Origin of the sequence: Streptomyces sp. NPDC059255 (genome assembly GCF_042752355.1) — a bacterium.
Lineage (GTDB): Bacteria > Actinomycetota > Actinomycetes > Streptomycetales > Streptomycetaceae > Streptomyces.
In genome coordinates this window covers 115343-173013 of record NZ_JBHYZP010000012.1, presented here as the reverse complement: position 1 = coordinate 173013, position 57671 = coordinate 115343, and the positions used below count along the sequence as shown (strand labels likewise).

The following is a 57671-nucleotide window of genomic DNA, read 5'->3' as shown; positions in this document are numbered from 1 at the left end:
GGCCGTCAGGTTGAAGATCGTCCGGCCCTGCTGGACTGCGGTGACCCGGCGGGCGGTGAACGACCGCCCGTCCTTGATCCGCTCGACCTGGTAGACGATCGGGACACCGGGGCGCCCCGGCCGCAGGAAGTAGGCGTGCAGCGAGTTGACCGGCTGGTCGCCGTCGGTGGTGCGGCCGGCCGCGACCAGCGCCTGGCCCGCCACCTGCCCTCCGAAGACCCGCTGCAGGGACTCCTCGGGGCTGCGCCCGCGGAAGATGTCGACCTCGATCCGCTCCAGGTCGAGCAGGCCGACCAGCCGCTCGGCGGGGTTCGTCATGGTGCCGTGTGCTCCCGTTCTCGGTTCACGCTCGTTCTTCGGTGCTGTACCACGCCGTACAGCCATAGGTGCGTCGGACGCACGTCAGAGGTACGTCAGAGCTGGCCCACGGACGTGACGCGCACGACCGCGAGCCCCTCCTCGTCGGAGGCCGCGAGGTCGACCTCGGCGCCGATGCCCCAGTCGTGGTCGCCCTTCGGGTCGGCGAAGGTCTGCCGCACCCGCCACAGCCCGTGCTCCGGGTCCTCCTCGATGGCCAGCAGCTTGGGCCCGCGGGCGTCCGGCCCGGTGCCCAGGTCCTCGTACTCGTCCCAGTACGCGTCCATCGCCTCACCCCAGCGGTCCGCGTCCCAGCCCGACTCGCCGTCCAGCTCGCCCAGTTCGTACACCTTGTCCAGCGCGGCCAGTTCGACCCTGCGGAACATCGCGTTGCGTACGAGGACCCGGAAGGCGCGCGCGTTGGCCGTCACCGGCCTGACCTGGTCGGCCTTCTCCTGCGCCTGCTCGGCCGTCTCCACCTCGGGGTTGGCCAGCTGCTCCCACTCGTCCAGCAGACTGGAGTCGACCTGCCGGACCATCTCGCCCAGCCAGGCGGTCAGATCCTCCAGGTCCTCCGACTTGAGGTCGTCCGGGATGGTGTGCTCCAGCGCCTTGTACGCGCCCGCGAGATAGCGCAGCACGATGCCCTCGGTGCGTGCCAACTCGTAGTGGGACGTGAACTCCGTGAAGGACAGCGCCCGTTCGTACATGTCCCGGATCACGGACTTCGGCGAGACCGGATGGTCACCGACCCACGGATGGCTGGTGCGGTACGTGTTGTACGCGTGGACGAGCAGCTCCTCCAGCGGCTTGGGGTACGTGACCTCCTGCAGCCGCTCCATCCGCTCCTCGTACTCGACACCGTCCGCCTTCATCGCGCCGATCGCCTCGCCGCGCGCCTTGTTCTGCTGGGCCGCGAGGATCTGCCGCGGATCGTCCAGCGTCGACTCGACGACGGAGACCATGTCCAGTGCGTACGAAGGCGATTCGGGGTCCAGCAGTTCGAACGAGGCCAGCGCGAACGTCGACAGCGGCTGGTTGAGCGCGAAGTCCTGCTGGAGATCGACGGTCAGCCGGACGATCCGGCCCTCCGCGTCCGGGGTCTCCAGCCGCTCCACCACCCCGCCGTCCAGCAGCGAACGGTAGATCGCGATGGCCCGCCGGATGTGCCGGAGCTGCTGCCTGCGCGGCTCGTGGTTGTCCTCCAGCAGCCGGCGCATCGCCTCGAACGCGTTGCCCGGCCGGGCGATGACCGACAGCAGCATCGTATGGGTGACCCGGAACCGCGAGGTCAGCGGCTCGGGATCGGAACCGATCAGCTTGTCGAAGGTCGTCTCCGACCAGGCGACGAAGCCCTCCGGCGCCTTCTTGCGCACCACCTTGCGGCGCTTCTTGGGGTCGTCGCCCGCCTTGTTCAGCGCCTTCTCGTTCTCCACGACGTGCTCGGGCGCCTGCGCGACGACGAAGCCCGCCGTGTCGAACCCGGCCCGCCCCGCGCGCCCCGCGATCTGGTGGAACTCCCGGGCGCGCAGGGTGCGGACGCGCGTGCCGTCGTACTTGGTGAGCGCGGTGAACAGCACCGTACGGATGGGGACGTTGACGCCGACGCCCAGCGTGTCCGTACCGCAGATCACCTTGAGCAGCCCCGCCTGGGCCAGCTTCTCCACCAGACGGCGGTACTTGGGCAGCATGCCCGCGTGATGCACGCCGATGCCGTGCCGTACGTAACGGGAGAGGTTGCGGCCGAACTTGGTGGTGAAGCGGAAGTTGCCGATCAGCTCGGCGATCCTGTCCTTCTCCTCGCGCGTGCACATGTTGATGCTCATCAGCGACTGCGCCCGCTCGACGGCCGCCGCCTGCGTGAAGTGCACGATGTAGACCGGCGCCTGCCGGGTCTCCAGCAGCTCGGTCAGCGTCTCGGTGATCGGGGTGAGGCGGTACTCGTAACTGAGCGGCACCGGCCGGGTCGCGGACCGTACGACGGAGGTCGGCCGGCCCGTGCGCCGTGTCAGGTCCTCCTCGAAGCGCGAGACGTCCCCGAGCGTCGCGGACATCAGGACGAACTGGGCCTGCGGCAGCTCCAGGATGGGGATCTGCCAGGCCCAGCCGCGGTCCGGTTCGGCGTAGAAGTGGAACTCGTCCATCACGACCTGGCCGATGTCCGCGTACTTCCCGTCGCGCAGCGCGATCGACGCCAGCACCTCGGCCGTACAGCAGATCACCGGGGCGTCGGCGTTGACGGAGGCGTCGCCGGTCAGCATGCCGACGTTCTCCGTACCGAAGAGCTTGCACAGGTCGAAGAACTTCTCCGAGACCAGTGCCTTGATCGGCGCGGTGTAGAAGGTGACCTTGTCCTGCGCCAGCGCCGTGAAGTGCGCACCCGCCGCGACCAGGCTCTTTCCGGAGCCGGTGGGGGTGGAAAGGATCACGTTGGCGCCGGAGACCACCTCGATCAGGGCCTCCTCCTGAGCCGGATAGAGCGTGATGCCCTGGCCCTCGGCCCAGAAGGAGAAAGCCTCGAAGAGGGCATCGGGGTCGGCGTCCGGCGGCAGGCGATCGATAAGGGTCACGTCCCCATCTTGCCTTCCTTCCGGCCGGATGAGGGAACCGGACAGCGGGCAGAAGATCAAGAGCGATACGCTGCCGTGTCAACTGGGCATCAGGACAACTGGCTTCAGGCCCCGGCTCGAAGCCCCTGAGTCCCATGACACACGGCTCACGCGCAGGGCTTGACGCGCACGGTTCATGTGCACGGCTTGACGCGTACGGCTCACAGGCACGGCTTCACCGGACAGGGCTTCCGCACAGGGAGCTGGACGACAACTGAAATGGGACGGGTACGACCATGATGGGACCGGCACACTCGCTGTCAGGGGCGGCGGCCTGGCTGGGGGTGGGCGCCGCGGCGGCCGCCGCCGGCCATACGATGCCCTGGCCCGTCCTGGTCGTCGGGGCTCTGATCTGCGCGGGAGCCGCGCTCGCCCCGGACCTCGACCACAAGGCCGCGACGATATCCCGGGCGTTCGGCCCGGTCTCGAAGACGCTCTGCGAGATCGTCGACAAGCTGTCGTACGCGGTCTACAAGGCGACCAGGAAGCCCGGCGACCCCCGCCGGACCGGCGGCCACCGCACGCTCACCCACACCTGGCTCTGGGCGGTCCTGATCGGCGCGGGCGCCTCGGCCGTCGCGTACACGGGCGGCCAGTGGGGGGTCCTCGCCATCCTCTTCGTCCACCTCGTCCTCGCGGTGGAGGGCCTGCTCTGGCGGGCCGCCCGGGTCTCCAGCGACGTCCTGGTCTGGCTGCTCGGCGCGACCAGCGCCTGGATGCTGGCGGGGATCCTGGACCAGCCGGGCAACGGCGCGAACTGGCTGTTCACCGACCCGGGCCAGGAGTACCTCTGGCTGGGCCTGCCGATCGTCCTCGGCGCGCTGGTGCACGACATCGGCGACGCGCTGACCGTCTCCGGCTGCCCGATCCTCTGGCCCATACCGCTCGGCCGCAAGCGCTGGTACCCGCTCGGCCCGCCGAAGGCGATGCGCTTCCGGGCCGGCGCCTGGGTGGAGGTGAAGGTGCTGATGCCGGTCTTCATGCTGCTGGGCGGGGTCGGCGCCGTATTCGCCCTCAATCTGGTCTGAGCGCCCGGGGCCGGGCACGCTGCGTCGCGTGCCCGGCCCCGGGGTCCTTCGTTGCGCGAGGCCCCCTCGCGTGCCCGGCCCCGGAGCCCATCGTCACGAGAGGCTCCGGCGCCGTCAGCCGTGCCAGGAGCGCCACAGCGCGGCGTACGCGCCGTCCGCCGCCACCAGCTCGTCATGGCTGCCCTGCTCGCTGATCCGGCCCTCCTCGACCACCACGATCACATCCGCGTCGTGCGCGGTGTGCAGCCGGTGGGCGATCGCGATGACCGTACGGCCGTCCAGCACCCGGGCCAGCGAGCGCTCCAGATGACGGGCCGCGCGCGGGTCCAGCAGCGAGGTCGCCTCGTCCAGCACCAGCGTGTGCGGGTCCGCCAGCACCAGCCGGGCCAGCGCGATCTGCTGTGCCTGGGCGGGCGTCAGCGGCACCCCGCCCGAACCGACCTCGGTGTCGAGACCGCCGTCCAGCGCCCGCGCCCAGCCGTCCGCGTCGACCGCCCCGAGCGCCTCCCACAGCTCCGCGTCCGCCGCGCCCGTGCGGGCCAGCAGCAGATTGTCGCGCAGCGACCCCACGAAGACGTGGTGTTCCTGGTTGACCAGAGCCACCTGCTCGCGCACCCGCTCCGCCGGCATCCGGGAGAGCTCCGCGCCGCCCAGCGCGACCCGCCCCTGGCGCGGCCCGTAGATGCCCGCGAGCAGCCGCCCCAGCGTCGACTTCCCGGCGCCCGAGGGGCCGACCAGCGCCAGCCGGGTGCCGGGGCTGACGTCCAGCGTCACCCGGTGCAGCACGTCGACGCCCTCGCGGTAGCCGAAGTGCACCCGGTCGGCGGTGACATCGCGGCCCTCGGGCACGACCGACGCGTCTCCGGCGGCGGGCTCGATGTCCCGCACGCCGACCAGCCGCGCGATCGACACCTGGGCCACCTGGAGTTCGTCGTACCAGCGCAGGATGAGCCCGACCGGGTCCACCAGCATCTGGGCGAAGAGCGCGCCCGTCGTGAGCTGCCCGACGGTGAGCCAGCCCTGGAGGACGAAGGTCCCGCCGAGCACCAGCGAGGCCAGGAAAATCGTCACATGCGTGAGGTTGATGACGGGGAACAGCACCGTCCGCAGCGAGAGCGTGTACCTCTCCCACGCGGTCCACTGCCGGATCCGCTGCTCCGAGAGCGCCACGCGGCGCCCGCCGAGGCGGTGCGCCTCCACGGTCCGCCCCGCGTCGACGGTCTCGGCGAGCATCGCCGCGACGGCCGCGTACCCGGCGGCCTCCGAGCGGTACGCGGAAGGCGCCCGCCGGAAGTACCAGCGGCACCCGGCGACCAGCAGCGGCAGTGCCACCAGCACCGCGAGCGCCAGCGGCGGCGCGGTCGCCGTCAGGGCGCCGAGCAGCAGGATCACCCAGACGACGCCGATCGCGAGCTGCGGCACCGCCTCGCGCATCGCGTTCGCCAGCCGGTCGATGTCCGTGGTGATCCGGGAGAGCAGATCACCGGTCCCGGCCCGCTCCAGCACGCCGGGCGGCAGCCCGACGGACCGGACGAGGAAGTCCTCGCGCAGGTCGGCGAGCATCTCCTCGCCGAGCATCGCCCCGCGCAGCCGTACCAGCCGCACGAACACGGTCTGGATCACCAGCGCGACGACGAACACCGCGACGACCCACTCCAGCCGCAGTTCGCGCGCGCCGTTCGACAGGTCCTCGACGATGGTGCCGAGGAGGTACGGGCCGACCATCGAGGCGATCACCGAGACGGCGTTGACCGTGACGAGCACGACGAACGCCGTCCGGTGGCGCCGCAGCAGCTCGCTCACGTAGGTCCGTACGGTCGCCGGTGTCCCGACGGGCAGGGTGGTCGCCGACTCCGGGGCCGCCGGGTCGTACGCCGGGGGAGCCAAGCCGATCACGCCGATTCCTCCATCTCGCTCGATGCCCCTGCCGCCCGTGACGGGACGGGGGCCATGACATGTTCCGTTTCTTCGGCGCCCGCCGAAGCGTCGTCCGTACCGGAGCCGTCCGTACCGGCGTCGTCCGTCTCGCGGGTCACGACCGCCCGGTAGCCGGAGGCACCGGCCAGCAGCTCCCGGTGCGTACCCACCGCCACGGCCTCGCCCTCGTGGACGAAGACCACGCGGTCCGCGTGGTCCAGCAGCAGCGGCGAGGAGGCGAACACCACCGTCGTGCGCCCGGTGCGCAGCCCCTTCACACCGCCCGCGATCCGCGCCTCCGTGTGCGAGTCGACGGCGGACGTCGGCTCGTCGAGCACCAGCACCTCCGGATCCGTGACCAGCGAACGCGCCAGCGCCAGCCGCTGACGCTGCCCGCCGGAGAGCGAGCGCCCGCGCTCGGTGATCCGCGACCGCATCGGGTCCCCGCTGCCGTCCACCGACGCCTGGACGAGCGCGTCCAGGACATCGCCGCACTGCGCGGCGGTCAGCGCCGCCGACGGGGTGACCGCGCCGGAGGCCGGGATGTCCAGCAGCTCCGCCAGCGTCCCGGACAGCAGCACCGGGTCCTTGTCCTGTACGAGCACACTGGCCCGCGCCGAGTCCAGCGGGAGATCGTCCAGCGCCACCCCGCCGAGCAGCACGGACGGGTTCTTCTCGGTCTGGGCCGCGTGGCCGCCGAGCCGCTCGGCCAGCCGCCCGGCCGCGTCCGGGTCCCCGCACACCACGGCCGTCAGCAGGCCGGACGGCGCGAGCAGGCCGGTGGCGGGGTCGTACAGGTCGCCCGTGGGCCGGGCCTCGGCGAGCCCGCCGCGCTCGCCGTGCCTGTCTACGTATCCGATACGTTCCAGCGACAGCACCCGCGCCGCGCGTTTCGCGGAGGGCCGGGAGAAGGAGTACGCCATCGCGATCTCCTCGAAGTGCCGCAAGGGGAAGAGCATCAGCGTCACCGCGCTGTAGACGGTCACCAGCGCGCCGACCTCGATCCGTCCGTCCAGGGCGAGCCGGGCCCCGTACCAGACCACCGTGATCAGCAGAACGCCCGGCAACAGCACCTGGATCGCCGAGATCAGGGCCCACATACGGGCGCTGCGCACGGCGGCCTCGCGCACCTCCTGCGAGGCGGTGCGGTAGCGGCCGAGGAACAGCTCCTCGCCGCCGATGCCGCGCAGCACCCGCAGCCCGGCGACGGTGTCGGACGCCAGCTCGGTGGCCCGGCCGGCCTTCTCGCGCTGGATGTCGGCGCGCTGGGTGGCGCGGGGGAGGAGCGGCAGTACGGAGAGGGCGAGCACCGGCACGCCGACGGCGACGAGCAGGCCCAGCTCCGGCAGGTACAGGACCAGGCCGACGCAGATCAGGGCGATGGCGATGACGGCGGCCAGGAAGCGGGAGAGCGCCTCCACGAACCATCCGATCTTCTCGACGTCGCCGGTGGAGACCGCGACCACCTCACCGGCGGCGACCCGCCGGGTCAGCGCGGAGCCCAGCTCGGCGGTCTTGCGCGCCAGCAGTTGCTGGAGGCGCGCGGCGGCCGTGATCCAGTTGGTGATGGCGGTGCGGTGCAGCATCGTGTCGCCGACGGTGATGGCGAGGCCGAACAGGGCGATCAGACCGCCGGCGAGCGCGAGCCGGCTCCCGGAGCGGTCGATGACGGCCTGGACGGCGACCCCGGCGCCGATGGGCAGCCCGGCGATGCCCAATTGGTGCAGCAGGCCCCAGGAGAGCGATGTGAGCTGTCCGCCCAGTTGGTTGCGCCCGAGCCACAGCAGGAACCGAGGGCCTGACCGGACATCGGGAATCCCCGGATCGGGATACGGAAGGTCGCGAATCTGCATGATGTCCCATGACTCGTGGATGGCCCAAACCGTGCAAGGTTCGCTGTGTTCGAGGGCACGAGGCAAAGGGTTTTTCCGCGGAGGGGGTCGGTTCGAGCCAGCCGCACCACGCTCAGCAGGGACGTTCGGCGGTCCCGTCGACCAGTGTCGACAGCAGCCCGCCGAGCACCTCGCGCTGCTCGGCGGTGAGCGGCGCCAGGACGTCCTCGGCGGCGGACCGGCGCGCGCCGCGCAGGGCGCGCAGCGTCGCCCGGCCGGCGTCGGTCAGCTCGATACGGATCACCCGGCGGTTGGTCCGGTCGGGGGCGCGGCGCACCCAGCCGCTCGCCTCCAGGCTGTCGACCAGGGTGGTCACGGCGCGGGGCACCACTTCGAGGCGCGTGGCCAGATCGGTCATCCGGGGCGGCGTGTCGTACAGCGGGAGAGTGCGCAGCAGCCGCGCCTGGGCCGGGGTGATGCCGATCGGTTCGAGCTGCTGCTTCTGGATGCGGTGGAGCCGGCGGGTCAGCCGCAGAAGCTGCTCGGCCAGCATGCCGTCGACATCGGGGGTGCTCATACGCGGAATAATATCAGGACCAAGGTAATTGTGAGTATAGGTAACAGTGAGCTAGGGTCGATAAAGCCCACCGGTCCCGATCCCGATCCTGGTATCGATATACGTGCCTGTACGGGAATGACTGTGCGGGTGCCTCCATCGGTGCCCGTACCGATGCTCTTCATCGGCCCTGCGGTCGGCGCAGGGCACCCGAACCCTCATACGCCCCCCTCATACGTCACCTCTCATACGTCACTTCTCCCGCGTCACCCCTCATGCGTCATCGAAGGAGCCCATGAAACCCGAACCATCCACCTGGACACCCACGGCACCCCCGGCACTCCCGGCGTCCGCGGCATCCGTCGCGTCCCCGAAAGGCCGCGCCCCCGGCGGTCCCGACAGGACGGAGGCGCCGGAGCAGCCCGCCCAACTGCGGCGGATCTTCGGCCTCTTCCGGCCCTACCGCGGCCGGCTCGCGCTTGTCGGCCTCCTCGTGGCCGCGTCGTCGCTGGTCACGGTCGCCTCGCCGTTCATGCTGCGCGAGATCCTCGACACGGCGATCCCTCAGGGCCGTACCGGCCTGCTGAGCCTGCTGGCCCTCGGCATGATCCTGACGGCGGTCGTCAACAGCATCTTCGGCGTGCTCCAGACGCTGATCTCCACGACCGTGGGCCAGCGGGTCATGCACGACCTGCGGACCGGCGTCTACAGACGGCTCCAGAGCATGCCGCTCGCCTTCTTCACCAGGACCAGGACCGGAGAGGTCCAGTCGCGCATCGCCAACGACATCGGCGGCATGCAGGCGACGGTGACCTCCACCGCGACCTCCCTGGTCTCCAACCTCACCGCCGTGATCGCCTCGGTCGTCGCGATGCTCGCCCTGGACTGGCGGCTCACCGCCGTCTCGATGGTGCTGCTCCCCGTCTTCGTCTGGATCAGCCGGAAGGTCGGCCGCGAGCGCAAGAAGATCACCACGGAGCGCCAGCGGCAGATGGCCACCATGGCCGCGACGGTCACCGAATCGCTCTCCGTGAGCGGCATACTCCTCGGCCGTACGATGGGCCGGGCCGACTCGCTGACCCGCTCCTTCGCCGACGAGTCCGAGCGTCTGGTCGACCTGGAGGTCCGCTCCAACATGGCGGGCCGCTGGCGGATGTCGACCATCGGCATCGTCATGGCGGCCATGCCCGCCGTCATCTACTGGGCCGCCGGCATCGCGCTCGGCGCGGGCGGCACACCCGTCTCCATCGGGACGCTCGTCGCGTTCGTCTCGCTCCAGCAGGGGCTCTTCCGGCCCGCGGTGAGCCTGCTGTCCACCGGGGTCGACATGCAGACCTCCCTCGCCCTCTTCCAGCGCATCTTCGAGTACCTGGATCTCCCCGTCGACATCACCGAGCCCGAGCGGCCGGTCAGGCTGGAGCGGATCCGCGGCGAAGTCCGCTTCGACGGCGTCGACTTCAGCTACGACGACAAGGACCGGCGCACCCTCAGCGGCATCGACCTCACGGTTCCGTCCGGCGGCAGCCTCGCCGTCGTCGGCCCCACGGGCTCCGGCAAGTCGACCCTCAGCTATCTCGTGCCCCGGCTGTACGACGTGACGGGCGGCCGGGTCCTCCTCGACGGCGTCGACGTACGCGATCTGGACTTCGACACCCTCGCCCGGGCCGTCGGCGTCGTCTCCCAGGAGACCTACCTCTTCCACGCCTCGGTCGCCGACAACCTGCGCTTCGCCAAGCCGGACGCCACGGACGAGGAGATGGTGACGGCCGCGAAGGCCGCCCAGATCCACGACCACATCGCCTCGCTGCCCGACGGCTACGACACCCTGGTCGGTGAGCGCGGATACCGCTTCTCCGGTGGCGAGAAGCAGCGCCTCGCGATCGCCCGCACCATCCTGCGCGACCCGCCCGTACTGATCCTGGATGAGGCGACGAGCGCGCTGGACACCCGTACGGAACACGCCGTGCAACAGGCCATCGACGCCCTCTCCGAAGGACGTACGACCATCACCATCGCGCACCGGCTTTCCACGGTCAGGGACGCGGACCAGATCGTCGTCCTCCAGGCGGGCGTCATCGCCGAGCGCGGCACACACGAGGAGCTGCTCCGCCAGGACGGCCGCTACGCCGCCCTCGTCCGCAGGGACGAGCGCCCGGCGCACACGAACACCGATGCGACCGCGGCGGGCGCCGACCCGGCCGACCCCGAGCCGGTCGACGGCCTGGCGCCCGCCGCTCTGTGACCGGGGCGCCGCCGTTCCCCGGGACGGGAACGTCCGAACGCGTACCATCCGTGTCGTCGCGCCCGAGGTGCCGGGATCGGTGATCACTCCGGGTTACCGTGCCCGCATGACGAACGAGCCTCCGGTGGCACGACCCGGGCGTCGCACCCGGCTGACCCGCCGCGGCCGGCTGGTGCTGATCGCCGGTGCCGCCCTCGCGGTCACGGCCGCGGTGCTGGTGCCTCTGACCCTGCTGTCCGGCGGGGACGAGAGCGCCCGGCGGGCGACGACCCTGGTCGTTCCCGAGGGGCGGCGCGCGACCCAGGTGTACGCGTCGGTCGACCGGGCGCTGGACGTACCCGCGGGCACCACCCGGAAGGCGGCGGTGGACGCCCGGCTCGAACTGCCCGAGGCCGCCCGGTCCAACCCGGAGGGCTATCTCTTCCCGGCCACGTACCCCATCGATTCCACGACCTCCCCGGCCGGACTGCTCGGCTACATGGTCAGGACCGCCAACCAGCGGTTCGGGGGCGACCGGATCACCGCCGGCGCGCGGGCCCACGGGGTGTCGGCCTACCAGACGGTCACCATCGCCAGCATCGTGCAGGCGGAGGCCGACACGACGGCCGACATGGCCCGCGTCGCCCGGGTCGTGCACAACCGGCTCGCCCTGGGCATGCCGCTCCAGATGGACTCGACGCTCAACTACGCGCTGAACCGCGCCACGCTGGACACCAGCCACGCGGACACCCGGACGGACAGCCCCTACAACACCTACGAGCACAAGGGGCTGCCGCCCACCCCGATCGGGAACCCGGGGGAGGAGGCGATGCGCGCGGCGGTCGCCCCCGCGAGCGGCGACTGGCTGTACTTCGTCACCGTGCGGCCCGGGGACACCCGCTTCACCAACCGGTACGCCGAACACCGCAAGAACGTCGAGGAGTTCAACAAGCACCGCAGGGACGCCTAGGATTCTCAGGCACTCAGCGCCGCCGCCTTCTCCTCCCCGGCCGTCGTGCCCCCGCCCGTGTCACCGCCGTTCCGGTCGTCGGAGCCGCGTGCCAGCAGCCGCCGGATCTCCCGTACGGCCGCCCGGCCGGCCCGGTTGGCGCCGATGGTGGAGGCGGACGGCCCGTACCCGACCAGGTGGACCCGTTCGTCGCGTACGGCGCGCGTCCCCTCGATCCGGATCCCGCCGCCCGGCTCCCGCAGCCCGAGCGGGGCGAGCTGATCGATCGCGGGCCGGAACCCCGTCGCCCAGAGGATGACATCGGCCTCCACCGTCCGGCCGTCGTCCCAGACCGCACCGTCCGGCGTGATCCGGTCGAACATCGGCAGCCGGTCGAGCACCCCCTCCGCGCGCGCCCGCGCGACGGCCTCGTTCACCGGGAGCCCGGTGACCGACACCACGCTCTGCGGCGGCAGCCCCTGGCGCACCCGCTCGTCGACGAGTGCCACGGCCGCCCGGCCCCACTCCTCGGTGAACGGACCCTCGCGGAAGACCGGCGGACGGCGGGTCACCCAGGTCGTGTCCGCCGCCACCTGCGCGATCTCCATGAGGTGCTGGGTGCCGGAGGCCCCACCGCCGACCACGATCACCCGCAGCCCCGCGAACTCCTCGGGCCCCGGGTAGTTCGCGGTGTGCAACTGGCGCCCCCGGAAGCTCTCCTGGCCCCGGTAGCGCGGCCAGAACGGGCGGTCCCAGGTCCCGGTGGCGTTGATCAGCGCCCGGGCCGACCAGTTCCCCGCCGAGGACTCCACCAGCAGCCGCCCGTCCGTGCCCTCCCGTACGGCGCGGACATCGACGGGCCGGTGGACCCGCAGGCCGAAGCGCCGTTCGTACGCCGTGAAGTAGGCGCCGATCACCTCGGACGACGGCCGGGTGTCGTCGTCCGGGCCGGTGACCAGCTCCATGCCGGGCAGCGCGTGCATGCCGTGGACCTTGCCGTACGTCAGCGAGGGCCAGCGGAACTGCCAGGCGCCGCCCGGTCGGGCGGCATGGTCCAGGACGACGAAGTCGCGGTCCGGCGCCAGCCCCGAGCGGCGCAGATGGTAGGCGCCGGACAGGCCCGCCTGCCCGGCGCCGATGACCACCACATCGATGTCGCGTACCCCGAAGTCGTTCACGTTTCTACCAACAGCCGGGGCTCCGGCAATCTTCCCGGCCAGGACGGTACGGGAACGTCCCCGGCCCGAGGCGTAATCGAGCCTCCCCGGCCCGGCGCGTACGGGAATCCCCCCGGCCCGGGGCGGAATCGACGACGCCGCGGACTCAGCGGCCACCGGCCAACAGGAGCGGCGCGCCGCCCACGCCCGCGGGCTCGCCGCCGGTCCCCGCCAGCCCGAGCAGCGGGGACGCCGGGACCCGCGCGAGCAGCCCGCGCTCCGCCAGCACCGGCGTCACCCCCCTCCCCGAACCAGTACGCCTCCTCCAGATGCGGATAGCCAGAGAGCACGAAGTGCTCGATGCCCAGCTCGTGGTACTCCTCGATCCGGTCGGCCACCTCGGCGTGGCTGCCGACCAGCGCGGTGCCCGCCCCGCCCCGTACCAGACCCACACCCGCCCAGAGGTTGGGCGAGATCTCCAACTCGTCGCGGGAGCCGCCGTGCAGGGCGAGCACCCGCTGCTGGCCCACCGACTCGCTCCGGCCCAGCGCCCGCTGGGCCGCGGCCACCGTCTCGGGGTCGAGATCGTCCAGCAGCCGCCCGGCCGTGGCCCACGCGTCGCGCGCCGAGTCCCGCGAGATGGTGTGCATCCGGATGCCGAACCGGACCGTGCGCCGCTGCTCCGCGGCGTCGCCGCCGGTCACCACGTTGAGCAGCAGCCTGCCCCGGGTGATCCGCTGATACGTGGCCGCCATCTGCGCCGCCAGGACCGGTGAGATCAGCCCCGGCCGGAAGGCGACCAGGAGCTTCAGCCGCTCGGTCTGCTGCGCGAGGGCCATCGTCGTCAGCCAGGCGTCATCGCACCAGGTGCCGGTCGGTGTCAGCACCGCCTCGAAGCCGAGGTGCTCGGCGGCCTTGGCGATCTGTGCCAGGTACTCGATGTCGGGCGCCCGCACCCCGCTCACCGGGGTGATCCGCGACCGCTTCACACCGCCGTCGGTGTACGCGTGGCGGTCCACGAGTGTGCGGCCGTCGCCGCCGGTCGGCAGGAACCAGTGCAGATGGACACTCATCGGGAGGAAGCCTTTCCCTAGCTGCGCGCGGGTGAGGTCGACGGCGGCAGATCCTTGTTGACGCGGCCGTCCACGTAGTCGGCGAAGTCGAAGCGGCGGGGGATGAGCCCCAGCCCGGCGAAGGTGTCGGCGATCTTCTGCTCGGAGGCGATCGCGGCCCCGTCCAGCGCCCCCTTTCCGTCGGTGGCGCCGCCCGCCCCGCCGGAGTCGTCGGCGGACGAACTGCCGGAGCAGCCGACGAGCAGGAGAGCGAGGGGCAACAGGACAGCGGGCAGAAAGCGTTTCATGAGTGGTCTCTCAGGTGGGAGTGCGCTGGGCTACGCCGCGGCGCCGTCGGGGCCGGCAGGGTGCTCGTCGACCCCCAACTCGGCCAGCAGTCGCGCGCGGAGAGCGGCGAAGCCCGGATCGCCCACGGTGCGCGGCCGCTCCAGCGCGACCGGTGTCTCGTACGCGATCGCACCGTCCCGCATCACCAGCGCCCGGTCCGCGAGCAGCAGGGCCTCCTCGACGTCATGGGTGACGAGCAGGACCGCGCAGCCGCGCCGCTGCCACAACTCGGCGACCAGCCGCTGCGCCGTCAGCCGGGTCAGCGCGTCCAGCGTCCCGAACGGCTCGTCGAGCAGCAGCAGATCCGGTTCGCGTACCAGCGCCCTGGCGAGGGAGGCGCGCTGGGCCTCGCCGCCGGAGAGCGTCCTGGGCCAGGCGCCCGACCGGTGGGCGAGGCCGACCTCGGCCAACGCGCTCTCCGCCACGGCCCGTTTGGGCTTGCCGTCCAGCCCGAGCAGCACATTGCGCCAGACCCGTTTCCAGGGCATCAGCCGCGGTGCCTGGAAGGCGACGGCACGCCGCTTCGGTACGAGCACGGTGCCCTCGATCTCCCGGTCCAGGCCCGCGAGGACCCGGAGCAGGGTCGACTTGCCGCAGCCGCTGCGGCCCAGCAGCGCGGTGAACTCCCCGGGCCGCAGCGTCAGATCGAGCCCGTCGATCACCGGACGCCCGTCGAAGGACCGGATCAGTCCCTCGACCCGTACGGCCGCCGCACCGCCCCGGCCCGGCGCCGCGTTCACCGGCCCTCGAAGGTCGGTCGCCATTGCGGCAGCAGCCTTTCGAGAGTACGGACGACGGCGTCGGCGAACAGGCCGAGCAGGGCGTGGACGACCAGGTCCTCGCCGAGCCGGGAGAGCCCCGGCACCAGCGCGAGCGCGACGCCGACGACCCCGCCGAGCAGCGGGCTGACGGCACGGCGCAGCCGGCGGGGGACGGAGCGCTGTCGTGAACCCTGTGCGGCAACCGGGGTCACGGTCTCCGGAACAGGCGGTGGATGAGATGATTCAGTGGATATGTCCGGCGGTGCGTGATCGACGGTCATGGCGGCTCCACGGGCAGCGACAGAGCAGAGGGAGGGGAGCGAGGGTAGGGGGAGGCGTCAGGACCCCGCCCCGGCCGTTCGCGCACGTCGGTGCTACGGCACGGTCAGCCGGTGGACGATGGGGAAGGCGGGATGACGCGGGGGCTCGGGAAAGAAGGGCGCCGGAGCCGGGAAGGGGTCAGCGGCCGCGGCAACACGCGGCGGAGGCCACCCGCAGCAGGTCGATGTGACCGCGCGTGGTGAGCAGAGCTGATCGCGACATGGCGCAGAACGTAGCGAGAGATTCCGGATCCGGTCAATGGTGTCTCGGCACGCGGACGCGCGTTCCCGTCCGACAGTTGGCACGATGGGCGCATGTCTCACGCGTTCACGACCAGAGTCCTCAGTGTCACCACCGGCACCGAGGAGAGGGTGACCGATCTGACCCACGACTGCGCCGCATTCCTCCGGGAGACGGCTCAGGGCAGGGACGGCCTCCTGAACATCTTCGTTCCGCACGCCACCGCCGGGGTGGCGGTCATCGAAACGGGCGCGGGCAGCGACGACGACCTCCTCGCCGCCCTGCGCACCCTCCTCCCCGCCGACGACCGCTGGCACCACCGCCACGGCACCCCGGGCCACGGCAGGGACCACGTCCTCCCCGCCCTCGTACCACCCCACGCCACGTTGCCGGTGATCGAGGGGCGACTGGAGCTGGGCACCTGGCAGTCGGTCTGCCTGGTCGACACGAACACCAGCAATACCGACCGGAAAGTCCGGTTGAGCTTCTTCGGTTAGCAGTCGCGTCGGTGGCCCTGTGGACGGGAGGACGCAGCAGAGCTTCCTGTGGCCGCCGGTTGTGCCATAGCTGCTCCTTCAAGGCTCCAGGCCGCGGAGCACGCGATGCGGGTCAGCTCGTGCCAGCCCAGGTGGGTGTGGGCCGACCGCCCAGCTCTACGCGAGTGTGCGCCGGTGACCCGTCAGCGGCGGCCGGCGGACAGGATGACGAGGAACTGGCCGCCGCCCGCCTCGATGTCGGCGGTCACCGGCAGCCCCGGTACCAGTCGGGAGAACCGGTCCACCAGCCAATCCGCCGCCTCTTGGGCGTCCCGCCTGGTCGGACAACGGCCCACCATCTCGCGGCCCCCCTTGCGCTCCAGCCTGCCGGCAACGCTGATCAACGGCGCGGGTTCGACCACGTACAGGTGCTCCGGCCAGGCGATGACCACCTTGACCGCGCCCTTGCGGGTGTTGCATCCGCGGTGCGCGAGCCGCTCGGCGATCTTGGCCTTCCGGTCGGTGGTCCGGCTGTCGACGCTGGGCCCCCGCGGGTCGTTCACCGACTCGTCGGGGTCGACCGCTTCGTCACACACCCAGCACCGCCAGCCGTCGCGCGCGGCCACATCATCAAGGAGACTCATCCGAGCAAACTAGCCTGCCCGGCCGGTGTTGCCGCAGACGGGGCCCGACTCCTGGGAGCCGGGCCCTGACGTCCTTCCTGCCAGGAGGTCACAGGAGTCGCTTGCGGCCCCAGGTGATGATGAAGGTGACGAGGGCGGCGGTGATGGCGAGCATGATGCCCGCTCCGAGCCACTGCATCGTCTGCATCTGGTCGACCGGGAGGTAGTCGATGGACCAGCCGACGACGTGCTGGGACTCCAGACAGGCCGTGTGCGCCCGGTCGTTGTCGATCCGGTCGAGGCAGGTGGCCCAGTCCAGGCGGTCTCCGGAGCTGGTCAGGAAGTAGGTGCCCTGTCCTAGCTGCTCCGCCTGGTCGGGCAGCTCCGGCGGTACGTTGCCGGGTCCGACGCCCTTGTCGGTGCTGATCGACATGACGTGTCCCAGGTTCCGCCAGAGTTCGCTCCAGATGAACCCGATCGCCACGACGATGCCGAGCGTGACCACCATCGATACCAGCGTGCGGCGCAGGAGCAGGCCGGCCGCCACGCCCACGGTGAACGTCAGCAGGGCGTACGCCACCGGTACGACCCCCGTGACACTGAAGAAGGCGGTCCATATGAGGCCGCTGGACAGTCCCTTGACCGGGTTCCACCACCAGGTGAGGACGGCGGTGAGCACGCCGGTCGACAGGGTGAGCATCGTGGCGGGAACGGCGAGTTTCATGGTGAGCCACCGCAGTCGGCTGACGGACTGCGAGGTCACCAGTTTGGCGGTGCCGGACTCCAGATCGCCCGCGATGAGCGGAGCCCCGAGGAGGACGCCGGCCAGGACAGGGATGTAGCTGAGGTAGCTGCCGATGCTGAGCAGACGGTCGACGTACGTCTCGAACTCGGGAGGCAGGCCGCCGGACCTCCGAGCGGTCGGCGCCTGGGTGGCCAGGTGGTCCATCATCTGCCCGCGCAGGTGGAGCATGGCGAGCACGCCGAGGAGGGTGACGGCGATGAGCGTCCAGAACGCGGCCCGGTGCTGGCGCCAGACGAGCCAGACCGGACCGCCGAGCCGGGGGATCCAGCTGTCCCGTAGGGATCCGGCGGGCGTCGTACGGGCCGGGTCGCGGGTGAGCGTGGTCATGCCGTCACAGCCTTCGTACGGTCGCGGGTGATGATGTCGTGGATGTCGCCGACCCGGGCACCGGGGGTGATCAGCGGGGGCGCGTCGGGTGACCGCAGATAGGCGAGCAGAAGCTCCTCCAGGGTGGGCGGCTCGGCCTGCCCGCCGTACTGGATCGGGGCGCCGAGGCGCACGAGGACACCCGGCCGGCCCTCGCCGCGGCGGGACTCGATGACCTGGTGCGGGGTGACGGCGGGGGAGGTGCCGTCTCCCGGGGCGTCGATCAGGGCGTGTGCGGCGCGCAGTTCGCTCACCTCGCCCGCGAGCCGCAGCCCACCGTTGGCGATGACGAGGAGGTAGTCGCAGATGTGCTCCAGCTCGGCGAGCATGTGAGAGGAGACCAGCACCGTGGTGCCGTGTTCGGCGGCCTCCGCCGTCAGTGTGCTCATGAGCTCGCGGCGGACCAGCGGGTCCAGATCGGCCATCGGCTCGTCGAGGATGAGCAGATCAGGACGCTTCCCGAAGGCCAGGGCGAAGGCGACGCGGGTGCGCTGCCCGCCGGACAGTGTTCCGACCTTCGCCTCCAGCGGAACCTGGCCCGCGCGGACGATGCCCTCGGCGACCCCCTGGTCCCAGCGGGGGTTGAACTCGCGGCCCAGCCGCAGGGTCTCGGCCACGGTGAAGCGCCGGAACAGCGGCTTCTCCTGGGTGAGGAACGCGGTGCGCAGCACCGCCTCCGTCGACCCCGGTGCCGAGCCGAACACCCGCAGGGCACCGGTCGTCGGCCGGATCATGTTGTTGGCCAGGCCCATCAGGGTGCTCTTGCCGGCGCCGTTGGGGCCGACCAGGCCGCATACCCGCCCGGCGGGCAGCCGGAAGGAAACGTTTCGCAAGGCCCAGCCGCGCCGGTACTTCTTGCCGAGGCCCTGGGCCTCGATCGCGTTCCTGCCGGCGGGGTGCGCGAACTCCGTTCCGCTTCCGTGGTGCGACTCTGCGTGATTCAACTGTGGATCCTTTGCGTGGGGGAGGGGCGGGCCCTGTGCGTGGGGGGAGGGGCCGGCTGTGTGCGCGGTCGACCGCCGGGACGCGATATCGCCTACGCGGGCGGTGTGCGCGGCTCTGTCACCGAGGCGGACGCCGCCGACCGGGGGTTCCGCATCGAGGTGGGGTCGGCCGCGATCGTGACATCCTCCGTGGGTGATGAACGGCGAACGCCGCCCGGTGGAGATGATTCTTCGCCGCCGCGCCCCGCGGCGGATCGGGCGAAAGACAGATCATGGGCGGCCGGCTCCGACTTTCGGCCGGTCGGCGGAAGGACGGTGAGAGAGGTGCTGGGAACGGCCGACACAGCGGCGGCCACCACCGCGGCCACACGGGAGAACGGTCATCCGCAGGTGCTGCCCGTCACCGTCCGGCTGGTGTTGCTCGTGGCCCTGGTCGGCCTCGTCGTGCTGGACGGGGTGGGTGGCGGTTTCTACTCGATCCGGGACCACGGCCCCTCCGCGCTGGGCCCCGCCAAGCTGGGAGGCGCCCTGCTGGGCATCGCACTCGTCGTAGCCTCTCCACGGCTCGGCGGCCGGGCGCTGCCGGCAGCCGGCTGCACACTGGCGGTCGGGTCGCTGTGCCTCTCGGTGTTGCTGCACCTGGAGCTGTCGGCCGGCTCGCAGGCGCTGGGATTCGCCGAACCGGCGGCTCTGGCGTGGCTCCTGCTGGTCATCGCCCGACGCGGGGCGCCGTCGTGGGCGGCGGTGGCCGTCCCCGTCCTGTTCCTGGCGATCGTGCTGCGGCCGGTGTCGGTCTCGGCGCGGCAGTCCACCACCATCATGGCGCTGCTCCTCGCCCTGGGAGCGGTCACGGCGCTGGGCATCGGCCTCGGGATGCGTCTGCTGCTGGCGGACCGGCGGCGGCAGGCGGCGGCGCTCCGGCTGGAGCAGCGGACGGAGTTCGCCAGGTACCTGCACGACTTCGTCGCCCACCATGTGACCGGCATCGTCGTACAGGCACAGGGCGCCCAGGCGATCGCGGACCGACGGCCCGAACTGGTGCCGCCCGCGCTGCGGCGGATCGAACAGGCGGGTTCGGAGGCGCTGACCTCCATGCGGAGCATGGTGGGGATGCTGCGCGACGCCGACGGAGAAGTGGCGCTGACGCCGCTGGCGGGCATCGGTGAAGTGCGTTCGCTGGTCGAGGAGTTCTCGGCGGTCGGCGGCGCCCGGGCCCGGCTCGACCTGGAAGGGGGCTTCGACGACCTGCCGGTGGAGGTGACCACCACCGCGCACCGGGTGGTGATGGAAGCACTCACCAACGTACGCAAACACGCCCATGGGTGCACCGAGGTGCGGGTGCGTGTGGACCGCTCGGGAGACCGGCTCACCGTACGGGTCAGCGACGACGGACGGCCGCGCCACGTCTCGCACAGCGGCTTCGGGCTGAAGGGACTGGCCGAACGGGTGGGCCTGATCGGCGGAAGCGTCCAGGCGGGCCCGGTGACGGGCGGCGGCTGGGGCGTCGAGGCGACGCTCCCGGTGTCCACGGCCGGGGTGGCGGTCCCATGACGATCCGGGTACTGATAGCCGACGACCAGGCCATGGTCCGCGCCGGGTTCGCGATGATCCTGGGCGCGGAGGACGACATCGACGTCGTCGGGGAGGCCGCGGACGGGGTGCACGCCCTGGAACTCGCCGAGCGCCACCGGCCCGACGTGGTGCTGATGGATATCCGCATGCCCCGCATGGACGGGCTGGAGGCGCTGCGCGGGCTGACCCGCCCCGGCACCGTGAATCCACCGAAGGTCGTCGTGGTCACGACGTTCGACGACGACGAGTACGTCCAGCGCGCCCTGAGCGAAGGCGCCTCCGGCTTCCTGATCAAGGACTCCGGCCCTGCCCTGCTGGTCGAGGCCATCAGAGCGGCCGCCTCCGGCGAGGCACTGGTGAGCCCGGCCATCACCGTACGGCTGCTGCGGCGCCTCAACAGCGCCGTACCCGCGCCCCGGGAGCCGGACACCGCGCTCTCCGCACGGGAGAAGGATCTCGTACGTCTGGTGGCCAGAGGGCTGACCAACGCCGAGATCGCCACCGAGCTGACCATCTCGGTCGGCACGGTGAAGACCCATCTCGGCAACGTGCAGATGAAACTGCCCGCCCGCAACCGGGTGGAGATCGCCGCCTGGGCCTGGGAATCCGGCCTGGTCGACGGGCGAGGGTGAGAGGGCGCGGTCCTCCCGCTTCGGCACCCTCTTTGCTCTGCCGTACCGACCTGCGACTAGTTTGTATGCAGGACAGGTAGGCAAACCCGTGGTGACAGAGGTGCACGGGGGACGAGAGGTCAGGGAAGAGTGTCGCTGCGGGGAGGTGATCCAGCCGAGATCGGCGGTTATCCGCTTGAGGCGCGGCTCGGCTCGGGGGGCATGGGCACGGTCTTTCTGGCCCGTACGAGCTCGGGGCGGCCTGTCGCGATCAAACTGATCCACCAGCAGTTCGCGGGGGACGACGAGTTCCGCATCCGTTTCCGGCAGGAGGTGGCGGCGGCGAGGCGGGTGAGCGGAGCGTTCACCGCGGCCGTGGTCGACGCCGCCCCGGAGGCCGAGCAGCCGTGGATGGCGACGACCTATATCGAGGGGCCGACCCTCGCCCAGCACATCGCGGCGGACGGCCCGCTGAACGGAGCGGAGCTGAGGAGGCTGGCCATCGGGCTGGCGGAGGCGCTGCGCGACATCCACCGGGTGGGGGTCGTCCACCGTGACCTGAAACCCTCGAACGTCGTGCTCTCGCCCGAAGGGCCGCGCGTCATCGACTTCGGCATCTCGCGCGCCGTGGACCAGCAGACGCTGACGATGACAGGGCGGGTCATCGGTACGCCGCCCTTCATGTCGCCGGAGCAGTTGCAGGCGCCGCGTGGGGTGGGGCCGCGGTCCGACGTCTTCTCGCTGGGGACGCTGCTGGTGTACGCGGCCACGGGCCACGGGCCCTTCGACGCGGACAGCCCCTACCTGACGGCGTATCAGGTGGTGCACGAGGAGCCTTCGCTGGGTGCCGTGCCGGTGGCGTTGCGTACAGTCGTCGAGTCGTGCCTGGTCAAGGAGGTCGAGGGACGTCCCTCGGCGGACGAACTCCTCGTGCTGCTGCGGGACCTGCCGGCCGACCTCGGCGGGACCGACGCGAACGGGGCCGGCGCGGGCCGCACCCGCAACATGGACACCCAGCACCACTTCGCGGTGCCGGCCACCCCGGCGCCGACTGCCGCGACCACCGCCCCGGCCGGTCCCGATACACGGAGTACGGGCGCTCCCCTCGGCCGCCGTCTGCGTCGCCGATGGCGGCCCGTGCTCGCGACCTCGGTCGCGGTGGCCGCGATCGGCGCGGGCGTCGCGGTCCTGACGTCGGGCGGCTTCGGGGCGGACAGCGGCAGCCCCAAGGGCACCGGCGCCGCAGCGCCGAGCGCCGCACTGCAGGACGGCTTCGAGCCGTGGCACGAGACGGTGCCGGGCGGTCGTGCGGACATTCCCGACGAGCTGCGCTGCGTGGCGCGCGACGACGCGCTGTTCTGCGGGGGCGGCGGTGTTGTCGCGACCCGTGTCAAGGCCTCGGACGGCTCGCGGGTGTGGACGGCGAAGAGTCCGGGCGTCCCCGTCCAGGGAATGCACCTGGTGGGCGCCACCGGCGACACGGTGCTCGGTTACCGCGTGGCCGCCGAGGACGCCCCGCAGGACCCTCCCCATGAGGTGGTGGCCATCGACGCGAACAGTGGCCGGGAGCTGTGGTCCGTCCCGTCCGGAGCCCAGTCGACGGCCGTCACGGGCCGGTCGCGGGACGCCGTTGTGGTCGGCTCCACCGTGGTGACGGTCGACGCTTCCAACTCCCGCTTCGAGGCCCGGCTCGCCCACAGCGGCAGGGTTGCCTGGAAGACGCCGTTCCCCGCGGGCACACAGTGCGCTCCCGTCCTGGCGGGCCAGCAGCTCTTCGCCATGTGCGCGACGAATGCGGAGGTGGCTGCCTCAGAGGTGCGCCACCCCACCCTGTACACGGTCGACCGCGCCTCGGGGACCCTGGGCAGGCCCATCGCGGTCGACGGCCCCGCCGTGCCGATGGGCGTCGCCGATGGCAGGCTCGTCCTCTTTCAGGTGCGCATGGAGGGAACGGGGTGGGCCGGTTACGACGGGGTGGCGCGGGTCGACCCGGCCTTGCGGAAGGTCACGTACTCCCGGCTGGCCAGGACCTACCCGGGGACGCCCGGCATGGCGGACGGCACCCTCTACGTGAGCAGACAGATCGGTCTCGTCACGGCGCTCGACCCCGCGACGGGCCGGGAGAAGTGGTCCCGGCAGACGGGCGTGGAGGGCGCGTCGGGTCCCGTGGCGGGAGCCGGCGCCCTGTATTTCAGCTCGGCCACCGGCCGGGTGGTCGCGCTGTCGCCGCGCGACGGCAAACCTCTGTGGACGACAGATCCGCGGGCCGATGGTCTGACGGGCGAGCCGGGCGCGAGCCCGCGCGTGACCGTCGCGGGGAATGCGGTGATCGTGGCCGCGGCCAACAACACTCTCTTCGCCTTCGACGCGCGGAAGCCGCCGACGTCGGGCTGACGGCGCGACGCCGTCCCGATGCTCCACGGCCCGGTCGCCACACTGATCGGCACCGTCCTCCGCCCCTGGCTCAGGTGAGCAGGGGGAGGGAGACCAGCCCGCGCATCAGGCGGGTGTGGCGCCACCGCAGTTGATCCGGCGGGACGGCGAGCCGGAGCCGGGGGAAGCGGGTCAGGACCGCCCGTAGCGCGATCTCGGCCTCGGCCTTGGCCAGGGGTGCGCCGAGGCACCGGTGGATTCCGTGGCCGAAGGCGACGTGGCCGCTCGCGTCACGGTCCAGGTCGAGTCGGTCCGGTGCCGGGAAGCGTTCCGGGTCGCGGTTGGCGGCCCCGGGGGAGACCTGCACCGGGGTGCCGGCCAGGACCGGAGTGTCACCGAGGAGCAGGTCCTCGGTGGCGTAGCGGAAGGTGGCCATGGTGACGGGGGAGTCGAAGCGGAGCAGCTCGTCCAGGGCCGCCGGGACGAAGTCGGGGTCTGCGCGCAGGCGTTCCAGCTCCGCGGGGTGCTGGAGCAGGGCCAGGACCGCGTTGCCGAGGAAGTGGGTGGTGGTCTCGTGTCCCGCGACGAGGAGCAGCACCGCGAGGGAGACGAGTTCGTCCTCGCCCAGCCGGTCCTCGCCGTCGCCGGCCGGGACCAGACGGTCGAGGAGTGCCTCGCCGGGCTGCTGCCGCCTGGCGGCGATGAGCTCCGTCAGGTAGTTCGCCAGGGAATGCGAGGCGGCGTCGATCAGATCGGGTTCTCCGGCCGCGAACAGCTCGGCGGACCAGCGCCGGACGTCCGGCCGACCGGTCTCCGGTACTCCGAGCAGCTCGCAGATCACGGTGACGGGCAGCGGTACGGCGAGGCCGGCGACGAGGTCGACCTCACCGCCGGCCGGCCAGCGGTCCAGCAGCGCGTCGGTCACCTGGGCGATGTACGGGCGCAGCCGGGCCACCGCGCCGCTGGTGAAGGACTTGGTCACCAGCCGGCGCAGCCGGGTGTGCCGGGGCGGATCGGTGGCCAGCATGGTCTGCGCCACCGCGGGGTGCAGACGGCGTGGTGACGGCTTGTCGGCGAAGTACGCGGCGGTGTCCTTCGAGAGCCGCGGGTCACCGAGAGCCTGCCGGGCTTCGGCGTATCCGGTGACGAGGTAACTGCCGTGTCCACCGAAGCCGGTGGGGACGTGCTGCACCGGGCACGTGGATCGCAGTTCCGCGTAGGCGGGGTAGGGGTCTCGCAGGGAACGGGGGTCCTGAAGCGGGCTGTTCATGGTGTCAGGCTCCAACTGGTTCCGGCGGGGGAGTGGTCGCGACACGCGGGCGTTCTCGCTGTGCGCGTGACAACGGGACAGCGGGAGAGCGGGAGATACCACTGATTCTCGGGATTCTCGGCGTGGAGCCTTTTCCGGGGCGTGCTCGGGGAGCGAAGAACGAAGGGATTTCCGCGACGCGCCGTTGCCGTGTCGCGCGACTGCCCGGTGTTGAAGGGGCAGCGGGAGATGCCGGCGGTCCATCTGATCCTCATGCCCGGTGCGCAATTGATTCCCATCGACCGCCTGCGGGGGAATGAGAAGTGCCTCCTCGATCCGGGCCGCGCCGGTAGGTGAGCCCGTCGTTCTCCGGCTTCCCGCTGTCGCATCGCTCTTTGCCGGGGCGGCCATGGCTGTGGTCGACGCATCATCGGGACGCGGCCCACGGGCAGCCGGAATCGCCGTTCCGCGGCCCGGACGCGGAACGCCCAACCCATTCCGCCGGCTCTTCGAGCGGAGTCGTACGGCCGGAGCGGCGCGGGCGGATTCCCGGAAGCTCCGCCACATCGCGTAGCTGAATTCGGTGGAGCGCGGCGCGATATGCGAGGGGTGGAAACGGGGAGTGGCCTCGGCCTTTCCCGTACGACCCTGACCGCCGCCGACCGGCCGCGACGGGCGCCTTTTTCTTTCCCGGATCCCACCGCCTTTCGGCGGATTTCCGCCCACCGGCCATCCGTCGGAGCCCTCGTCGTTCCATCGCTCCCGCCGCCTCCGGGCGCGGACCGGACCGGCTCGCGGGAGGGGCGGGGTCCGGCCATCGGCTCCGCTGTTACGCCGGCTCCCGTGAGGCCTCCTTCCTGTCGGTCCCCGGCCGTGCGGCGCTGTCCCCGGCGAGCAGTACGGCGATGAGGACCGCGCCGAGGGCGAGCAGCCCGGCGGCGATGGTGAGCGTGTGCGAGAACCCTTCCGTCGCCGCGCGCAGCGGGCCGACCGACCCGGTCAGCTCCTCGCTGCGCCGCGTGGCCACGGTGACCAGGACGGCCAGTCCCACGGCGCCGCCGATCTGCTGGACCGAGTTGAGGACCGCCGAGCCGAGGCCGGCGTTCTCCTCGTCGGTGCCGTGGACCCCGGCGATCGCCAGGGCGGGGAAACCGAGACCGGACCCGAAGCTCACCACGAGCATGCCGGGCAGCACGCCGGTCACGTAACCGTCGTCCGCCGACACCCCGGACAGGAGCAGGAGTCCGCCCGCGCCGATCAGGAACGCGAGCACGAGGGTCCACCGCAGCCCGAACCTGACCACGACCCAGGAGGAGCACCAGACACCGGTGAGGATGCCCGCACCGTAGGGCAGATAGCCGACCCCGGCCTCCAGGGGGCCGTACCCCAGCACGGTCTGCAGATGCAGCATCAGCAGGAAGGAGAGGGAGAAGAAAGCCGCGGTGAAGAGCAGACCGGCGCCGTTGGAGACGGCACGTATCCGCACGGAGAGGAACGACAGGGGAATGAGCGGCTCCGCCGTGCGCGCCTCGACCGCGACGAAGGCGATGCCCAGGACGACCGCGAGCAGCACCGGCCCCAGTACCGCGAGTTCGGTCCAGCCCGACGTGTCGGTCTGCAGGAGGCCGTAGACCAGGGAGACGATGGCACCGGTGCCCAGGACCGCGCCGGGGACGTCCAGCCGGGCGGGGCGGTCGGTACGGCTCTCACCGACCAGGCGCGGCAGCAGGACCAGGGTCACGGCGACCACCGGCAGGTTGATCAGGAAGATCCAGCGCCAGGACGCCAGCCCGGTCAGCGCTCCGGAGATCACCACCCCCGTCGTGCCGCCCAGCCCGGCGATGGCACCCCAGATGCTGAGCGCCTTGGCGCGTTCCTCCCGGCCGGGGAAGAGGAGGGTGATCAGTGCCAGGGCCGCCGGACTGGCCATGGCCGCCCCCGCGCCCTGGGCGAACCGGCCGGTCACGAGGAGCCAGGGTTCCTGGGCGACTCCGCAGAGCAGGCTCGCCACGCCGAACAGGGTCACGCCCCAGAGGAAGATCCGGCGGCGCCCGACCAGATCGGCGAGGCGGCCGCACAGCAGCAACAGCCCGCCGAAGGCGAGGAAGTACGCGTTGGCGACCCAGGTCAGGTTGCCGGTGCTGAAGCCGAGGTCGCTCTGGATGCTGTGGAGCGCCACGTTGACGACCGTGTCGTCCAGCACAAGCATGAATTGCACGAAACACAGGACGACGAGGGCGGCCCGCCGGCGGTCGGGGGCCCCGGGGCCCGAGGGCGCTGTCATCACGATGGGTCCGGGCAACACCGCGTTGCGATAGGCGTTTTGGGGCGGTAGCGGCGGCAGCGGCGCCCGTGGCGTGGGTGAATGATCAGCACCCTACGACGCTATGCAGGGCCGTCACCGACCGCAATACGTTACCCGGCCAAATACGGGGGGTGGGTACCCGCGGCCCGGGCAGTGGCCGCGATGCGGGGTGCCGGGACGGCGCCCGCTGCCGGAGGAGCAGCGGGGCGGGTCTCCCGGAGGGGCGTCCGTCCGGGAGCGGCAGCAGGGGCGGATGGGCGCCGGCGGCAGGGGGATCCGCTCGCGGCGGCATTGGTTTTCGGCCATGGCGCCGCCCTCGGGTCCCGGGATCCGGCGCGCGGTCACTCTGGCCGTGAGGGGCCCGGGCTCTCCTCGCCGCAGAGCCGGGGCGACGCCCGGGGCGGGTGATCGCCGGATATCCGCGGTGCCGCGGGGGAATGTTCATTACCCAGTTCCGGGGTGTTCGAAGCGGCGATCCGAACATTGGTGGATGTTCTCCGCGGTGAACGGATCGGATCCGCACGCGACTTCGCATCCGCGGCGGCCGTCCGGTGGCGGCGAGATCTTGACCTCGAAGGTAGGGCAGCCTAACGTTCCTACACATGCCCGATAACGTCGCTCGAAATGGATTCTGGTTGACCGGACACCGCACAGCGGGAACCCTATTCCGATGACAGTCATCCGCCGTACGTCAACGATGTCAATGATGTGGACCGCTGTACGCAACATCCCGTCCACGACGGAGTCAACTGCGTAGAGAAATCATGACGGTTCCTGTCCGGCGTGGACAAGTCATTTTTCCGCCACGTAGGCGGTCGTGCGTCAGCCGCTCCGAGACCTGGGCGACAAGAAACAGATCAGCGCCATTCACTGATCAATCCCTGCGGTGTTTCTAGCTAAGGATCACGATGACGACGATGCAGCTCAGTACACGGCAAATGGAAATACTGTTACTCATCGCGGAGGGCTACCGCGACAAACAGATAGCCGAGCGCCTGGGCATGTCGGTCCGGACCGTCGACTCGCACCTGCAGCGCCTCTACGACCGGTACGGAGTCCGGAGCAGGGCCGCCATCGTGGCGAAATGGCTTCTGGAAGGCGGCACTCGGGGCTCCAGCCAACTGGGGGCATCGCTCCTTCTGGAGGCCTGCGCGTGCGACCAGCGCAGGCGTCGCCAGTGCGGGGAGGGGCGCCGGGAGCACGAGGGCGAACCGGTCGCCGGTGGCGGACTGGCCGAGGGGCAGCGGCCCCTGCGGTGAGCGGACGGCCCGCCGGGGAGGGGGCCAGGTTGGTGAGGCGCCGCTGACGGGTGGTGAGCGAGGCGCCGGTATCGCCGCCCGGCTGACGGGCGGGGCGCCGGCACCGCCGGCCCGGCCCGCTGTCCCGGCGGTTCGAGGATCCCGCGGCTGTTTTTCTACCATGGGTGGAATCGACAGAAGGGACCTCCCCCTCATGAGTACGCGGGACACCGGGGCAACCACCAGGGACTCACGTCCGCGACGCATGGGGCGCCCGCCCATGGCCGACCGGGAGGCCATCATCGGTGCCGCGCTGGGCCTCGGGTTCGCGCGTCTGACGATGCCGGCCGTCGCCGAGCGCCTCGGTATCTCGCACTCGACGCTCTACCGGTACTTCGCCAGCCGTGACGCGCTCGCCGCGGCAGCCGCCGACCACGCCGTTCACGCGATCGAATGGCCCGAACCCGAGGAGGACTGGCGCGCCTTCCTCACGGCGACCGCGTGGGCGCACTGGCGGTTGTACGCCGCGCGGCCCGGACTGGCGCAGGAGATCACAGGGCTCCGGCTCACCGGCCCCGCGCTGGTGGGGCGCGACAATCGGACGGGGGTCGCGCTGCTCGAATACGGCTTCTCGCCCGAGGACTCCGTCCTCGTCATGGACATGCTTGCGGAGCTGGTCACCCAGGCGTTCCTCGCCGTACTGCCGCAGGGCAGCGACGGGTCCGAGTCCGACGACGGTGCCGCGGCGGCCATCGAGGCCGTGCGCCGGCGCCGCCGCGAGCTGATCGACCCGTGGATGCACACCTTCGACTCGCGGCTGCGCGGCGTGCTGGGCGTGGCCGTCGAGGGTTCGCCCGCCGCCTGGTTCGAGCGCAAGCTCGATCTCTTCCTCGACGGGGTGGCCGCCCGCCGCGGCTGAGTCTGTTCCGCAGGGCCGTCGGACGCCCTGCGGTCAGGGCTCGGCAACTTTCCGACACCGTGTTATAAAGTAAGTGTCACAGGGTGGTTGACCCGTCTCCGCAGGGGCGGCGCCATCACCGACCACTTGCCTGCACTGGGCCCGGCTGGGCCGCTGACGACCTGGTTCGTCCCAGCGGCCGGAGGGGATCGACACCGTGAGCGCACACTGCCCCGCTTCCCGCGACATACCGAGGCGGACCGTGGAGTCCTTCCGGGAGAACGGGTTCGCCCACGTTCCCCGGATGCTCTCCGCGGACGAGGTGGACAGCTTCCGTACGGCCTCGCTCGCCGCCCTGTCCGCGCACAGCAAGTCCGACGACGCCGGCGGCACCCGGATCATCTCCACGGAGCATGTCTGGCGCGCCGACGGGCCGCTGCGGGAGCTGGCCCTGCACCCGCGCATCGGCGCCTTCGCCGAACGGCTGGCGGGCATGCCGCTGCGGGTGTGGCGTGGCGACGTACTCCTCAAGGAGCCGCGTCGCAGCGCCCGCACCAATCTCCACGACGACGAGACCTTCCTGCCCTTCGAGGGCCGGGTCAGCCTGACGGCCTGGGTGGCGCTGGTGGACGTCACCGTCGAGCGGGGCTGTATGACCTTCCTGGCCGGCTCCCACGATCGACCGGGTCCGGGCCGGGTGGGACTGCCGGCGCTGAGTGCCGACCCCGACGGTTACATGCTCAAACACTGGCCGGGGCTGAACTGGAACACCCGGGTCACCGTCCCGCTGCGGGCCGGCGACTGCACGTTCCACCACGGCCGTACGGGCCATATGGCCGCGGCCAACTCCACCGACGAACAACGTGTTTCCTACGTCGTGGCTCTCATCGACGCCGAGGCGACCTACCGCCCGGTTTCCGGAGTCGACGTGCCGGGAGAACTGACACCCGGTCAGAGACTTCCGGACGACCTGTACCCCCGGGTCGGAGCCTAGGACCTGTCCTCGGGCTCTGCCCCTCGCACCGCCCCGCACACACGCTCGCGGCGTTGGCCGGAAGCCTCCTGGCGGAGCCGCCAGGGCTTCCGGCCGCCTTGCGGTCACACGCGCCGCCCGCCAACTCAAGTGAGGTCCGATGTCACACTCCGATGTCCGCGCGTCCGGCGCCGGCAGCCCGACGGCCGACGGAGGTGATCCCAGGCGCTGGAGGGCACTGTGGATCATCGTCGCTGCCCAGTTACTGGTCGTACTCGACGCCTCGGTGGTGAACATCGCCCTGCCGTCCGCACAGTCGGCGTTGGAGATGTCGGACTCGAGCCGCCAATGGGTGGTCACCGCCTACTCCCTGACCTTCGGCGGGTTCCTTCTGCTCGGTGGGCGGGTGGGCGATCTCAAGGGACGGAAGAAACTCTTCATAGCCGGACTGATCGGTTTCGCGGCGTCCTCCGCGGTCGGCGGTTTCGCGGTGAACGAGATCATGCTGCTCCTGGCCCGAGCCGCGCAGGGCGTGTCCGCCGCCTTCCTGGCCCCGGCCGCGCTGGCCCTGCTGACCACGATGTTCACCACGGACGCGGAACGCGCCAAGGCGTTCGGCGTCTTCGGGGCCGCGGTCGGCACGGGCGGAGTCGTGGGCATGATCCTCGGCGGGGTGCTCACCGAATACCTGTCCTGGCGCTGGTGCCTCTGGTTCAACGTTCCGGTGGTGCTGCTCATTCTCGGACCCGCGATGCGCGGACTCACCGAGAGCAAGGCGGCCCGGTCCGCCCGGTACGATCTGCCCGGCACCCTGACGGCGACGATCGGCGTCGGTTCGCTGATCTACGGCATCTCCGAGGCCATCGAGGTCGGCTGGCTCGGTACCACCACGCTGGTGTTCTGCGGCGCCGGTCTGCTCCTGCTCGCCCTCTTCGTCTGGATCGAGCACCGGTCGACGGAACCGATGATGCCCCTGCGCATCGTCCTGAACCGGGTGCGCGGCAGCGGCTACCTCGTCGTGGTTCTCATCGCCAGCGGGCTCTACGCGTACTACCTGTTCCTCACGTACTTCCTCCAACTGGTGCGGGAATACTCGGCGTTGATGACCGGACTGGCCTTCGTGCCGATCGGCGCCGGAGTCCTCTTCGGAGCGCTGGCCACCGGGCGGCTGCTCTCCAGGATGAGCGCACGCGCCGTCACCCTCGGCGGACTCCTGCTCAGCGCGGCGGGGTTCGCCCTGACCGGCACCATCCAGCCGGACACCGGCTTCTGGACCGTCGTGTTCCCCTCGCAGCTCCTGATCGGACTCGGCATCGGTGCCGCGATGACGACGGTCATGCGGCTCACGCTGGACGGTGTCGCACCGGAGGAGAGCGGGGTGGCCAGCGCGCTGACCAACGCGACCCGCGAGATCGGCGGCGCGATCGGCATCTCCGCCCTCAACGTGGTCGCGATCTCCGTCGCCGACGGCGGTCGCGGCAACGAGGCCGTCACGGACGGCTACGCCGCGGCGTTCCTCGCCGGAGGCGGACTGATGCTGCTGGCGGCACTGATCGTCGTCATGAGCCGGCCGCGGCGCACCACCGCGGGTTAGGCCCTAACGCGCCGCCGAAGGCGGCCATGGTTACGAGGAGGCGGCCAGGTGGCAACGAGCGGCGGGGAGACCATGGAGAACGACGACCCGGTCACGGACGGACACGGGCGGACCGGCGGCCCACTGGGTGTGCTGCTCCGGCCGGTACGCGGTCGGCTGATTCTCGGCATCGTGCTGCAAGGCGTCGCCGCGATCAGCTCACTGGGCTCGTTCATCGCGATCTATCCGCTGGCCACCGCGCTGCTGTCGGGTGACGGCGACCGGGCCCGACGGGTGGTCCTGGTCGCCGCCGTCGCCCTGATGGTGCGGTTCGTCGCCCAGGCCCTGAGCTATCTCCTCATGCACGACGCGGACATGGAGTTCCAGCTCCGCCTCCGGCGGCGGATCGCCCGGCGGCTCGGCCGGCTGCCGCTGGGCTGGTTCACCTCCCGCAACAGCGCGACGGTCAAGAAGACCCTCGCCGACGACGTCGAGTCGCTGCACTACCTCGTCGCACACTCGATGCCGGATCTGACGATGGCGGTCGTCACCCCGGTCGCCGCCCTGGCCTACCTGTTCGCCCTGGACTGGCGGCTGACCCTGATCACCCTGGTCACCATGCCCCTGTTCGGTGTCCTGTTCCGGATGACCGGCCGCCGCAGCGGACGGCAGGGCGAGCGGCTGGGCCGTGCCATCGTCGGGGTCAACACGGCGGTCATCGAGTTCGTGCAGGGCATCGCCGTGATCAAGACGTTCGGCCAGCGGGACCGGGCCTGGGGCCGGTACACCGGCGCCGTCGACGACTACATGGCCACGCTGAGCGACGTCAAGGGCCCCATCCTGCGGCTGAGTTCGATCGCGTACGCCCTGGTCTGCCCGGCCACGATGCTGCTGGCCTCCCTCAGCGGCGGCACGCTCTTCGTCGCCGCCGGCTGGGCACGGCCGGTCGACGTGCTGCCCTTCGTCCTGCTGGGGCTGGCGATCACCGCGCCCCTGGTCGTCGTGACCTACGCGCCGCAGGCCCTCGGCCAGGCCAGGCAGGCCGCGGCCCGGGTCACGGAGCTCCTGAACACACCGGTCCTGCCCGAGCCGGAGGTTCCCCGGCGGCCGTCCGGGCACCGGGTGGACTTCCGCGACGTCACCTTCGGCTACACCCCGGGGGAGCCGGTCCTGCGCGGCGTCAGCGTCAGCCTGGAACCCGGCACCGTCACCGCTCTGGTGGGCCCCTCCGGCGCGGGCAAGTCGACCATGGCCGCCCTGCTTCCGCGGTTCTTCGACCCGGAGCGCGGATCGGTCTCCATCGGGGGAGTCGACATACGCGAGATGGCCCCGGAGGAGCTGTACCGCCACGTGAGCTTCGTCTTCCAGGACGTCCGTCTGCTGCGCGCCACCGTCGCCGACAACATCAGGATGGCCCGCCCCGACGCGTCGACGGCCGAGGTGGAGGCGGCGGCCAGGGCCGCCCGCTGCCACGACCGCATCGTGGAACTGCCCCGGGGCTACGACTCGGTGGTCGGCGAGGACGCCCGGCTCTCCGGCGGCGAGGCCCAACGCCTCTCCATCGCCCGGGCGTTGCTCGCGGACACACCGGTCCTGGTGCTCGACGAGGCCACCGCGTTCGTCGATCCGGAGGCCGAGGCGAGCATCTACGACGCGCTGTCGGTCCTGGTCGCCGGGCGCACCGTGCTGTTCGTCGCGCACCGGCTGCACACCATCGTCGAGGCCGACCAGATCCTCGTACTGGAACAGGGACGTATCGGCCAGCGCGGAACCCACGCCGAACTGGTGGACCGCGAAGGCCTCTACCAGGAGCTGTGGGCCGCCTACGCCGCATCGGGCGCCGGCGCGGCCGAGCAGCTGAACCGTTGACCCGCTGAACCGCTGACCCGGAGGGAGCGTCATGCACAGCAAACTCGTCCGTGTCCTCGGCCAGGAACAACTGCGGCCGATCGCGGGACATCTGACGGCCGTGACCGTCTACGCGGTCCTGCAGGGCGTCGCGTTCGCCCTGCTGGTACCGGTACTGAGCGCACTGCTCGACGGTGACGCCGGCCGGGCGGCGCCCTGGCTGGGGCTGCTCGCCGCGGTGACCGCCGCCACCGGCGCCGCCTACTACGTCCAGGCCCTGCTCGGCTTCAGGACCGCGGTGTCCACCACGGGCCTCCTCCACCACCGCCTGGGCGAGCGGCTGGGCCGGCTCGGCGTCGGCTGGTTCTCACGGGCCCGGCTCGCCCCGCTGACCAGACTCGCCACGGCGGGCGTGGGCGAGGTCACCCAGCTCTTCGCCCATCTGCTGGCGCCGCTGATCACCTCCGTCGTCACCCCGCTGACCGTGCTCGTCGTCATGTTCTTCCTCGACTGGAGGCTGGCCGCGGCGATGGCGGCCACGCTGCCGCTGCTGTACCTGGCCTATCGCTGGTCGGCGTCGGCGATCGGGCGCACCGACGAGATCGTCGACGGCGCCATGGCCCGGGCCGACGACCGGATCTTCGAGTTCGCCCAGTGCCAGCCCGTCATCCGGGCCTTCGGCCGGGCGCACGCGCAGAACGACCTGCTCGACCGGGAGATGCGCCGCCAGCACGACATCGGGCTCAGCCGGCTGCGCAGGACGACCGTGGCCCGCGGCGCCTTCGGCGCCACGGTTCAGCTCTCGGTGACCGCCCTGCTCGGGATCGCCACGGCGCTGGCCCTCGGCGGTTCGATCGACGCCGCCGAGGTGATCGCGCTCGCGGTGCTCCTCGTACGCTTCAGCGAGCCGGTCGCGGCCCTCAGCGACGCGGGAGGAGCCCTCCGGGCGGTGTGGAGCCGGCTCGACCAGCTGGACGAGATCTTCCGTACGCCGTCGCTGCCGGAACCGGCGGAGCCGCGCCGGCCGGCCGACGCGACCGTCGAGATTTCCGGTGTCCGGTTCCGCTATCCCGATTCCCCCGGGGCCGATCCGGTTCTGGACCGGCTCGAAGCCGTGCTGCCCGCCAACACGATGACCGCGCTGGTCGGCCCCTCCGGTTCGGGCAAGACCACGGTGACCCGGTTGATCGCCCGCTTCTGGGATGTGGACGAGGGATCGGTACGCATCGGCGGGGTGGATGTACGGGACATCGATGCCGACACGCTGGCCTCGCAGGTCGCGATGGTGTTCCAGGACGTCTATCTCTTCGAGGGCACCATGGAGGACAACGTACGCGTCGGCCGCCCCGGCGCGACCGACGCGGAGGTCGCGGAGGCGGCCGGGCTGGCCCGCGTGGACGAGATCGTCGACCGGCTGCCCCACGGCTGGAACACCCCCGTCGGGGAGGGCGGCACATCGCTCTCCGGTGGTGAGCGCCAGCGGATCTCCCTCGCGAGGGCCATTCTCAAGCAGGCGCCCGTACTGATCCTGGACGAGGCCACCTCAGCCCTCGACCCGGTCAACGAGATGGCGATCTCCGACACCCTGCGCGCCCTGGCCGGGCGCCGCACCGTGCTGGTCATCGCCCACCGCCTGCCCACGGTGGTCGCCGCGGACCGGATCCTCGTGCTCCAGGACGGGAGGGTCACCGAGTCGGGGACGCATGAGGATCTGCTCGCGGCGGACGGGACGTACCGGCGCTTCTGGCAGGAGCGGAGCCGGGTCCAGGGATGGCGGCTGCACTCCTCCGAAGCCGGGAAGGGGTAGGCACCCGCGGGGCGGACCCGGCCGACTCCAGGAAGTCCTCCACCGCTTCCCGGGTCTCACCGGGCCGCTCCAGATGGGGGGAGTGCCCGCACCGGGCGATCTCGACCCGCCGGACCGGGCCGGAGACCCCCTTCTCGACGGCGCGCAGTTGACGGGTGGTCCCGTACTGGTCGAGTTCTCCCTGGATCAGCAGGACCGGGCTGCTGACGGCGCGCAGCCCCTCCTCGATGTTCCAGTCGCGGAACGCGGGGGAGAGCCAGACGTCGGCCCAGGAGTGGAAGGCGGTGTCCGCGTCGTTGTGAAAGCCCCGCAGCCGTACGGCCAGCGGCCCCTCGTGGTAGGCCGCCCGGGCGGCGGTGATCCCGGCCAGGGTCTCCGGCTCGACGAAGACATGGGGCGCGAGGAGCACCAGAGCGGCCACGGGGTGCTCGTTCGCGTGCAGCAGGGCGATGGAGGCGCCGTCACTGTGTCCCACGAGGACCGGGCGGTTCAGGGAGAGCCGGTCCAGGAGTTCGGGAAGGACCTCCGTCGCCTCCTCCCGCATGTAGCCGACCGGGCGCGGGGTCCGCGCCGGGCCCGAGCCGCCGTAGCCGTGCCGGGAGTAGACCACCGCCGGACGGCCCGTGGCCCGTGCGAGCGCGTCGGGGAACCGTGACCACATGGCGACACAGCCGAGCCCCTCGTGCAGGAACACCAGCGGGGCGAGGCCGGCGTCCCCCGCTATCCGCCGGTACTCGACGGGGCCGCGCCTCAGCTCGATCTCCGGCACAGCGACGTCACCTCCCGCTACCAGTCGAAGTTCCGGGCACTGAGCATGTTGAAACCGAGAGCCGACTTGCCCACGTACTCCAGGCACTCGTCGGGTTTGGCGGGCATCACGGCGCAGAACGACGCCTCCCGCAGCAGCCGTTCCAGCGGGACGCTGGTGCGCAGCGCGCCGGAGCCGCAGATCCGCGCGGCGCCGAGGGCGAGCCGCGGGGCGAGTTCGCCGATGCAGTACTTCGCCGCGTGGACCGCGGTGTTGGCCTCCAGGCTTCCGCGTTCCTCGTCGACCTGTCGTGCGGCGGAGTGGACCAGGGCGCGCGCGGCCCGCAGCTCCACGGCGAGGCGGCCCACCTCCGACTGGACGACGGGGGACGAGCGGCGGCCCTCGTTGTCGCGGAGCAGCCGGACCATGAGCCGCAGGATCGATTCGGCGATCCCGAGGTACGCGCCCATGTAGCCGGAGACCATCCAGTGGGGCTCCCGTACGAGTTTGAACAGGGAGAGCCCCTCGACGCCGAGGAACAGCCGGTGCCGGGGGATCTCGACACCGTTCATCGTCATGGTCGCGGTCTGGGTGCCGCGCAGTGCGGCGCCGTCCCAGACGCCCGAGAAGGCGACGCCGGGATCGTCCTTCGAGACCACGAAGTGCGACACCTCGTCGGCCTCGGAGGTGCCGTCCTCGCGGGCGGCGACGACGTAGTGGTCGGCGATGCCCGCCAGCGACACGAACGCCTTGGTGCCCTTCAGGACATAGCCGTCGCCCGCCGCCCGGTAGGTGGCCTGGATACGGCGGAGCTTCGCTCCCGAACCCGTCTCGGACGTGGCCGACGCGAACATCTTTCCGTGCTCGACGACTTCGCCGAACACCCAGTCACGGAACCGGGAGGCGTTCTCGGGCAGGGCGGCGCCGCCCGTCTCGCAGAGGGAGCCGATGGCCACGTTGTGCATGTTGAAGCCGAGGGCGGTGGCCCCGTCGCCGAGGGCGATCTCCTCCAGGACCTTGGTGTAGTCGAGGAACGAGAGTCCCTCGCCGCCGGACTCCCGGGGAATCAGGAGGGTCAGCAGACCCGCGTCCCGCACCAGTTGGTAGCCGTGGTGCGGAGTGAGCCGCCCCTGGTCGACCGCCGCGGAGCCGAGTCTCAGTTCGGCGGCGGCCGACCGGACCCGGTCGAGGAGGGTTTCCGTGTGCGGGGTGTCCGAGGCGTGCATGTGATCCTTTCCGTCCGGTCGGAGGTCAGTTCTCGACGGGAAGTCCCAGCTCGCGGGCGACGGTGATACGCAACAGGTCGTTCGGGCCCGCGTAGACCGACGCCGCCATGGGGCTGGTCAGATCGGCGGTGAGCCCCGAGTCCTCGATGAAGGAGCGCACCCCGCCGAGCTGGGCGGCCTGCCGGCTGAACATCAGGTAGTCCTCGGCCACGGAGATCTTGGTCAGCGCGGCGTCGGCCGCCAGTTGGCGGGGGCGTACCCCCGCGTCCAGGCGCGCGGCCATCCGGTAGACGAGTTCCCGGGACCGGTGCAGGGCCAGGGCCATGTCCGCGACCCGGGCCGCGACGACATGGCTCGCTCCCATCCTGCGCCCGAAGTGCTCCCGGGTCGCGCACCACTCCACCGTGCGGTCCAGCACCCCGCGCATGGGGCCGAGCGCGTACGACAGGAGCAGCGCGCGCTCCCACGCGGTCGTGAGCGTCAGCAGGCCGAGGCCCGAGCCCTCCTCGCCGACCATGCTGCCGGGGGCCAGCCGGACCCCGTGGAAGGTGAGGGAGCCCATCGGCACCTCGGTCAGGGCGGTCTTGGGGAACGGGGCGCTCTGTTCGACGTCGGGCGCGCTCAGGTCGACCAGGAAGGCGGAGAGGGCGAAGGGGGTGCGTTCGGCCGCCGTCCTGGCGAAGACCAGGGCGGTGTCGGCCACCGGGGCGGCCGTGACGAACGACTTCGTCCCGGTGAGCAGATAGCCGCCGTCCTCCTGCCGTTCGGCCCTCGTGGCCATCGAGAGCGGGTCGCTGCCCCCGCCCTCCTCGGTCAGGGCGTGGCAGAGCAGCACGTCGCCGTTCTCGGTGTGCTCCGTGTCGCCGAGGACGGACCGCAGCGGGAACTGGATTCCGAACCGCTGGGACGCCATGGCGTAGCAGAGCCCGGCGCCCGTGCCCGCGCGGCCGATTCCCTCGATCGTCGCCACCGACCTGGTCACCGGCCCGAGCCGGGCGGCTCCGGGGGCCTGGTCCGAAGGCGCCTCGTCCCACACCCCCCGGGCCGTGAACGCCTTCCACCGGGTGCGGAAGTCGGCCTGGTCCGCCTCCGCGAGCGCGGATTCGGCCAGTCGGGTCGCGTGGGCGACGACGGCGTCGACGCCGGCCCGGGGGTCCGCGTCCGTCATGACACCCCGCTCCCGTCGCCGGCGGCGGCCCGGTACCTCTCGATGGCCGTCCAAAGGGCCGTGGGTGTACGGAAGTTGGCCGCGACGAGCGCGGTCTCCGGGAAGGAGACCCCGGTCGTCGCCTCGACCCGGGCCACGATCCGCATGATGGTGAGGGAATCGAGCAGCCCGGAGACGAGCAGGGGTGTGTCGTGCTCCACCTTCTCGTCCAGGGCCCCGTGGGATTCCGAGATGATTCCCTGGAGGAGGGCGCACAGCTCATCGACGTCTTCCATGATCCCTTTCCTGGGTCGGCACCGCCGAAGCCAGCGCTTCGCGGTCGATCTTTCCCCGGTCGGTGAGTGCCAGCCGGTCGACGAGATGGATGTCGTCGGGCATCATGTGCCGCGGCAGCGCCGTCGAGACGGCCTCCCGCAGACCTGCCTCGGTCGTGCCGTCGGCGACGGCGTAGAGGAGGATGCTTCCCTCGCCGGGGCCCCGCGGCCGCCACACCGCCGCGCAGGTGCGCACCGCGGGGAACTCCTGGACGACGCTCTCGATGTCCAGGAGATCGATGCGGTATCCCCGGCGCTTCACCTGATGGTCGCGGCGTCCGCGCAGATAGATCTTTCCGTCCTCGCCGTAGTGGCCGAGGTCGCCGGTGAGGTACGCGGGCCCGCCGCCGTCGTCCGGGGAGACGCGGGTGGTGAGCGCCCGCGGCTCACCGTCGACGAGATAGCCCAGGAAGACCGTCGGGCCGACGACGGCGATCTCTCCCTCGTCCCGGGTGACCCGGTGGCTGTCGTCGACGAGTTCGACCCGGACCCCGTCGATCGCCCGGCCTATCGAGAGACCGTCCCGGTGGTCCCACCGCCGGGACACCTGCTCGAAGGTGCAGACATTCGTCTCGGTCGGGCCGTACAGGTTGTAGAACTCGGCCGTCTCGAACACCTCGGTGTACCGCTTGAGATCGCCCACGGGGAACGGCTCGCCGGCGAAGGCGATGATCCGCAGTTCGGGCAGTGCCGCGCCGCTCGCTCCTCCTTGGCGGAGCATCGACCGGTACAGCGTCGGGACGGCGTAGAAGACGGAGATCCGCTCGGACCGCAGCCAGCCCACCACATCGCGTGGGAACCCCTTGAGCTCGTCGGGCAGCAGGACGAGACAGGCGCCGGAGAGCGCGCTGCCGAAGATGTCGAAGGTGCTGAGATCGAAGGTCAGCGACGACTGGGAGCCGATCCGGTCCGAGGCGGTGACGCCGAACTGCCCGACGGCCCACCGTACGAAGTGGAGAACGTTCTCGTGGGAGAGGAGCACTCCCTTGGGCCAGCCCGTACTGCCCGACGTGAAGAGCACGTACCCCGCGCCGGGAAGATGGCCGATGGGGGCCGCCGGGCAGTCGACGGGGAGGATTCCCAGGCCCGACCCGAGAAGCCGGAGGGCCGCCGGGCTGTCGTCGACGCACTCCTTCACCAGGTGGGTGGTGGCCGCCCGCGCCGACGGGGCGATCAGAAAGGTGATGCCCGCGTTCCTGACCATCCGGGCGGTCCGCTCGGGCGGCACCGCCACATCGAGCGGCGCCGCGACGGCTCCGGACCGCAGGACCGCGTGGACGGCCAGTACGGCCTCGACACTCTTGGGCACATGGATGCCCACGCGGTCACCGGGGCGGACACCGGCGGCGGTGAGGGCGTCGGCCAGGCGGCGTACGGTCCCTTCCAGCTCCGCGTAGGTGAGGGTCCGTCCGTCCGCGGCGAGCGCGGGCCGGTCCGGATGGTCACGCGCCGCACGCGTCAGCAGTTCGTCGAGGCGGGTCGGTACGGGGGGCGGAGTCATCCGGCCGACCCGTTCCGCAGCGAGGCGGTCAGCGCCTTCTTGTCCATCTTCCCGACGGGGGTCAGCGGCATCACGTCGAGCACCCGCACCTCGTCCGGCGCCTTGTAGGCGGCCAGCCCCCGGTCCGCGAGGAACACGGCGAGTTCGGCGCGGTCCGGGGCGCGGGTGCCGGTCGGCACGAGGAAGGCGACGGACCGCTCGCCGAAGTCCTCGTCGGGCGCGGCCACCAGGGCGACGGACCGGATCCCGGGGTGGGCCAGCAGGTGGCCCTCGACCTCGGTCGCCGGGATCTTCTCGCCACCCCGGTTGATCTGGTCCTTCGACCTTCCCACCACGACGAGATGCCCGGACGGCAGCCGCCGCACCAGATCGCCGCTGCGGTAGAACCCGTCCGCGGTGAAGCTCTTGGCGTTGTGCTCGGGCGCGCGGTAGTAGCCCCGCAGTGTGTACGGGCCACGCGTGAGCAGTTCGCCCTCCTCCCCCTCGGCCACCTCCTGGTCGTCCGGGCCGGCCACCCGTACCTCGTCCGCGGGGGAGATGGGCCTGCCCTGCGCCGTCGCGATGATCTCGGGCGGATCGGTCAGTCTCGTCAGACAGAGCAGCCCCTCGGCCATCCCGAACACCTGCTGGATCGTGCAGCCGAACCCGTCGATCATCCGCTCGGCCATGTCGTCGGCCAGCCGCGCGCTGCCCACCTGGAGGACCCGCAGCGTGGACAGGTCGGCGTCGGTCATCGACACCTCGTCCAGCCAGACCGACGCCATCTGCGGGTTGATGGCGGCTATGGTGACGCCTTCACGCTCGATCAGCCCGAAGCAGTAGTCGGGGTCGGGGTCGCTCGCCAGGACGACGGTGCCGCCGACCCCGAGCGTCCCCAGTACCCCTGGGCAGTTCATCGTGTAGTTGAACGCCACCGGCAGCGCCGCGAGATAGACCGAGTCCGCTGTCAGCGCGCAGACCTCGCCCGCGGCACGCCCGTTGTAGAGGTAGTCGTCATGGGTCCGCGGGATCAGTTTGGGCAGCCCGGTGGTGCCTCCGGAGAGCAGCAGGAGTGCCAGATCCTCGCCCCGTGCGCCGGAGGCCGGCGCCGCGGGTGCCGGACCGGTCGTCAGCAGGTCCGCGAAGGAGGTGAACCCGGTTCCCCGCCCCGGATCGCCGACCACGATGATGTGTTTGAGGGCCGGGCTCTCGCCCCGTACGGCCTGGGCCAGCAGCCGGTGGTCGAATTCGGCGTGTACGTCGGGGATCACGTAGGCGACCGCCTCCGAGAGCCGCGCCAGATGGGTCATCTCGCTGCTGCGGTGGCCCGGCTGCGTGTGGACCGGCACCGCACCCGTCTTCATCAGGGCGAACCAGAGCAGCAGGAACTCCACCCGGTTGGGGAGCTGGACCAGGACGCGGTCCCCGGAGACGATGCCGAGCTCCGTGAGCCCGCGCGCCACCCGGTCCGACCGGTCGTCCAGTTCGGCGTAGCTGAGCCGGGTCCGGTCGTCGACGACGGCGAGCCGGTCACCGTGCGCACGGGCCCGTGCGCCCAGGAACCGGGCGAAGGTCTCCCCCCGCCAGTACCCGGCGTTCCGGTATTTCTCGGCGTCTGCGGCCGGCCAGCCCACCACATCGGCGGTCATGAATGAAACTCCTTTCAGGGCGTCATTTCGGCGGTGCATTCATTCGTGGACAACTCTCCGCGGAGCGGGAGGTGATGCCGCGTGATTATCGGTGTCGAGTGGGCGGGGACGGTGAATTCACGGCGCCTGTTCGTTCTGCCCCTACGACCGTCAACCGGAGGAAATCGCGGACGGTGCCAGGCGTGCGCCAGGGCGAAGTCATGCGGACTGTTCCGCCGGCCGACCGTAGCGCACGCCTCAAGCCGAGGTCAACGACGTCCCCGTGGTGGCAGGTTGGGCGTGAAGTGCAGAGAAAACACTGCAGAGAAAACCCTTGCCGGTAAATACCTAAGGGAAACTCCTCACGCATTCCCATGGGGCTGACGGGTAGCCTGTTGACACCGTGAAAGGCGCTGTCGTACGTTCAGGCGGCCGGATCGCTGTCACCCTTCCCATAAAGCAAGTTGTCGGCCTCCCTGTCACGGGAGGAAATTCCGGCACCGGTGATCAGCAGATATAGCTCCGAGCTTCGGGCCTGGGTGCCCATGTTCCGGGAACACCGTGCGAATCGTGGAGGATCCGTGGGAGATGTCGTGTTGGGGCAGGAAGAAGTCCGCACCCTGGTGGCCGGCCAGCTCGACATGGACCCGGCCGCCATCGGTCCCGGCGACGACCTGGTCACGCTGGGGCTCCACTCGATGCGGATGATCAAGATCGCCGCGCATCTGCGGCGGCAAGGGGTCCGGGTGAACTTCTCCGACCTCGCGCTGCGGCCCACGGTCCGGGCATGGTCCGAGCTCATAGCCGAGCGCCTCGGCGGGGAGACGAGCCGCCCGCCCGGGCCCGTGACGCGGGAGGAGCGCGACCCCGGCGCCGCCGGGGAGCCGTTCGGGCTGGCGACGATGCAGCACGGCTACTGGATCGGCCGCGCGGACGGTCAGGCCCTCGGCGGCGTCGCGGCCCACCTGTACGCGGAGTTCGACGGCCACGGGGTCGATCCGGGGCGGCTGGAACGCGCGGTGGCGGAGCTGGTGAACCGGCACGCCATGCTGCGCAGCCAGTTCCTCGACGACGGTACCCAGCGGGTCCTCGGCCGGCCCGGCGTGCCGGTGTGGTCGCTGACCGATCTCCGCGAGGTGGCCGCGCCGGACCTGGAGGGCCGGCTGGACGAGATCCGCGAGCGGAAGACGCACCAGCGCATGCGCGCGGATCTCGGGCAGGTTCTCGACATCTCGCTGACGCTGCTGCCCGAGGACCGGACCAGGCTGCACGTGGATGTGGACATGCTCGCCGCCGACGCCCTGAGCTACCGGCTGTTACTGGCGGATCTCGCCGACTTCTACGCGGGGGACGGGGCCGGTCCCGCACCGCTCTCGTACGACTACCGGAGCTATCTCGCCGACTACGACGCGATGAACGCCTCGGCACGCGAGGAGCAGCGGGCGTGGTGGCAGGAGGTGCTTCCCGAGTTGCCGGACGCTCCCGCCCTGCCGCTGGTCCCCGAGTCGGAGCGGGAGGATCCGCTCCGTACGGTCCGCTACGAGCACTGGCTCGACCCCGAACACAAGCGACGGCTGATCGACCGTGCCCATGAGCGGGGTGTCACCCCCGCCACGGTCCTGGCCTCAATCTTCGCCGAAGTCGTCGGCATGTGGTCGAGCGAGCAGAAGTTCCTTCTCAACCTGCCCCTGTTCAACCGGGAACCCCTCCACCCCGATGTGGAGAAACTCGTCGGCGACTTCAGCAGTTCCGTACTGCTGGACGTGGACGTCACCGAGCCCCTGTCGGTGCTCGACCGCGCCCGGGAGTTCCAGCGGAACCTGCACACCAAGGCGTCGCACGGAGCCTTTCCGGGCCTCGACGTACTGCGGGATCTGGGGCGTCTGCGGGGCGAACCGGTTCTGGCGTCCGTCGTCTACACCAGCGGGCTGAACCTGGGGGAACTCTTCAGGGACACCGTCGTCGACGCGTTCGGCGAGCCGGTGTGGATCATCTCGCAGGGCCCGCAGGTCGTACTCGACGCCCAGGTCGTGGAGTTACGCGGCGGTCTGCTGTTCAACTGGGACGTACGGGAGCAGGCGTTCCCCGCCGGAATGATGGACACGATGTTCCGGCGCAACCGTGAGCTGCTGGAGGAACTGCTCGCCGACGACGCCGACTGGGACCGCGCCGCGTCCAGGAGCCTGCCTCCGGCCCAGGCCGCCGTCCGCGCCCGGGCCAACGCCACGGACCGGCCGGTCTCCGGACGGCTGCTGCACGAGGGTTTCTTCGACATCGCCGGGGCGGAGCCGGACCTGCCCGCCCTGGTGTGGGGCGCCGACGGGCTGATGAGCTACGGCGGGCTGCGTGACCGGGCGCTGAACGTCGCGGGCGCGCTCGTCGCCCGGGGAGTGCGGCCCGGTGACGCCGTCTCCATCCAGTTGCCCAAGGGGCCCGGCCAGGTCGTCGCGGCCCTCGGGGTGCTCGCCGCGGGGGCGAGTTACGTACCGATCGGCGTCGAGCAGCCCGACGCCCGGCGCGACCGGATCGAGCTGACCGGTGACGTGGTGCTGGCACTGCGCGGCGAGGGGAGCGCGCCGGGCGCGAACGGGATCACCGTCCTCGGCCTCGACGCGGCCCAGCACGGGGCCGAGCCGCTGGACAGCCCGGTCACCGTCGACGCCGAGAGCATCGCCTACGTCATCTTCACCTCGGGCTCGACCGGACTGCCCAAGGGCGTCGAAGTGGCCCACGCGGCGGCGATGAACACGGTCGACTGCCTGAACGAGCACTTCGGGATCTCCACCGGTGACCGGTCGCTCGGGGTGTCCCCGTTCGAGTTCGACCTCTCCGTGTACGACATCTTCGGCCTGCTCTCCGTCGGTGGGTGCCTGGTCCTGCCCGACGACGAGAGCCGCCGGGACGGACAGCGGGCCGCCGAACTCGTCCGCACGCGGGGCGTGACCGTCCTCAACTGCGTGCCGAGCCTGCTCGACGCCATCCTGGCGGGAAGCGGGACGGAGGGACTCGGCGACAGCCTGCGCGTGGTCGTCCTCGGCGGCGACTGGGTCGGCGCCGACCTGCCCGGACGGCTGCGGCAGCTGGTGCCGGACTGCCGGTTCGCCGGGCTCGGCGGCACGACGGAGGCCGCGATCCATTCCACCGTCTGCGAGGTGACCGGCCCCGTTCCGCCGGAGTGGAAGGCCGTGCCGTACGGCGTCCCGCTGGGGAATGTCCGGTGCCGGGTGGTCAACGAAGCGGGGGCGGACTGCCCCGACCGGGTCCCCGGTGAACTCTGGATCGGCGGCCGGGGTGTCGCGCGCGGCTACCGGAACGATCCCGAACGGACCGCCGACCGGTTCGTCATCCACGACGGGCAGCGCTGGTACCGCACCGGGGACATGGCCCGCTACTGGCCGGACGGCACCCTCGAATTCCTGGGCCGGCGCGACAGCCAGATCAAGCTCCGGGGCTACCGCATCGAACTCGGCGAGGTGGAGGCGGCCCTGCGCGCCCTGCCCACCGTGCGGCGCGCCGTGGCGGACGTGGTGGGGCACACGACGCGGCAGCTCGTCGCGGCGGTCACGCTCACGGACGGCTCCCAGGAGGCGGGAGTGCGCGAGGCTCTGGCGGCGCACCTGCCCCCGCACATGATCCCCGAGAGGATCGAGACGCTCGACGCCTTCCCCCTGACCCCCAACGGAAAGCTCGACCGCAAGGCCGTCCGGGCCGTTTTCGAGGCGGGTACCGCCGGTGAGCGGCCCCACACACCGCCGAGCGGCGACCTGGAGACCGTACTCGCCGAGATCGTGGGCGCGATGCTCCACACCGGCCGGATCGGTGCCGAGGACGACTTCTTCGCCCTGGGCGGCGATTCGGTCCTGGCCACCAAGGTGATGGCCCAGATCAGGCAGTGGCTGGACACGTCCGAGCCCACCGTGACGGACCTCTTCGCCACCCGGACGGTGCGGGGACTGGCCGTACGTCTGGCCGAGCGGCAGAGCGTTCCTGGCCGCATCGAACAGGCGGCACAGATCTACCGCGAAGTCGCCTCGATGTCCGAGGCGGAACTGCTCGCCGAATCATGACCGGGCGCCGGCCCCCGGGCCGGCCCCCGAGCGGTGAGCCCGGCTTTCACTCCCCCTCCCGACTGGAAGGACATGTCCAGGTGACTTCTCCGAGCCGATCCGTCGTCCCCTCGTTCCCCGGGGACGATCCCAACGCCGTCGTGAAGGCGTTCGCGGCCAACCGGGCCTTCCGGGCCGCCGAATGGGCCGAGCTGACGACCGAGGACAACCCCTACCGACGGCCGGTCCGCCCCGACGACCTGGCCTGGCTCGACTACTCCGGCGCCATGCCGGCGGCCGACGCCCTGAAGCTGAGCGGCCTCCTCGGCCACCGCATGCTGCGCAATGTGTACGACCTCGACGCCCTCTACGTCGCGCCCGCCCCGAAACCGACGGTCACGGCGGACCAGGAAGCGTTCTACTCGCAGGAGAACAGGGTGCTGAGCGCCCTCGCGAAGCCGATCCTGGAGCACCATCTCTTCACCTTCCTGGAGGAGGGGCGCACGCCGCTGGAACGGCCGACCGTCGCCGCCGCGACCGGCCACGTACTCAGTTCCTTCCAGCAGCGGGCGGCAGCGCCGAACAGGGCGCTCGACGCCGTTCTGAAGACCGCGGGAAAGCGGGAGGCCGGCACCTTCCTGATGCTCCAGCTGAGTGCCTTTCTCCCGGCCATGAACACGGCGGTGGGCCGGGCCGCACTCGGTGAGTACGAGCTGGCCTCCACCTCGCTGCGGCCGTTCCTGCTCGACGAGTACCGCTCCTGGGTGAATTCCTCGGCGGCCTACGGGAAACTGCTCGCCGGTGCCGGCCTGAAGACGTCCGCGGCGGCCTATTGGCAGCTGTACCTGAACACGTCGCTGGCGCGCGGAAATCACCTCCACCATCTCGCGGTGAACCGTGAGAACCTGTTCGCCTTCCTCGGTGCTCTCGTCCACAAGAAGATGGACGAAAGCCTCACCCGTGACCGGTTCGCAGAGGTCTTCGCCACTTCTCCGACCGCTGACACCGGTTACTTCGACGGTGTCGGCGCCGTCGCGGAGGATGGTCTCAGGGAACTCGTCGAGCGTCTGCTCACGCCGTTGGCCGCCGTCCACGGGGACCGGGTCGTACAGGACTTCCACCGGGGGTTCACGGACGCGGCGCGCTACGCCGAACTCTGGGAGGCCGACCTGGAGGCCCAGGTGACCTGGGCGGACAGCATCCAGGAGTACCAGGACAGGGCCGCCAGGATCGACAAGTACCTCACGGACGAGAACATCGAAGTCGATCTCGACACCTTCGTGGAGTCGAACGAAGAGACCTCCACCACGCATGTCCACGATGAACACCGGCTCGTCATGATCGAGTCCGGGCAGATGCACTTCTGGAACAACGTGACACACAAGATCGAACTCAATCAGGGCGAAAAGCTGCTGATTCCGGTCTCCCGGCTCCACGGATCCACCGTGTTGTCCGGGGAGTGCACATACCACCAGCCGATCATTCCTGACGACCTGCTCGCCAGAATCCTCTGAGTCCTCCGAGTCGAATTCCGGGCGAGAGATGGAGCTTTCGTATGCTGTCGGCGGACACTCTGCCAGCCGATGGGAGTCTGACCTCCCAGGTGATAGGTGATCTTCCCGAGTGGGGAATTCTCAGCGCGAGGGAGTTGATCGGTAAACTGACCTCCTCCACCATGCCATTCCCCTGTACCTTCGCGGTCTCCGCGGCGAAGAAGGCCTCGCTGCGGTTCGGTTTCATCGACGATCTGAACGACGAGCGCAGCTGGGCGGCGCTGCCCGGGATCATCGCGTCGTACCTGGAGATCTACCGGACGATCGCCAGGGAGACCTCCCTCATCATTCTCTTCCGCCCCGACCGGGAGACCGGTGATGTCGCGCACTACCAAGGGAAGTTCTGGGACGTCCTGCGGTTCCTGCACGAGAACGATCCCCGGTCCTGGCCGGCCGGCATACCCGAGAACCCTGATGACAGCCGCTGGGAGTTCAGCTTCGCCGGCACCCCGATCTTCGTCGTGTGCAACACCCCCGCGCACAAGAGGCGGGCGAGCCGGTCGAATCCCGGATTCATGATCACCTTTCAGCCGCGCTGGGTCTTCGAGGAACTGGACTCCAACACCGCCCGGGGCGCGGCGGCCAGGCGGGTGATCCGGAAGCGTCTGCGCGCCTTCGACAGCGAGGAACCCTCACCGGAGCTGGGGAGTTACGGCGACCCGGACAACCGGGAGTGGCGCCAGTACTTCCTCCTCGACGACAACGCGGAGAAGCTCGGGCGCTGTCCCTTCCGCCCGGAGACGGCCGGCCCTGCCCCGGCGGCGCGAGGTGAGGGAAGCGGTGACTGAGGAAAACGGGGACGGGGCCGGGTCCCGCCGCCCGGCGGACACGGCCGCTGCCGCGGCCTCGGCCAGGCAGGAACGTATCCGCCGGGCACTGGAAGCACGGGGCTTCGGACCCACGAGCGGTACCGCCACGGCGGAGGACTTCCCGCCGCTCGGGCCCGGACCCCACCCGCTCTCCCCGGCCCAGCGGCGGATGTGGTTCGCGCAGCAGCGTGATCCGAAGAGCGCCGCGTACAACATCTGCGCCGGGTTCGTCATCAGCGGCGACCTGGACCCGCACCGGCTCCGCCGGGCCTTCGAGTCGGTCGTGGCGGAACAGGACATCCTGCGCACCGTCTACCGCACCGACGCCGACAGCATGCCCGTGCAACTCGTCCTTCCCTCGGTCGAGTTGCCCTGGGAGACCGCCGACTGCGGGGGAATCCCGAACGGCGACTGCCGGGGCGCCGGCGGCGACATCCTCTGGGACGAGGTCGACCGGCTGGCGTCGCGGTTCGGCCGGGAGACGTTCGACCTGGCCGTCGACTGCCCCCTGCGGCTGCTGCTCATTTCCTCGGCCCCCGACGAGCATGTGCTGGTCCTCGTCGTCCATCACATCGCCGTCGACGATCTGAGCTGGGCTCCGCTCTTCCACGCGGTGTCCGCCCACTACCGCGCGGACACCCCCGGGCCTCCCGCACCGAGCCCGGCACCTCGGGTGCGGTACGCGCAGTTCGCCCGCCGGGAGCAGGAACGGGCGTCGTCCGGGTACTTCGGGGACTCGCTGGAGTACTGGCGGCGCACCCTCACCCCCTGGCCGCCGCCGGTCCCCCTGCCGGACGCGGGCGAGGCCGCGGCGGACGGTCCGCACGGGGAGGGCGTACGGCGGAGGGTACCGCTGTCCCCGCGGACCAGCGCGGGGATCACCGCACTCGCGAAGGACTCCGGCACCTCCCTGTTCATGACGGCACTGGCCTGTGTGACCGCCGTCCTCGGCCGGTACTCCGGAGCTGAGGACATCGCGGTCGGCACGGTCACCGTGAACCGCTCACGGCCCGAACTCGAACCGCTGATCGGCAACTTCGGCAACACCGTCATGCTGCGGATCCCCGCCCGCGGGAACCCCCGCTTCGTCGACCTGCTGGCCGAGGTCCGCACGGTGTGCCTCGACGCCTTCGGACAGCAGGAAGTCCCCTTCGACCAGGTGGTGGAGGCCGGCCGGCCACCACGGCGGCGCGACGGGGCCGGTCTGTTCAACGTGATGTTCACCCAGCGGGGACAGACCCTGCCGTCCGATGTGGTCTTCCCGGGCCAGCGGTGGCGGGAATACCCGGTGTTCAACGGCAGTACGCGCTTCGACCTCGCGGTCGAGGTGGTGTCCGGCCCCGACGGGCTCACGGTGACCGCGACGGGATCCGACCGGCTCTTCGGCGCCGAGAGCCTCGACCGGCTGCTGGGCCATGTGGCCACCCTGATGGACGCGGTGGCCACCGCCCCCGAGCGGCGCCTCGGCGAACTGCCGCTGATGCCCGCCCACGAGTACGCACGCGTCGTCCACGAGTGGAACGCGACCGACCGGCCGGAGTACGTGCCCAGGACCACGCTCCCCGGACTCTTCGCCGAGCAGGTGCGGCTGCGGCCGGACGCCTGCGCGCTCGTCGACGGGGACCGACGGCTCGACTACCGCGAACTGGACGGCCGGGCCAACCAGCTCGCCCGGCAGCTGATCGCGGACGGGGTCCGCGGTGGCGACTACGTCGGAGTGCTGCTGGAGCGGTCGGCGGAACTCGTCGTCGCCATGCTGGCGGTCCTCAAGGCGGGAGCCGCCTTCGTCCCGCTGGACCCGGCCTGGCCCGCGCTGCGCACCGGCGAACTGGTCTCGGCGGCCGGCCTCGCCGCCTGCGTCACCACCGCGACGATGCTGACCCGCGGTGATCTGGCGGCCGTCTCCCCGCGGACCGCGCACGTGGACCTGACCGCCGACGCCGCCACCATCGCGGGCCACAGCCGAGAAACGGTCGCGGTCGGGACCGCGCTCGACGACGTCGCGTACGTCATCTACACCTCCGGTTCCACCGGTGTGCCCAAGGGCGCGATGATCACCCACCAGGGGATCGTCAACCGCCTTCCCTGGCAGGCCGATCTGCTGAAGTTCTCCCCGTCGGACGCCGTGCTGCACAAGGCCCCGCTCAGCTTCGACATCTCCATCAACGAGATCTTCCTGCCCCTGACCAGCGGCGCCCGTCTCGTCCTCGCCAGACCGGGCGGGGAGGGAGACGTCTCGTACCTCCTCTCGGTGATCGCCGAACACGGGGTGACCTTCGTCTACCTGGTCTCCTCCATGCTCGATCTGATGGTCGAACGCAGCGACGCGGAACCCGCGCTGCGCCGCCTCCGCCATGTCTGGTGCGGTGGCGAGGTGCTCACCGCCGACCTCTACACCCGGTTCCGGCAGCGGTCCGACGCCCGCATGTACCACGGTTACGGGCCCGCCGAGGCGACCGTCGGGGTCACCTGCCGGGTCTACGAGAGCGCCGACCACGTCCGGGACATCACCATCGGCAGGCCCAACCCGAACACCCGGATCCATCTGCTGGACCGCCACGGGAACCCGGTTCCGGCCGGGGTCGCCGGGGAGATCCACATCGGTGGGCTGCCCCTGGCCCGGGGATACCTCAACGACCCGGAACGGACCACGGAACTCTTCGTGCGCGACCCGTTCCGGACCGGCGAGCGGCTCTACCGGACCGGCGATCTCGCCCGCTACCGCGCGGACGGGCAGATCGAGTTCATCGGCAGGACGGACAACCAGGTCAAGATCAACGGCAGGCGCGTCGAACTGGAGGAGATCGAGGCCAAGCTCACCGCCCACCCCGAGGTCCGGCAGGCCGCCGTCCTCATCCGGAACGAGGGCCCCAGGGGCGCCCGGCTCGTGGCCTTCGTCGCCGCGCGGGAGACCGCGGTCACCCCGGACGCGCTGCGGACCTGGCTGGGCGAGCGCCTCCCGTCCGCCATGGTTCCGTCCACCGTCGTCCTCCTGGACGAGCTCCCCCTGCGCAGTTCGGGCAAGCTCGACCGGACGGCCCTGGCATCCACCCCGATCCCCGAGGCACCACGCGAAACCGCGGCCGTGGCGCCGCCGACGGGCGCACTCCAGCGGTCGATCGCCGAGATCTGGGCCCGCACCCTCGGCCTCGCACAGGTGGGCGCCGAGGAGAACTTCTTCGATCTGGGCGGGCACTCCCTCCTGGTCGTGAAGGTGCAGAACGAGATCCACCGCACGCTGGGGTACGACGTCTCCGTCGTCGCCCTGTTCGAGAACCCCACCGTCGCGTCGGTGGCCCGCTTCCTGGAGCGGGGCCCGGCCGCCGGCGACGAGGAGGCACGGGAGCTGAGACGCGTCCGGGACCGTGCCGCCCGGCAGCGACGCATCCGGGCCGGACGCGGCCGAGCGGACAACGCGAGGGAGACGACATGAGCGCCGACATCGGCCCGGACACCGGCATCGGCCCGGACACCGGCGAAGGCGACTGCGACATCGCGGTGATCGCCATGGAGGGACGGTTCCCGGACGCCCCCACGCTGCGGGACTTCTGGTCGCTGCTGAGCAGCGGGCGGGACGCCATCCGCCCGGTCGCCGACAGCGACTTCCTCGCCGCCGGGGGCGCCCCGGGCAAGCTGAGCGACCCGAACCACGTCAGGGTCGCCTGCACGCTGGAGGGCGCGGACCTCTTCGACGCCGAGTTCTTCGGCATCCAGCCCGCCGAGGCCGAACTGCTCGACCCGCAGCACCGGATCTTCATCGAATGCGCCTACCACCTGCTGGAACAGGCCGGGTACGTACCCGGCGGCCAGGAGGGCACGGTCGGCGTCTACGCCGGAGCCTCCACCAGCCAGTACTACCTCGACCACGTCTATCCGGCGCTCGCCGTCCGGCCGGGGTCCGTCGACGGTTTCATCGGTTCGGTGGCCAACGCCACCAGCGCGCTCGCCACGCGTGTCTCGTATCTGCTCAACCTGACCGGTCCGAGCGTGGCCGTGCAGACCGCCTGCTCCACCTCCCTGGTCGCGGTGCACCTCGCCTGCCAGGACCTGCTGAACCACCAGTGCGACCTGGCCCTGGCGGGCGGCTCGACCGTCAACCCCGCCGCGGGACTCGGCTACCAGTACGTACCGGACGGCCCCTTCTCCCCGGACGGGCACTGCCGTCCCTACTCCTCCGACTCGGCCGGCATGTCTCCCGGCGACGGGGTCGGCGTCATCCTGTTGAAGCGCCTGGCCGACGCCGTCGCCGACGGCGATCACATCCGCGCCGTCATCAAGGGATCGGCGGTCAACAACGACGGAGCCAGGAAGATCGGCTTCACCGCGCCCAGCGTGCAGGGCCAGCGGGACGTCATCGTGGCGGCCCAGGCGATGGCCGGGGTGAGCGCGGATGCCATCAGCTACGTCGAGGGCCACGGCACCGCCACCCCGGTGGGCGACCCGATCGAGGTGAGCGCGCTGACGAAGGCGTTCGCGTCGAGCACGGACCGGACCGGTTTCTGCGCACTCGGATCGGTCAAGTCCAACCTCGGGCACCTCGACGCCGCGGCCGGGATCGCCGGTCTGATCAAAACCGTACTGGCGCTGGAGAACGAGATGATCCCGGCGACGCTCCACTACGCCGGACCGAACGAACTGATCGACTTCGAGGCCTCTCCGTTCGTGGTCGCCGGCACGGCGCGCGCCTGGCCGCGGACCGCCACCCCCCGGCTCGCGGGCGTGAGTTCGTTCGGCGTCGGCGGGACCAACGCGCACGTGGTGCTCGCCGAGGCACCGCCGCGTACCCCGCCCGAGCCGCAGCGCCGGCCCGAAGTGGTCCTGCTCTCGGCGGCCACCCCCGGTGCCCTCACCGACCTCGGCGAACAGCTCCGCGACCGGATCTCCCAGGACCCCGGCACCGATGTCGCCGACGTGGCGCACACCCTGCAGCGGGGCCGCCGCCCCCTGCGGGCCCGGCGGGCACTCGTCGCGAGCGGCACCGCCGAACTCGCCGAGGCCCTCCAGGACGGCGCGGCCGGCGCCTACGGCGAGGCCGGCGGAGCCCCGCGCGACGTCGTCTTCATGTATCCCGGCGGCGGCTCCCAGTACCAGCGCATGGGACAGCGGCTCCACCGGATCCACCCGGTCTACCGGCGCGAGATGGACCGCTGTGCGCGGATCCTCGAATCGGCCTGCGGGCTGGACCTGTTCGAGGCGCTCTACCCTCCGGGCGACACGGCTCCCAGCAGGGAGAACATCGATGTGCCCCGGGGCCGGTACGCGGCGATCGTCGCCACCGAGTGGTCCCTGACGGCCCTGCTCGCCTCCTGGGGAATCCGCCCTTCGGTCATGATCGGACACAGCCTCGGCGAATACACCGCCGCCTGCGTCGCCGGGGTGATGGATCTGGAGGAGGCCCTCCCGCTCGTCATGGAACGGGAGCGGCTGATGCGTGAGGCCGGCGGGATGACGCTCAGTGTCCTGCTGGACGAGGCGGACATCGTCGGCCACCTCCTCCCGGGCACCTCCCTGGCGGCTGTCAACGCCCCCGGCATGTGCACGGTCTCCGGTGTCCCCGCGGCCATTCTCGAACTGGAGAAGAACCTCACGGAGAAGGGCATCGACCAGCACCGCCTGCGCATCCCCGGCGCTGCCCACTCCGAGGCGCTCGACCCGGTACTGGACGAATTCCGTGAGCTGGTGAGCCGGGTGACGCTGCGCGAGCCGACCCTCCCGGTCCTGTCCGGCCTCACCGGTGAGCCGCTCACCCCCGAACAGGCCCGCGACCCCGAGTACTGGGTCCGGCACACCCGGGGCACCGTACGGTTCCGGGCCTGCCTGGAGGCACTGCCGACGGACCGTCCGCCGGTCCTGCTCGAAGCGGGGCCCAGCGGGGGACTGGCCAAACTGGCCCAGTACACACTCGGGGACACCGTGGTCACCGCCACCGGCATCCGGCACGCCTACGCCGAGGAGTCCGACGACCGGGTGCTGCTCAACGCGGTGGCGCAGCTGTGGACGCACGGCGTGGAGGTCGACTGGGAGGCGGTACGGGAAGGCCGCCCCGGACGGACCGTACCGCTGCCCGGGTATCCGTTCCAGCGCCGCCGCTTCTGGGTGGAGCGGATGGACCGGTCGGCGCCGCCCCCGCCGGAGCGGGCCGGCGAGGTGTCGCTCACCTCGCGCGTCTGGAGCGGTTCCGGGCTGCCCCGGCCGCCGGTCGGCGCGGAGCCCGGGACGGCCTCGGACACCGTCCTCGTCGTCCTGGGACGCTCGGAGCTCCCGGACCCGCCCGCCGGGCTCCTCGGCGGGGACGGCGCACGGTGCGTGACGATCCGTTTCGCGGACGGATTCGGCACCTCGGGGACCGGCTCGTACCATCTCGACCCGGCGGCCGCGGACGAGGTGCGCGCGCTCCGCGAACGCCTGTGGCCCGGCGGAGCCGACGACGCCGTGGTCCAGGTGCTCGACCTCGGCTCGGCGGGAGCAGAGCCAGGACCGCTGCGGCAGGTCACCGAGTCGGGGCGGTTCATCGACGCCCTGCTCACCGGACTCGGCGAAGGAGTGCGGCCGCCGAGGGTCGTCGTGGTCGGTCACGGCGCCTTCGCCCTGACGGGGCCGCACTCCTCGCCGGAACACCGGCTGGTCCACGGCCTGGTCGGCCACTGGCGGGCGGAAGGCGCCCGGGCCGTCGCCACCGCCGTCGATCTCGACGCCCCGTTCTCCCCCGACACCGACGAGGCCCTGTGGCCGCTGCTCCTCGGCGAACTGCGGGCCGCCGGGCCCCCCGCGACGGTGGCCTACCGGGGCGGGCGCCGATGGGTCGCCGGCACCGCGGAGGTGATGGAGACACCGGCCGGCCTGGCGTCGCTGCCGCGCGCCTGGGTCGTCCCCGGCGGGCTGCGGATGCCCGCGCTGCCCTACGCGTCCTACCTGTCCGCCGCCTTCGACGGCGCGGTCACCGTCAGCGAGTCGGTCGTCGCCTCCGACGGCGACCGCCCCGGTCTGCTCCGCTCGCTCGGCCCCGTGGCGGGCTCCGACGTGTCGGCCACCCTGGCGTGGCTGACCGGGCTGTGGCAGCGGCGCGCCGACGAGCCGTTCAGCGCCGTCGTGTTCATCGATCCACCGGAGGACCGGCCGTCGGTCGAGCGCGCCCTGCTGAGTGCCTTCGCCGAGGCGTGTGTGGAGGCGGCGGCGGCCGAGGGGCTGCCCTGGCGGCTGGTGCGCTGGCGGCACCGGCCCGCGGGGGCCGAGGAAGCGGTCGGCGACCCGGCCGAGGCCGCTGTCCGCCGGGGTGCCGCGGCCCTGGCGGCCGCGCTGGGCACCGGCGGACACCCCGTCCTCACCGTCACGGTCACCGTCCCCGGCACGACGGCGGAGGGGCGCGCTCCCGACACCGGTGCCACCGCCCCCGTACCACCGGAGGCGGACGACCGGAGGCTTCCGTCCCGGGACAACGGGCGGGCCCGGCCGCCGCTCGGCACCCGGTACGCGAAGCCGCGCAACGACGTGGAACGGCGCGTGGCCGAGATCTGGCGCACGGCACTGGGCCTCGACGACATCGGAGTGGACGACAACTTCTTCGAACTCGGCGGTGAGTCCCTGCTGCTCATGCGCGTCATCGCCGAACTGCGCGAACAGTTCGCCGTCAACATGTCCATCCGGCAGCTGTACATCAACGACCGTCTGACTGTTTCCGGGATAGCCACCGTGCTGAAGGAGAGAACACAGTGACCTCGCAGATTCCCGTCGAGCCCGTTCCGGCCGTACTGCGCGTCCGGGAGCTGATGACCGCGGGCCTGCTGTCGCACGCCATCTCGGTCCTGTGCGATCTGGGCGTACCCGATGTCCTGGAGACCGCGCGTTCGCACGTGGAACTCGCCAAGGAGGTGAACGCCGACCCCGAGGGCCTGCTGCCGTTCCTGCGGGCGGCCTGCGCGGCGGGCGTGCTGGCCGAACCGTCCCGCAGGAGCTTCGAACTGACCGAGCTGGGCCAGGTGCTGCGCGCCGACGACCCGCACAGCATCAAGGCCATGTGCTCCCTGACCTGCCGGGACGAGTTCAGCCGCACCTGGTCGGACTCCCTCCACACGGCCCGTACGGGCGGGCCGAGCTTCGCCGTCTCCCACGGCTCGTCCTTCTTCGAGTACATGGCGTCGCACCAGGAGTTCGCGACCCTGTTCGACAAGGCGATGCAGTCCTCCGCCGCCGTGGACAATCTGCTGGCCGGATTCGACTTCTCCGGGGTCCGCCATGTCGTGGATGTCGGCGGCGGTCGCGGCACCATGCTGGCGGCCGTGCTCAAGCGGTACCCGACCCTGCGGGGGACCCTGGTCGACCTGCCGCACGTCGTGGGCAACGCGCGCAAGACGTTCGCCGCCGCCGGCGTGGCGGACCGGGTCACGCTGGTGCCGGGCAGCTTCTTCGACCCGATACCCGGGGACGCGGACGTCTACCTGCTCTCCCGGGTGATCGGGAACTGGAACGACGAGGACTCGCTGCGCATCCTGCGGACGGTGCGCACCGCGATGCGCGCGGACAGCCAGTTGGTCGTGGTGGGACAGATGCCGAGCGAGAACGACCGCACGCACTACCCCCAGCAGCTCGACCTGTACATGTTCGCCCTGCTGGGAGCCCGTCTCCGGTCGTACGAGGAGTACCAGGACCTGTTCGCGCAGGTGGATCTGGAGGTGACCGGCTGGTCGAACTTCCCCGACAGCGAGTCGGTGCTGCGGGCGCGGCTGTCGTGAGGTGAGACCCGGGCGGCGGCGCGGGCCCCCGCCGCCCGGGCGGCGCCCGACGCTTCCCGCGCCCGCCCGTACACCGGCCCGCCGACGTCAGGAGGTCACTCGCCGTGAGCCAGGAGCCCGTGCCCGCCCGTTCTCCGTCCGTCCTGTCCGCGCCCGTTCCTTCCCCGCCCGTCCGGCCCCCGGAGAACACCTGCCCGGCGCGTGATCACGGCGCGGACATCCGGCCGCTCATGGCGAGCTTCCCCAGCGGGGTCGGTGTGATCACCGCGTACGCCGAGGACGGCTCACCGTGGGGGATGACCTGCACCTCCCTGTGCGGTGTCTCCCTGGACCCACCCGTCGTGCTGGTGTGTCTGGGAACCGCGAGTCACACCCTCAAGGCGGTACGGAGCAGCGGGTCCTTCGCCGTCAACCTGCTGCACGCGCAGGGCCGCCGGACCGCCGAACTGTTCGCGTCCGGCGCGCCCGACCGGTTCGACCGCGTCCACTGGCGGGGCGGCGCCGGCACCGCGGGACCGCATCTGACCGAGGACGCCCGCGCCGTCGCGGACTGCTCCGTCGTCGGCGAACAGGTCGTCGGCGACCATGCCGTGGTCCTGGGCGAGGTCACGGCGGTGCGCACGGTCCCGCGGCAGCCGCCCCTGCTCTACGGGCTGCGCCGGTTCTCCGCCTGGCCGCACGCGGGGGAGACCGCCCAGCCGTTCCACGACGTCGTCGGCTGACGGGTCCTCAGGACCGCCCGCGTCCGCAGCGGTCCACGGGAATCAGGGGGCGGTCCGCCCTTGTGAGGAAATACGGCATGGGGGTATACATGGAGGCGACCCAGAGATACCCCTAAGGGGTATGGATCCATCCAGGAGGAAACCCATGTCGTCGTCGTGCTGTACACCCGAGGGAAGCTGCCACACCGGTTCGGCGGCAAAGACCCCGGCCGCCACGGCTGTCCCGGAGAGCCGGACCG

39 protein-coding genes and 4 pseudogenes (2 of these 43 running past the window's edge) are annotated in these 57671 nt (G+C 71.3%); 21 read left to right on the top strand and 22 right to left on the bottom strand.

The features are described 5' to 3' along the window. Positions 1-318, bottom strand: the beginning of a protein-coding gene (locus ACFXKG_RS17065) for an acyl-CoA thioesterase II (protein ID WP_365819254.1). 555 nt of this gene lie to the left of the window's left edge; 318 of the gene's 873 nt are visible here — the first part of the coding sequence; it begins with the start codon at positions 316-318; its stop codon lies beyond the left edge, outside the window. Between the two features lie 95 nt (positions 319-413). Next, positions 414-2987 (bottom strand): DEAD/DEAH box helicase, encoded by a 2574-nt coding sequence (locus ACFXKG_RS17060; protein ID WP_384838826.1) that lies wholly within the window; start codon positions 2985-2987, stop codon positions 414-416. Between the two features lie 215 nt (positions 2988-3202). Between ACFXKG_RS17060 and ACFXKG_RS17055 the strand changes: the two genes are divergently transcribed. After that, positions 3203-3994, top strand: a complete 792-nt coding sequence (locus ACFXKG_RS17055; RefSeq protein WP_384838823.1) for a metal-dependent hydrolase — start codon at positions 3203-3205, stop codon at positions 3992-3994. Between the two features lie 114 nt (positions 3995-4108). On the opposite strand, the gene ACFXKG_RS17050 is transcribed toward ACFXKG_RS17055, so the two are convergent. From ACFXKG_RS17050 to ACFXKG_RS17040, 3 genes are all read right to left on the bottom strand, one after another. Then, complete coding sequence (locus ACFXKG_RS17050; protein WP_384838820.1) at positions 4109-5890, bottom strand: ABC transporter ATP-binding protein; 1782 nt, start codon at positions 5888-5890, stop codon at positions 4109-4111. After that, complete coding sequence (locus ACFXKG_RS17045; protein WP_384838817.1) at positions 5887-7764, bottom strand: ABC transporter transmembrane domain-containing protein; 1878 nt, start codon at positions 7762-7764, stop codon at positions 5887-5889. Before ACFXKG_RS17045 ends, ACFXKG_RS17050 begins: the two co-directional genes overlap by 4 nt. A gap of 112 nt (positions 7765-7876) precedes the next feature. Further along, positions 7877-8320 carry a MarR family winged helix-turn-helix transcriptional regulator gene (locus tag ACFXKG_RS17040; RefSeq protein WP_384838814.1) on the bottom strand — a complete coding sequence of 148 codons (444 nt, stop codon included), beginning with the start codon at positions 8318-8320 and terminating at the stop codon, positions 7877-7879. A 274-nt stretch (positions 8321-8594) separates the two neighbouring features. Between ACFXKG_RS17040 and ACFXKG_RS17035 the strand changes: the two genes are divergently transcribed. Further along, entirely contained in the window at positions 8595-10541 is a 1947-nt protein-coding gene (locus ACFXKG_RS17035) for an ABC transporter ATP-binding protein (protein ID WP_384838811.1), read from the top strand. A 106-nt stretch (positions 10542-10647) separates the two neighbouring features. Beyond that, the gene (mltG, locus tag ACFXKG_RS17030) at positions 10648-11490 is read left to right on the top strand and encodes an endolytic transglycosylase MltG (RefSeq protein ID WP_384838808.1); all 843 of its coding nucleotides are present in this window, start codon (positions 10648-10650) and stop codon (positions 11488-11490) included. Positions 11491-11495: 5 nt separating this feature from the next. Here the strand turns inward: mltG and ACFXKG_RS17025 are convergent, their stop codons facing one another. From ACFXKG_RS17025 to ACFXKG_RS17000, 6 genes and pseudogenes are all read right to left on the bottom strand, one after another. Further along, the gene (locus ACFXKG_RS17025; RefSeq protein ID WP_384838805.1) at positions 11496-12647 is read right to left on the bottom strand and encodes an NAD(P)-binding domain-containing protein; all 1152 of its coding nucleotides are present in this window, start codon (positions 12645-12647) and stop codon (positions 11496-11498) included. A gap of 145 nt (positions 12648-12792) precedes the next feature. Then, positions 12793-13699, bottom strand: a pseudogene (locus ACFXKG_RS17020) (LLM class flavin-dependent oxidoreductase). 17 nt (positions 13700-13716) lie between these two features. Then, positions 13717-13869, bottom strand: a pseudogene (locus tag ACFXKG_RS17015) (ABC transporter substrate-binding protein); the annotation flags it as partial. Positions 13870-14016: 147 nt separating this feature from the next. Next, complete coding sequence (locus ACFXKG_RS17010) at positions 14017-14790, bottom strand: ABC transporter ATP-binding protein (protein ID WP_384838802.1); 774 nt, start codon at positions 14788-14790, stop codon at positions 14017-14019. Further along, positions 14763-14861: pseudogene (locus ACFXKG_RS17005) on the bottom strand (ABC transporter permease); the annotation flags it as partial. The gene ACFXKG_RS17010 and the pseudogene ACFXKG_RS17005, both read right to left, overlap by 28 nt. Positions 14862-15246: 385 nt before the next feature. After that, complete coding sequence (locus ACFXKG_RS17000) at positions 15247-15330, bottom strand: putative leader peptide (RefSeq protein WP_382893431.1); 84 nt, start codon at positions 15328-15330, stop codon at positions 15247-15249. Positions 15331-15422: 92 nt separating this feature from the next. On the opposite strand from ACFXKG_RS17000, the gene ACFXKG_RS16995 reads away from it, so the two are divergent. Next, a complete protein-coding gene (locus ACFXKG_RS16995) occupies positions 15423-15845 on the top strand; it encodes a secondary thiamine-phosphate synthase enzyme YjbQ (RefSeq protein WP_384838799.1) in 423 nt (140 codons plus the stop codon). A 182-nt stretch (positions 15846-16027) separates the two neighbouring features. Here ACFXKG_RS16995 and ACFXKG_RS16990 read toward each other — a convergent pair whose 3' ends face one another. The 3 genes from ACFXKG_RS16990 to ACFXKG_RS16980 all read right to left on the bottom strand — a co-directional run bounded on the left by ACFXKG_RS16990 (position 16028) and on the right by ACFXKG_RS16980 (position 18562). Further along, positions 16028-16468 carry a hypothetical protein gene (locus ACFXKG_RS16990; RefSeq protein ID WP_384838796.1) on the bottom strand — a complete coding sequence of 147 codons (441 nt, stop codon included), beginning with the start codon at positions 16466-16468 and terminating at the stop codon, positions 16028-16030. An 88-nt stretch (positions 16469-16556) separates the two neighbouring features. Next, a complete protein-coding gene (locus ACFXKG_RS16985; RefSeq protein WP_384838793.1) occupies positions 16557-17579 on the bottom strand; it encodes an ABC transporter permease in 1023 nt (340 codons plus the stop codon). Further along, positions 17576-18562, bottom strand: coding sequence for an ABC transporter ATP-binding protein (locus ACFXKG_RS16980; RefSeq protein WP_384838790.1), 987 nt, complete (start codon positions 18560-18562; stop codon positions 17576-17578). Before ACFXKG_RS16980 ends, ACFXKG_RS16985 begins: the two co-directional genes overlap by 4 nt. Positions 18563-18877: 315 nt before the next feature. On the opposite strand from ACFXKG_RS16980, the gene ACFXKG_RS16975 reads away from it, so the two are divergent. From ACFXKG_RS16975 to ACFXKG_RS16965, 3 genes are all read left to right on the top strand, one after another. Then, complete coding sequence (locus ACFXKG_RS16975) at positions 18878-20113, top strand: sensor histidine kinase (protein ID WP_384838786.1); 1236 nt, start codon at positions 18878-18880, stop codon at positions 20111-20113. Continuing rightward, positions 20110-20766 carry a response regulator gene (locus ACFXKG_RS16970; RefSeq protein WP_384838783.1) on the top strand — a complete coding sequence of 219 codons (657 nt, stop codon included), beginning with the start codon at positions 20110-20112 and terminating at the stop codon, positions 20764-20766. Before ACFXKG_RS16975 ends, ACFXKG_RS16970 begins: the two co-directional genes overlap by 4 nt. 129 nt (positions 20767-20895) lie before the next feature. Beyond that, a complete protein-coding gene (locus ACFXKG_RS16965) occupies positions 20896-23139 on the top strand; it encodes a PQQ-binding-like beta-propeller repeat protein (RefSeq protein ID WP_384838780.1) in 2244 nt (747 codons plus the stop codon). 70 nt (positions 23140-23209) lie between these two features. Here the strand turns inward: ACFXKG_RS16965 and ACFXKG_RS16960 are convergent, their stop codons facing one another. Further along, the gene (locus ACFXKG_RS16960; protein WP_384838777.1) at positions 23210-24388 is read right to left on the bottom strand and encodes a cytochrome P450; all 1179 of its coding nucleotides are present in this window, start codon (positions 24386-24388) and stop codon (positions 23210-23212) included. Between the two features lie 808 nt (positions 24389-25196). After that, on the bottom strand, positions 25197-26651 hold the full coding sequence (locus ACFXKG_RS16955) for an MFS transporter (protein ID WP_384838774.1): 1455 nt from the start codon (positions 26649-26651) through the stop codon (positions 25197-25199). A gap of 929 nt (positions 26652-27580) precedes the next feature. Here ACFXKG_RS16955 and ACFXKG_RS16950 point away from each other — a divergent pair. The 6 genes from ACFXKG_RS16950 to ACFXKG_RS16925 all read left to right on the top strand — a co-directional run bounded on the left by ACFXKG_RS16950 (position 27581) and on the right by ACFXKG_RS16925 (position 35009). After that, the gene (locus ACFXKG_RS16950) at positions 27581-27931 is read left to right on the top strand and encodes a response regulator transcription factor (RefSeq protein ID WP_384838771.1); all 351 of its coding nucleotides are present in this window, start codon (positions 27581-27583) and stop codon (positions 27929-27931) included. A gap of 259 nt (positions 27932-28190) precedes the next feature. Next, positions 28191-28829, top strand: coding sequence for a TetR/AcrR family transcriptional regulator (locus tag ACFXKG_RS16945; RefSeq protein ID WP_384838768.1), 639 nt, complete (start codon positions 28191-28193; stop codon positions 28827-28829). A 196-nt stretch (positions 28830-29025) separates the two neighbouring features. Further along, positions 29026-29802, top strand: a complete 777-nt coding sequence (locus tag ACFXKG_RS16940; protein WP_384838765.1) for a phytanoyl-CoA dioxygenase family protein — start codon at positions 29026-29028, stop codon at positions 29800-29802. Between the two features lie 139 nt (positions 29803-29941). Next, entirely contained in the window at positions 29942-31375 is a 1434-nt protein-coding gene (locus tag ACFXKG_RS16935; RefSeq protein ID WP_384838762.1) for an MFS transporter, read from the top strand. A gap of 48 nt (positions 31376-31423) precedes the next feature. After that, positions 31424-33223, top strand: a complete 1800-nt coding sequence (locus tag ACFXKG_RS16930; protein WP_384838759.1) for an ABC transporter ATP-binding protein — start codon at positions 31424-31426, stop codon at positions 33221-33223. Positions 33224-33254: 31 nt separating this feature from the next. Further along, positions 33255-35009: an ABC transporter ATP-binding protein gene (locus ACFXKG_RS16925; RefSeq protein ID WP_384838756.1), complete on the top strand. Its 1755-nt coding sequence runs from the start codon at positions 33255-33257 to the stop codon at positions 35007-35009. A gap of 58 nt (positions 35010-35067) precedes the next feature. Here ACFXKG_RS16925 and ACFXKG_RS16920 read toward each other — a convergent pair. The 6 genes and pseudogenes from ACFXKG_RS16920 to ACFXKG_RS16895 all read right to left on the bottom strand — a co-directional run. Beyond that, positions 35068-35703: pseudogene (locus ACFXKG_RS16920) on the bottom strand (alpha/beta fold hydrolase); the annotation flags it as partial. A gap of 92 nt (positions 35704-35795) precedes the next feature. Next, positions 35796-36983 carry an acyl-CoA dehydrogenase family protein gene (locus ACFXKG_RS16915; RefSeq protein ID WP_384838753.1) on the bottom strand — a complete coding sequence of 396 codons (1188 nt, stop codon included), beginning with the start codon at positions 36981-36983 and terminating at the stop codon, positions 35796-35798. Positions 36984-37008: 25 nt separating this feature from the next. Then, positions 37009-38151: an acyl-CoA dehydrogenase family protein gene (locus tag ACFXKG_RS16910; RefSeq protein WP_384838750.1), complete on the bottom strand. Its 1143-nt coding sequence runs from the start codon at positions 38149-38151 to the stop codon at positions 37009-37011. After that, positions 38148-38426 carry an acyl carrier protein gene (locus ACFXKG_RS16905; RefSeq protein ID WP_384838748.1) on the bottom strand — a complete coding sequence of 93 codons (279 nt, stop codon included), beginning with the start codon at positions 38424-38426 and terminating at the stop codon, positions 38148-38150. Before ACFXKG_RS16905 ends, ACFXKG_RS16910 begins: the two co-directional genes overlap by 4 nt. Continuing rightward, positions 38410-39966, bottom strand: coding sequence for an amino acid adenylation domain-containing protein (locus ACFXKG_RS16900; protein WP_384838745.1), 1557 nt, complete (start codon positions 39964-39966; stop codon positions 38410-38412). The genes ACFXKG_RS16905 and ACFXKG_RS16900 overlap by 17 nt, the downstream gene beginning before the upstream one ends. Beyond that, positions 39963-41594, bottom strand: a complete 1632-nt coding sequence (locus ACFXKG_RS16895; RefSeq protein WP_384838742.1) for a (2,3-dihydroxybenzoyl)adenylate synthase — start codon at positions 41592-41594, stop codon at positions 39963-39965. Before ACFXKG_RS16895 ends, ACFXKG_RS16900 begins: the two co-directional genes overlap by 4 nt. Positions 41595-42154: 560 nt before the next feature. On the opposite strand from ACFXKG_RS16895, the gene ACFXKG_RS16890 reads away from it, so the two are divergent. From ACFXKG_RS16890 to ACFXKG_RS16855, 8 genes are all read left to right on the top strand, one after another. Further along, the gene (locus tag ACFXKG_RS16890; RefSeq protein ID WP_384838739.1) at positions 42155-45640 is read left to right on the top strand and encodes an amino acid adenylation domain-containing protein; all 3486 of its coding nucleotides are present in this window, start codon (positions 42155-42157) and stop codon (positions 45638-45640) included. Between the two features lie 80 nt (positions 45641-45720). Next, positions 45721-47133: a hypothetical protein gene (locus tag ACFXKG_RS16885; RefSeq protein ID WP_384838736.1), complete on the top strand. Its 1413-nt coding sequence runs from the start codon at positions 45721-45723 to the stop codon at positions 47131-47133. 161 nt (positions 47134-47294) lie between these two features. Beyond that, complete coding sequence (locus tag ACFXKG_RS16880) at positions 47295-47960, top strand: YqcI/YcgG family protein (RefSeq protein ID WP_384838733.1); 666 nt, start codon at positions 47295-47297, stop codon at positions 47958-47960. Then, positions 47953-51414 (top strand): amino acid adenylation domain-containing protein, encoded by a 3462-nt coding sequence (locus tag ACFXKG_RS16875; RefSeq protein WP_384838730.1) that lies wholly within the window; start codon positions 47953-47955, stop codon positions 51412-51414. The genes ACFXKG_RS16880 and ACFXKG_RS16875 overlap by 8 nt, the downstream gene beginning before the upstream one ends. Then, the gene (locus ACFXKG_RS16870) at positions 51411-55694 is read left to right on the top strand and encodes a type I polyketide synthase (RefSeq protein ID WP_384838727.1); all 4284 of its coding nucleotides are present in this window, start codon (positions 51411-51413) and stop codon (positions 55692-55694) included. The genes ACFXKG_RS16875 and ACFXKG_RS16870 overlap by 4 nt, the downstream gene beginning before the upstream one ends. Next, positions 55691-56710, top strand: a complete 1020-nt coding sequence (locus ACFXKG_RS16865) for a methyltransferase (protein ID WP_384838724.1) — start codon at positions 55691-55693, stop codon at positions 56708-56710. The genes ACFXKG_RS16870 and ACFXKG_RS16865 overlap by 4 nt, the downstream gene beginning before the upstream one ends. Positions 56711-56814: 104 nt before the next feature. Continuing rightward, complete coding sequence (locus tag ACFXKG_RS16860) at positions 56815-57432, top strand: flavin reductase family protein (protein WP_384838721.1); 618 nt, start codon at positions 56815-56817, stop codon at positions 57430-57432. Positions 57433-57577: 145 nt separating this feature from the next. Beyond that, positions 57578-57671, top strand: partial view of a heavy-metal-associated domain-containing protein gene (locus ACFXKG_RS16855; protein WP_384838718.1) — the 5' portion only. It continues 203 nt past the right edge of the window; the window shows 94 of its 297 coding nt (coding positions 1-94); its start codon is at positions 57578-57580; its stop codon lies off the right edge, out of view.

What these genes read in the sequence shown, in the direction of transcription:
- ACFXKG_RS17035 (WP_384838811.1), top strand. Translation starts at nt 8,595, where the DNA reads ATGAAACCCGAACCATCCACCTGGACACCCACGGCACCCCCGGCACTC.
- ACFXKG_RS16910 (WP_384838750.1), bottom strand. Translation starts at nt 38,151, where the DNA reads ATGACGGACGCGGACCCCCGGGCCGGCGTCGACGCCGTCGTCGCCCAC.
- ACFXKG_RS16995 (WP_384838799.1), top strand. Translation starts at nt 15,423, where the DNA reads ATGTCTCACGCGTTCACGACCAGAGTCCTCAGTGTCACCACCGGCACC.
- ACFXKG_RS17055 (WP_384838823.1), top strand. Translation starts at nt 3,203, where the DNA reads ATGATGGGACCGGCACACTCGCTGTCAGGGGCGGCGGCCTGGCTGGGG.
- ACFXKG_RS17045 (WP_384838817.1), bottom strand. Translation starts at nt 7,764, where the DNA reads ATGCAGATTCGCGACCTTCCGTATCCCGATCCGGGGATTCCCGATGTC.
- ACFXKG_RS16900 (WP_384838745.1), bottom strand. Translation starts at nt 39,966, where the DNA reads ATGACTCCGCCCCCCGTACCGACCCGCCTCGACGAACTGCTGACGCGT.
- ACFXKG_RS16990 (WP_384838796.1), bottom strand. Translation starts at nt 16,468, where the DNA reads ATGAGTCTCCTTGATGATGTGGCCGCGCGCGACGGCTGGCGGTGCTGG.
- ACFXKG_RS16985 (WP_384838793.1), bottom strand. Translation starts at nt 17,579, where the DNA reads ATGACCACGCTCACCCGCGACCCGGCCCGTACGACGCCCGCCGGATCC.
- ACFXKG_RS16895 (WP_384838742.1), bottom strand. Translation starts at nt 41,594, where the DNA reads ATGACCGCCGATGTGGTGGGCTGGCCGGCCGCAGACGCCGAGAAATAC.
- ACFXKG_RS16925 (WP_384838756.1), top strand. Translation starts at nt 33,255, where the DNA reads ATGCACAGCAAACTCGTCCGTGTCCTCGGCCAGGAACAACTGCGGCCG.
- ACFXKG_RS17040 (WP_384838814.1), bottom strand. Translation starts at nt 8,320, where the DNA reads ATGAGCACCCCCGATGTCGACGGCATGCTGGCCGAGCAGCTTCTGCGG.
- ACFXKG_RS16915 (WP_384838753.1), bottom strand. Translation starts at nt 36,983, where the DNA reads ATGCACGCCTCGGACACCCCGCACACGGAAACCCTCCTCGACCGGGTC.
- ACFXKG_RS16960 (WP_384838777.1), bottom strand. Translation starts at nt 24,388, where the DNA reads ATGAACAGCCCGCTTCAGGACCCCCGTTCCCTGCGAGACCCCTACCCC.
- ACFXKG_RS17010 (WP_384838802.1), bottom strand. Translation starts at nt 14,790, where the DNA reads ATGGCGACCGACCTTCGAGGGCCGGTGAACGCGGCGCCGGGCCGGGGC.
- mltG (WP_384838808.1), top strand. Translation starts at nt 10,648, where the DNA reads ATGACGAACGAGCCTCCGGTGGCACGACCCGGGCGTCGCACCCGGCTG.
- ACFXKG_RS16955 (WP_384838774.1), bottom strand. Translation starts at nt 26,651, where the DNA reads ATGACAGCGCCCTCGGGCCCCGGGGCCCCCGACCGCCGGCGGGCCGCC.
- ACFXKG_RS16945 (WP_384838768.1), top strand. Translation starts at nt 28,191, where the DNA reads ATGGCCGACCGGGAGGCCATCATCGGTGCCGCGCTGGGCCTCGGGTTC.
- ACFXKG_RS16880 (WP_384838733.1), top strand. Translation starts at nt 47,295, where the DNA reads ATGCCATTCCCCTGTACCTTCGCGGTCTCCGCGGCGAAGAAGGCCTCG.
- ACFXKG_RS16905 (WP_384838748.1), bottom strand. Translation starts at nt 38,426, where the DNA reads ATGGAAGACGTCGATGAGCTGTGCGCCCTCCTCCAGGGAATCATCTCG.
- ACFXKG_RS17000 (WP_382893431.1), bottom strand. Translation starts at nt 15,330, where the DNA reads ATGTCGCGATCAGCTCTGCTCACCACGCGCGGTCACATCGACCTGCTG.
- ACFXKG_RS16870 (WP_384838727.1), top strand. Translation starts at nt 51,411, where the DNA reads ATGAGCGCCGACATCGGCCCGGACACCGGCATCGGCCCGGACACCGGC.
- ACFXKG_RS16935 (WP_384838762.1), top strand. Translation starts at nt 29,942, where the DNA reads ATGTCACACTCCGATGTCCGCGCGTCCGGCGCCGGCAGCCCGACGGCC.
- ACFXKG_RS16950 (WP_384838771.1), top strand. Translation starts at nt 27,581, where the DNA reads ATGACGACGATGCAGCTCAGTACACGGCAAATGGAAATACTGTTACTC.
- ACFXKG_RS16970 (WP_384838783.1), top strand. Translation starts at nt 20,110, where the DNA reads ATGACGATCCGGGTACTGATAGCCGACGACCAGGCCATGGTCCGCGCC.